The organism is Devosia sp. LjRoot3, from assembly GCF_964252865.1.
Classification (GTDB): domain Bacteria; phylum Pseudomonadota; class Alphaproteobacteria; order Rhizobiales; family Devosiaceae; genus Devosia.
In genome coordinates this window covers 505983-563038 of the sequence record NZ_CAXUPK020000001.1, presented here as the reverse complement: position 1 = coordinate 563038, position 57056 = coordinate 505983, and the positions used below count along the sequence as shown (strand labels likewise).

The following is a 57056-nucleotide window of genomic DNA, read 5'->3' as shown; positions in this document are numbered from 1 at the left end:
GATAGACGCGGGAATTGGCCATGGCGCCATCGAAGACGACCGAGACTTCCTGGCCCTGCCACGACGGATCGGCAGCGAACCGCTTTTCGTAGGTGAATTCGCGCTGATAGGCTTTTTCGTCGAAGTAGGAGAAGGGCAGGTCCACCGCATTGTGGGGCAGACGGACGGTGTCCTTGCCTTCGAAGAGCCAGCCGGAATTGAAATCGATCAGAGGTCGCATAGGGGTTCTACTTAACGGCGCCCAGCATGCCTTCGACGAAGCGGCGCTGGAGCAGGAAGAAAATGACAAGGGTGGGAAGGGTCGCAAAAATCGCCCCGACCATGACGACGCCGAAATCGGGCGTATAGGCGGAGGTGAGACCAGCCACGACGAGGGTGAGCGTCTTCATCTCATTGGTCTGCAGGACGATGAGCGGCCAGAGGTAATTGTTCCAATTGGCCATGAAGACGATGATGGTGGCGGCCGCATAGGTCGAGCGCATCACCGGCATGTAGACATAGAGGAAGATCTGCCACTCCTTGAGGCCATCGATGCGGGCAGCATCGCGCAGCTCATGGGGGAAGGCCTTCGTTGCCTGGCGGAAGTAGAAGATGATGAAGATCGAGGCGACCGTGGGCAGGATGATCGCCTGATAGGTATTAATCATCTTGAAGTTGGCCATCATGATGAAAAGCGGGATCATCAGGGCGGCAAAGGGGATGGAGAGCATCAGCAGAAGCCCGCCGAAGACCTTTTCGCGGAACTTGCTGCGGAACATCTCGAAGCCATAGCCGGCAAGCGAAGAGATCAGCAGCGTCAGCGCCGTGCCGACGCCGGCGATGAAGAACGAATTGAACAGAATCCGCGGCATATCGACGGAATTGAAGAACACCGAAATGTTCTGCAGCAGGGCCGTGCCGGGGGTGACCTTGCCCTTGATGATATCGGCGGAATAGTTGGTCGCGCCGATGAGCATCCAGAGGAAGGGAAATACCGAAACGAAGGCGGCGATGACCAGCAGCGTATAGGTGGCGACGCGGCCGAGAAGGGCGAGAGGGTTGCTCATGTGCGGCGCTCTCTTGCGGCCAGGAACTGGATCAGGGTCAGGATGCCAACCATGACGACGATGACGTAGCTGACGGTCGCCGCGTAGCCGAAGCTGGGCATGAACTTGAAGCTCAGGTTGTAGATGTAGAGCGACAGGGTGAGCGTCGAATCCGAGGGGGCGCCGGGGGTCGAGGGGATCAGGTTGGGCTCATCGAAGAGCTGCAGCGTGCCGATGGTCGAGATGACCGTGGTGAAGAGGATCACCGGCTTGAGCATGGGTACGGTGATGTACCAGAAGCGGGCCCAGGCCGGGACGCCGTCGATCTTGGCCGCTTCGTAGATCGAGCGGTCGATGTTCTGCATGGCGGCGAGATAGAAGATCATGTTGTAGCCGGTCCAGCGCCAGGTGATGGCGCTGATGATCACGACTTTCGACCAGAAGGGATCCGCCATCCAGGGAATGGGGCTGGCGATGATGTGGGCGAACATCAGGAACTGATTGATCACGCCGTCCTGGGCGAACATGGAGCGGAAGACGACGGAATAGGCGACGAGCGAGGTGACGCAGGGCAGGAAGATGGCTGTGCGGAAGAGGCCCCTGCCCCAGAGTTTGCTGTCGTTGAGCGCGTTGGCAAAAAGCAGCGCCAGGACCAGCATGATCGGGACCTGGATGGCGAGGAAGGTCAGCGTATTGGTGAGCGCGCGCAGGAACACCGGGTCCTGCGTCAGGCGCATGATATTGGTGAAGCCACCGAAGCTGAAGGCCATGCCGCGGCCGACCTGAAAGCTCATCCAGAGCGACCAGAGGATCGGATAGATCATGAAGAGGCCGAGCAGGACCAGGGCGGGCATGACAAAAAGCCAGCCGCTCAAATGCTCGTTACGCGCGAGACCCGATTGCGCCACGCTATTCTCCGTTATTGTCGCCAAATAGGGCTGCTTCGACCTGTCACGGTGTCATTCCCGCAAAAGCGGGACGCTCGAACTCGCCGGGAAATGACGCGGCGAGTTGGAGAGTAAGGGGCGGCGCGGGCCGCCCCTTACGAAGAACCTTACTGGACCTGCTGGCGGACCTGAGAGTCGATGGCAGCGATGATCTCGTCGATATTGCCGCCCGAAGTGATGTTCGGGATCTGGGCAACAACGGCAGCATCAGCTTCGTTGGTGAAGATGCCGTAGTTCACAGCCGGGATGGCGCTCAGCCAATCGGAGAAGTTCTGCCAGACGGGTGCCCCGCCGAAGAATTCGTCGCTGGCCTTGTAGGCTTCGCCTTCGCGGGCAGCGAGGAGCGAGCCGAGAGCGCCCTGGTTGACGAGGATCTTCTGGTAGAAATCGACGTCCTTGCCCCAGATTTCGGCGAGGAAATCAACGGCTTCGGCCTTTTCGGCGGAGGAGGAGAGAACGTACCAGCTCGAGCCGCCGAGGTTGGAGGCATTGGTGGCGCCTTCGACGCCATCGAGGGCCGGGAGCGGCGCGATGGCCCACTTGCCGGACTGATCGGCATTGGCCTTGATCGTGCCGGTCATCCACACGCCGGTGAAGGTCGAGAGGGTGTCACCCGAGGTGAACGAACCGGTATATTCGGTCCAGCCAGCGACGGGCTTGGAAATGCCGGCAGCGAGGAGACGCTGGTAGGTCTCGATGGAGGCCTTCAGGACCGGATTGTCAGCGATGTGCACGCTGCCATCGGGATTGAAGTACCAGGAGCCTGCCGACTGCATCATGATGCGGAGCCAGCCGGCATCGTTCGGATCGATCGGAAGCAGGGTGCCGCCGGTCTTTTCCTTCACGGCCTTGCCGATCTCGATCAGCTTGTCCCAGGTGATGTTTTCAAGCGCGGCGGCATCGAAGCCGGCTTCGGCGAGAAGATCGGAGCGGTAGAAGTAGCCGGTGACGCCGGAGTCGAAGGGCAGCGAATAGGTCTGGCCGTTCACGGTGGCGAGTTCGACCTTGTAGGGTGCGAAGCCCGAGTAATCGACCTTGTCATTGAGCGGCTCGAAGGCGCCGGGGAACGACTGCAGATACTTCTGGGCGCCGTAGTCTTCGATCAGCACGATATCGGGCAGACCATCGGTGGTGCCGGAAGCGAGCTGGGCCTGGAGCTTGGTTTCAAGATCAGCCTTGGCGAAGTCGACGATATTGACGGTCACGTCGGGGTGCAGAGCAGCATAGCGCTCGGCCGCTTCCTTCATGGTGGCGCCATTGAAGTTGGGATCCCAGCACCAGACGGTGATTTCGAGCGCCGAAGCGGCGGTAACACTGAACATGCTTACGCTGGCAAGCGCGACAGCAGCCGCACGCTTCCAGCCCGTGGACAAACGGGTCATTGCAAATCCTCCCTAGTGGGTGTTTCCTCCACACCCATAGGCAAGACAGTAGCCGCATAAATCGCGCTACGCAATAATTTCAGTAAATTTTTACTGCGTTATTTTTCAAGGGGTTGGCGGGTACTGCCACGCCAGACCAGTTTCGATGCCAGCGTGATCTGCTTGGCAAGTTCCCGACCGCCGACGCGTTCGAGCAGCAATTCCACCGCCCCTTCGCCGATTTCTTCCGCCGGAAGATGCACGGTTGTGAGCGGCGGATTGAGGAATTGAGCGACGGAAATGTCGTTGAAACTCGCCACACCGATATCGTTGGGGATGGAGAGGCCCATTTCGTGAATGGCGCGATAGGCGCCGATGGCCATGGAATCGTTGAAGGTGATGATGGCGTCGGGCGGGCGCTTTTCGCTAAAGATTTCCTTGGTCAGGCGATAGCCGCCCTGCTCGGTATTGTCGCCCGAACGGAACATGCGGTCATCGAACCAGCCAGCCTTGGTCATCCACTGCACGAAGGCCTGGGCGCGGCGATCGCCCCAGCCGATATAGGCAATGCGGCGGTAGCCGAGATTTGCCAGGGATTGCAGCAGCTTTTCCATGGCGAGACGGAGATCGGCCTGAACGCTATCGATCTGGTCGTCAGGCGGGGCATGGTCGGCAAAAACCAATTGGCGGGCATGACGCTGGAGCCACTCGATCTCGTCTTCATCGTGCCTGCCGATGGCAATGACCCCGGAGGCGCTTTGCAGCATGCCGGCATCGGGCTTGGCGTCGGTGTGGTAAACTTTTACTGTTTCGATCTTGAGGGCAGCGCAGCGGCTTTCGATGCCGAGGCGCAGGGCGACGTAATAGGGATCGACCAGCTCCTGTTCGGGGCGCAGGAAATGCACGAGGGCGAGCTTGGTGAGACCCTGGACATTGGCGCGATTGCGATTGCGCGGCGTCGCATAATTGAGCTTTTCGGCCGTCTCGATGATGGCCTGGCGCTTGCGGTTGGAGATCGACAGCGTCGTGTCGTAATTGAGCACGCGCGAAACCGTGGCGCTTGAAACGCCGACTGCCGCTGCGATTTCCTTGAGTGTGACCATGAGGGCGGAAGCTATATGGGCAAAAGCCCAGTGGTCAACGGGATGTTCAACTCCGTTTCAGCTTTGGAACGGGACGGACCGGCGAAGGCCGGGTGACAACCGTGGATAGGCGATCCCCCACGCCTATTTCAGTTAGAACGCGGAGGGACTACCGGCTTGGGTTCACCAGCACCCTGCCCCGCACTTCGCCCTTGAGGATGCGGTTGGCGGCTTCGGGAAGAGCCTCAAGGTCGACTTCTTCCACCAGCGCACCATAGGCGCGGATGTCGAAAAGCTCGGCGACGCGCTGCCAGGCGGCAATGCGCTTTTCATAGGGCTGCATAACGCTGTCGATGCCGAGCAGGTTCACTCCGCGCAGGAGGAAGGGCAGGACGTTGGTGGAAAGCCCCACGCCCGCCGTGTTACCCAGGGCGGCGACGGAGCCGCCATATTTGACCTGTTTCAGCACTTTGCCGAGGACGTTGCCGCCGACGCAATCGACGACGCCGGCCCAGCGGGCGGGTTCGAGTGGCTTGTCGGCATCGGCCAGGAACTCGGCACGGTCGAGAATGCGGGCGGCGCCGAGGGCGGTGAGCGCGGCACTGTTTTCGGGGCGGCCGGAAAGGGCGACGGCGGTGTAGCCGAGGCGGGCCAAGAGCGAAATGGCGATGGAGCCGACCCCGCCTGAGGCACCCGTGACAAGGACTTCGCCGGCGGATGGCGTAAGGCCTTCGGATTCCAGGCGGGTGATGGCGAGCATGGCCGTGAGGCCGGCGGTACCGACGATCATGGCATCGCGCGTGGTGAGGCCCTTTGGCAGGGGCACGAGCCAATCGCCATTGACGCGGGCGCGTTCGGAAAAGCCGCCCCAATGGGTTTCGCCGACGCGCCAACCAGTGAGCACGACGGGATCGCCAGCCCGGTAACGGCCATCGGAGCTATCGCGGACCGTTCCGGCAAAATCGATGCCGGCGACGTGAGGAAAGGTGCGGACGAGACCGCCCTGCCCTGTCAGGCACAGGCCATCCTTGTAGTTCAGATCGGCCCAGTCCACGTCGACCGTGACATTGCCTGCGGGCAGGCGGGAATCGTCCAGCGTTTCGATCGCGTTGCTGACGCTGCCATCCTCGGCCTTTTGCGTAACAAGGGCGCGAAAGCTCATAGGTCCGTCTCCTGATGCCGGTCCGTTATCGTCCCTTGCCTCACAAACAAGGGTTCCCGCTTTCGCGGGAATGACACGGCGATGAATTGGGACAATCTAGCCTGCCGATGGGCAAAGTCAAAAGGCAGTACCGAGTCTTGTATGGTAGTGGAATTGATTTAACTCATTGATATGAAACAGCAAAATTGACAAATTTCGAGTGTTGCACGAAATCGAGTTGACAGAATGCACCTGTGATCGGCACAGTATTGGCATCTAGGCGGGATCAATCCTCCAGGATCGGCCGGAGACGCGTCATGGGCCCAAGGGCCCAGCCAGGGTATGTGGTCAAGCGCGCGCTACGCGGTACGTCTTCTGTCTGACCGAAACAAACACGGACAGATGCTCGTATCGGCCTTCTGGATGGCCCCTTGGGTAACTCAACCGTGCGGTCGCGGTTGGCGGGCAGTCCATTTCTCCCCCAGCACTCGACCCATATCGATCCCGGCATACCGGGACAGGTTTTGCTGCCATTTCGGCAGCTGGGAGGATTTTGGGCGATGGCCGAGGCGCTTGGCGTCAGCGGGGGTGTGTCAGTAGCGGAAACGCTGCTTGCGCGGCTGCGCGCGGCCAAGGTTGCCGTGCCGGTCGATACCGAACATGGCCAGGCGGCGGTCGATGAATTTGTGGCTTCGGGCGTTGCTTTTGTGGCCAGTTCGCCGGCCATGGAGCAGCGCTTTGGCGATGCGGTGCGGGAGCTGATTTCCTGCATCAAGCCGACGGCGGGGAGCGACGCCATCCTCAATGAAGGCGGCATTTATTACGGTTGCTGGCTTGAGAGCACGGGCACGATCAATGCCGAACTGCTGTCGCGGTTTGTTCCTGGTGTGGCAGGAAGCACCTTTGCCGGCTTTGCGCGGCACCAGCGCGAGGATGGGCTTTTTCCCTACAAGCTGACGCAGACGGGGCCGGTGTTTTCGCAGATCCAGACGGTGACGCCGCTGGCGCGGTCGGTCTGGAACCACTTTGCGCTCAATGGGCGGGATCGGGACTATCTCAGAAAGCTCTATGTCGCCATGGGGCGGAACGATGCCTGGCTGGCGCGCTGGCGTGACACGCAGGGGACCGGGGCCGTGGAGGCTTTTTGCGCCTTTGATACGGGGCACGATCTTTCGGCGCGGTTTTGGCATGTGCCGGATTCGCCGGAGGGGAATGATCCCAAGCGCTATCGGGCGGACAATCCGGTGCTGCCGTTTATCGCGCCTGATCTGACGGCAAATGTCGCCTGCCAGCGGGACTATCTCGCCCTGATGGCAGAGGAACTGGGTGAGGACGGTTCCGGGTGGCGCGACAAGGCAGAGGCGAGCCGGACGGCGCTGTTCGAGCAGTGTTTCGATCCCGATGACGGGTTTTTCTACGATCTCGACCGCAATGGCCAGTTCATCCGCGTGCAATCGGATGTGCTGATGCGCGTGCTGGCCTGCGAGGTGGGGGACGAGGACTTTTTCGCCGAGGCGCTGGGCCGGTATCTGCTCAACACGCGGAAGTTTTTCGCGAAGTATCCGTTCACGTCCATAGCGCTTGATGATCCGCGGTTCGATCCGGCGTTTGACTATAATAGCTGGTGCGGGCCGACGAATTTTCTGACGCTGATCCGCGCAGCCCATGCCTTTGAGCATCATGGGCGGCATGTGGAGCTCACCTGGATGATGCAGCCGGTGCTTTCAGCACTCGTCCGGGGCGAGCGCTTTGCGCAGACGATCAATCCGTTCAATGGCGCGATGGGTTTTACCGAGGTCTATTCGCCCAGCATCTTGTGCCTGCTCGATTTCATCGAGCGGCTGACGGGGATTTTGCCGCGGCCGGAGGGAACGCTGTGGTTTACCGGGCTCGTGCCCTATCAGATCGAGCATCGGGATGTGCAGCATGCCACCGCCTATGCTCGGGTGGTCGATGGGCAGCGGTTTGAGATGGTCAATGACGGGGTGACTCTGCGCGTGTTTCGCGATGGGGCGCCGCTGTTTTCGGCGCCCAAGGGTGTGCGCGTGGTGACGGATCGGGCGGGCAAGATCGAAGCGCTGATCGGGATGAGCGTGACGACGGTCGCCGGTGCGCTGGAGATTGGTGGCGCGCGGCTCGACTTTGCCATTGGGCCTAATGAAGTGCTGGCGCTCAGGGATGGCGCCTTCACACGACAAAAATCTTCGCGGCTGACACACCCAACCTATTGATCGGAGACACTAGCAGCGAAAGACCGCTTCAGCCGGAATGCACAAGACCAAGTAAACGCATCCAGTTCTGACGTACGTAGCTCATTTCGGGAGGAAACCATGAGCAAATTCAACCGCAGGCAGTTCCTGCACACTTCGGCCGGCTTTGCCGGCTCCGTCGCCGTAATGTCCGCCTTTGGCCGGCCGGCCTTTGCGCAGGACACGGCCGTGCGCCACTTCTGGTGGGGCAATCCGGAACGCGACAAGCGCACCTTTGCGGTCATCGACATCTATAACGGCAAGACGCCGGGTGTGGTGGTTTCGGGCGAAACGCTGGGCTTTGCCGACTATTTCACCAAGCTGACGACGCAAATTGCGGGCGGCAACATGCCCGACGTGATCCAGCAGGGTTATGGCGTGCTGTTCGAATATATCGCCAATGGCGCCGTGGTGCCGCTCGACGATTTTGTTGGCAAGAGCCTCGATATTTCGAAGATGGACCAGAGCGCCATCGATGCCGGCACGGTGGACGGGAAATTCTACGCGCTCTCGATCGGCGCGAATTCGCATATGGCGGTGTTCAATACCCGGCTCTTTGAAGAAGCGGGCGTGAAGCCGGGCGAAACGTTTGATCCGTTTGCGTACACTTATGACGAGCTGAAAGAGTTCGCGGCTGCGATCAAGGAAGCAACTGGGGTTCCGGGCACCGACGACAATACGGCCGACTATCAGAACTTTTCCGATTTCACCGTGCAGAAGGGCGCCAACCTTTACAATGAGGACGGCTCCTATGGTCCGACGCAGGAAATCGTCGAGGAATATTGGAGCACCTGGGCTGGTATCCGCGATGCGGGTGGTACGCCTCCGGGGCCGGAATCGGCGGCGCTGGCCGGGGTTTCGGAACTGAGCCAGCTTGGTGTGGTCACCGGCAAGTCGGCGATGTCATATCTCTGGAGCAATCAGCTCGTTGGTGTGCAGGGGCTGATGCAGGATATTTTGGGCGCGGCGGTTTATCCCAATACGCCCGAGATGATCCCGGGATCGGTGATCCAGCCGAGCCAATTCGTGTGCCTGACGCGCGACAGCGGCAATCCGGAAGCGGCGACGGCGTATATGAGCGCCTTCGTCAATGATCTCGATATGACGGCAGTGCTCGGGCTTGAGCGCGGTATTCCGTCCAATTCCGAAGTGCGCGCTGCGCTGGAGCCGAACCTGTCGGCGGCCGAAAAAGTGTCGGTGGAATTCTTCGACAGGATCCAGGGAAAGACCGCCCCGCTGACCGCACCGCCGCCGAGCGGTTCGGCCGAAGTGGAGCAGACTTTCGAGCGTCTCGCCGTTTCGGTGCTTCTCGGCGAGCGGACCATTCCGGAAGTGGCGACGGACTTCCTCAATCAGGCAAAGGCGATCCTGGCTCGCGCCTAAAAGCCTGACCCTGCCCGCCGCCCTTTCCCTGGAGGGCGGCGGGTGTTTTTCATAGTGACGAGGCTGGGATGCATAAATTCCTGAGACGCAATTTCGCCGGCTATGCCTTTTTGTCGCCCTGGCTGATCGGGTTTTTCCTGCTCGCTATCGGGCCGATCCTGGCGTCGCTCTATCTCAGCTTCACCAAGTACAATGTGGTTCGGCCGCCGCAATGGATCGGCTTGGACAACTATTTCTACATGTTCCAGATGGACCAGCGTTTCTGGAAAGCGCTGCAGGTGACGTTCCAGTTCGTGGTTATTTCGGTGCCGCTGAAGCTGATGTTTGCGCTGGGTGTTGCCATGGCGCTCGACAAGGGTATTCGCGCTATTGGGTGGTATCGGGCGCTGTTTTATCTGCCGTCGATCCTCGGCGGGTCGATCGCGGTCGCGATCCTATGGCGGCAGTTGTTCAATTATGACGGGGTGATCAATTCGATCCTGCGGCTTTTTGGGGGCGATGGGCCCTATTGGCTCAGCGATCCAAAGTATTCGCTGTGGACGCTGATCGTGCTGGCGATCTGGCAGTTTGGTTCGCCCATGCTGATCTTTTTGGCGGGGCTGCGGGCCATTCCGCAGGAGCTTTATGAGGCGGCGGAAATCGATGCGGCGGGGCCGGTGCGGAAGTTTTTCGCCATTACCGTGCCGCTGCTTGCGCCGGTGATCTTCTTCAATCTCGTGTTGCAGATGATCGAGGCGTTCAAGAGCTTTTCGGGTGCGTTCATCATCTCCGGCGGTACGGGTGCGCCGCTCGATAGCCTGCTGTTTTTCACGGTCTATCTCTACAACGAGGCATTTGCGTTCCTGCGCATGGGTTACGCCTCGGCGCTTGCCTGGGTGTTGTTGCTGATCATTGCCCTGTTCACCGCTATCGCCTTCTGGACCTCGAAATATTGGGTCCACTACGAGAACGAGAGGGGCTGAGCGATGACCGAGGCGACCATTACCCCCGCCATGCTCAGCACCGCCGAAGTGGCGCGCGCCTATCGCGAGGCCAAGGCCAAGCGCGCCAAACGCGCGGCGCTGCTAAAGCATGTATTTTTGATCGTGACCTCGCTGATCATGATCTATCCGCTGCTCTGGATGCTCGCGAGTTCGCTGAAGCCGGATAACCAGATCTTTGGTGATCTCGGGCTCTGGCCGCGGGAGTTTCAGTGGCAGAACTATTGGGCGGGGTGGAACGCCCTGCCCGTGAGTTTCACGACGTTTTTCTGGAATTCGACTGTCGTCACCGTGCTGTCGGTGATCGGCAATGTCATCTCATGCTCGTTTGCCGCCTATGCCTTTGCGCGGCTGGAGTTTTCAGGGAAAACCATATGGTTTGCGCTGATGATGATGACGCTGATGATCCCCTATCACGTCGTGCTCATTCCCCAATACCTGCTGTTTTTGAACCTTGGTTGGGTGGATACCTATCTGCCGCTGATCGTGCCGCGGTTTCTGGCGGGGGATGCGTTTTTCATCTTCCTGATGATCCAGTTCTTCCGGCAATTGCCGCGCGAACTGGACGAGGCGGCGATGATCGATGGGTGTTCGCCGTTCAAGATCTATTGGGCGATCATCATGCCGCTCAGCCTGCCGGCCATGGCGACGGCGGCGATCTTCTCGTTCATCTGGACCTGGGAGGATTTCCTCGGGCCGCTCGTCTATCTCAATGACATGGAAGACTACACGGTGCCGCTGGCGCTGCGCAGTTTCATCAGTTCGGACGGGGTCAGCCAATATGGACCGATGTTCGCCATGTCGATCCTCTCGATCCTGCCGATCATCCTGTTCTTCGTTATTTTCCAGCGACTTATCATCCGCGGCATTGCCATGAGCGGGCTGAAGTAGGAGTTTTGCCATGGCTGCAGTTACCCTTTCCGAAGTGCGCAAGAGCTATGGGCAGGTGCCGATCATTCACGGCATCGACCTGGCGGTGAACTCGGGTGAATTTCTCGTGCTGGTCGGACCTTCTGGCTGCGGAAAATCGACGCTGTTGCGGATGATTGCCGGGCTTGAGGAGATTACGGACGGGACGATCGCCATCGGCGACCGGATCGTCAATGACCTGCCGGCGAGCCAGCGGAACCTGTCGATGGTGTTTCAATCCTATGCGCTCTATCCGCATATGAGCGTGCGGAAGAACCTGGCTTTTGGGTTGGTGAACCTGCGCATGCCGCGGGAAGAGATTGACCGGCGGGTGGCGGAAGCGGCGCGCATTCTGCGGATCGAGGAGCTGCTGGAGCGCAAGCCGCGGCAGCTTTCGGGCGGGCAGAAGCAGCGCGTGGCCATCGGGCGGGCGATCGTGCGGGAGCCGCAACTGTTCCTCTTCGATGAGCCGCTATCCAATCTCGATGCCGAGCTGCGGGTGCAGATGCGCGTCGAATTGGCCAGCCTTTACAATCGCTTGGGCACGACGATGATCTATGTCACCCATGATCAGGTGGAAGCCATGACCATGGCGACGCGGATCGTGGTGCTGAACAAGGGGCGGATCGAGCAGGTCGGGACGCCCTATGAACTCTACAATGCGCCGGCGAATCTGTTTGTCGCGACGTTCATTGGATCGCCGAAGATGAATGTGCTGGCGGCGACGGCGGCGGGCGGGAAAGTGGACGTTGCGGGGCTTGGTACGCTGTCCCTGCCGGTTGATAAGCAGGCCGAAGGGAAGATCAGCATTGGAGTGCGGCCGGAGCAGGTGACGATTGGCGCTGGCGAATTGACGGTCGAGGGGACGATCACGCTGGTCGAGTATCTGGGGAGCGAGGTGTTCCTTTATGTGCGCGTCGCTTCGGGTGACACGCTGCTGGTGCAGGCGCCGGGGCAGTCGCAGTACAAGATACACGACCCCATCACACTGGGGATAAATTCCAAAGAAGCCCATTATTTCAATGAGGAAGGGCTGCGGGTGGGGTGAGGCCCCACCTCGGTCGTCATTGCCGGGCTTTGTCCCGGCAATCCATCTAGCCTCCGCATGGACCACCGGGACAAGCCCGGTGGTGACGATGGTGGAGAGATCGCATCACCAAAGTCGATGCTTTGAAATGCCTTGTTTTGGGGCCTTTGTGACGAAATTATTGCATGTCGCTTGATTGGTTCAGACTTTTTGATAGACAATTGCTGTCCATCATCTGAAAGCCTAATCCCCTATGAGCCGTAATTTTCTGGTCGTCGATCCCGAAGAGGATATCGAGGTTCTGAAGGGTTTGGCCTCGCCGATCCGGGTGCGCATTCTGAAGCTGCTGCATGTGGAAGGGCCGCTCAATGGCAATGACATTGCCGACAAGCTGGACCTGCCGCAGTCGACCGTATCGACCAATCTGCAGATCCTTGAGACGGCCGGGCTGATCCGGACCGAGACGCAGAAGGCGCGGAAGGGCAATCAGAAGATTTGCCATTCGACGTTTGACGAAGTGCTGGTGATGTTCAAGGACGACATCACGCCGTTGCGGTCGAACTCTATCGAAGTTGCCATGCCGCTGGGGCTTTATACGAGCTGTGAAGTGTCGGCGCCGTGCGGGCTTTGCTCGACTGAGGGGATTATCGGGTTGCTCGATGTGCCTGAGACCTATCTCGAGCCGGACCGGATGAAGGCGGGGCTGATCTGGTTTACTCGCGGGTTCCTCGAATATCAGTTTCCCAACAATGCTAAGTTGGCGCAGAACACCATTGAAGTGCTTGAATTTGCGCTGGAATTGAGCTCGGAAGTGCCGGGGACTTCGGCGGATTGGCCGAGCGATATTACGCTATCGGTCAATGGCACCGAAATCGGGACCTGGACGTCACCGGGGGATTTTGGCGACAAGCGCGGGGTCTATACGCCGGACTGGTGGAAGCTCAAGGGCAGCCAATATGGCAAGCTCAAGAGTTGGCGCGTGACGGGCGAAGGCACCTATGTCGATGGGGTGAAGATTTCGCCGGTGTCGCTGGTGGACCTCGATCTTTCAAATCACCACTCGATCCGGTTGCGGATTGCGGTGAAGCCTGATGCCAGGCATCCGGGCGGGATCAATATCTTTGGGCGCGGTTTTGGGAACTACGACCAGGATATCATTATGCGGTTGCAGACGGCGCGGTAGGGTTTCACGCCATGCGCCATTCCGGCGAAAGCGGGAATCTTAAACCACGGTGGACGAAGGGATTCCCGCTTTCGCGGGAATGACGCCGTGGGTGAAATGTTGGGTTTGTGGTTGGGGCGGGATGGATTGCCGGGACGAGCCTGGCAATGACGATCATCTGGGAGGCCGCGCGCACCGCGAAAGCGGCCTCGTCCAAAAATCATACAAAAGTGCCGGGAGCGACTTCACAGGGCGTGTTTCGTCCTGTACAACCGATTTACTGATACAAATCAGAAAAACAGATTGTATGGGAGGACGAGGGTGAAGGCGTCTGTCGTAGCGAATAAGGATTACACGATCTCCAAAATCGATGATCGTGTCTATGGGGCATTTCTCGAGCACCTCGGCCGCGCCATTTATGAGGGCATTTATGAGCCCGACCACCCGACGGCCGACAAAGACGGCATGCGTGGCGACGTCGCCAAGCTGGTGAAGGATCTCAATGTACCCGTGGTGCGCTACCCCGGGGGTAACTTTGTTTCGGCCTACAATTGGGAAGATGGTGTCGGACCGCGTGAGGAGCGCCCGACCCGTCTGGACCTGGCCTGGCACACATCGGAAAGCAATGCCGTCGGCGTGCATGAATTTGCCGACTGGTGCGCCACTGTTGGCACCGAGATGATGCTCGCTGTGAACTTGGGTTCGCGCGGCGTCGACGAGGCGCGCAACTTCCTTGAATATGTCAATCATCCCGGCGGCTCCTACTGGAGCGACCTGCGCATCAAGAACGGGCGCAAGGAGCCGTGGAACGTAAAAATGTGGTGTCTCGGCAACGAGATGGACGGCCCCTGGCAGGTCGGCCACAAGGACGCGCATGAATATGGCAAGCTCGCCGCCAACACGGCGCGCGCCATGCGCATGTTCGACAAGAGCCTCGAACTGATCGTTTGCGGTTCGTCGAACTCGGATATGCAGAGCTATCCCGATTGGGAACGGATCGTGCTGGAGCACACCTATGATCACGTCGATCATATTTCGCTCCACATGTATTTCGCCAATCGTGACGACAATACTCCGAATTACCTCGGCCTCAGCGAAAAGCTCGACACCTATATCGAGACCGTTGCCTCGACGATCAAGCAGGTGAAGGCCAAGCGCAAGTCGAAGAAGGACGTCTATATTTCCTTCGACGAATGGAACGTCTGGTATCATTCGAACAAGAAGGATCGCGAGATCCTTGACGGCAATGGCGGCTGGCCGCATGCGCCGGGCCTGCTTGAAGACATCTACAATTTTGAAGACGTACTGATGGTCGGCCTGATCCTCAACACCTTCATCCGCCGCTCGGATGTGGTGAAGATCGCCTGTATCGCCCAGCTCGTGAACGTGATCGCTCCGATCATGACCGAGAAGGGTGGCCCGGCATGGGCACAGACCATCTACTACCCCTATTTCTTCGCTTCGGTCTTTGGTCGCGGCACGGCGCTGCAGCTCGTCACCAATTCGCCGGGCTATGAAACGACGCATGCCAAGGACACTGCCTATGTGGACGTTTCGGGCGTGCACAATGAAGAAGAGGGCACGCTGAGCTTCTTCCTCGTCAATCGCCACACCAGCGAAAGCATCGAGACGGAAGTGAGCCTGCAGGGCTTTGCCGGCGGCACTGTGATCGACCATCAGGTGATGACGCATCCGAATTTGAAGGCCGTCAACACGGCCAAGAACCAGGATGAAGTGAAGCCCAAGAAGGGCGAAGGCACCAAGGTCGAGGGCGGGAAGCTCTCGGTTAAGCTGCCGCCGTATTCGTACCAGATGGTGCGGGTGAAGCTGTAAGGCGGAACTATCGCGCCTGCGACCCCACCCCCTCCCGACCTCCCCCATCAAGGGGGAGGTGCAGGGATGGTGGTTGGGGCGAGAAAGTGCCACCCACTCGGTCTGCACCTCCCCCTTGATGGGGAGGTTGGGAGGGGGTGACGCACTATCAAAAGCGCACGATTGCGTCATGACTTCGCTAGCAGACTGTTAGCATTCACCGGCTCCCAGCGGTGAAAACGGAGGCACATCGGCAACGATGTGCCTCTCTTCATTTTGTATCATGTTTTCCGATTTATATCACACAAGCGATTGACAACCCCTACCCCCTAGTTAAGTATGACTTATGACGGCGCTGGAGGGCGTCGAGAGCGGAGTGCGGGAGGCATTTCGCCCATGGGAGGATACAGAATGGATAGACGTAGTTTCCTGATCGGAACAACGGCGGTTGGCGCGTTGATGGTCGCCGGCAAGGGCCTGGCCTTTGCGCAGGAAGCCGAAGGTTCGGCTCCGGACCTGGCGCAGTTTCCCCGCAGCGAAACCGTGATCGTGCACAATCCCGAAGGGATCATCCGCAACCCGGCATGGTTCAACCTTTGGGCCGTGGGCGCGGGCAATGGCACTTCCAACGGCCTGCACAACCTGACGACCGACACGCTTTGGTTCATCGATCCCGATCGCGGCGTCGAAGGCGCCAGCGAGAACGCGGTCTACAATTCGCTCGCCGACGATCTCTGGCAGTACAATGAAGACTTCTCGGAAATGACCGTGAAGCTCAAACAGGGCATCTACTGGAGCGACGACGTCGAGTTCACCGCCGACGACGTGGTGTTCACGGTGCAGAAGCAGGCGGCGACGCCCGGCACGCCCTATAATGGCGCTTTCTCCAACCAGGTCGCCGAAGTTACGGCGCCGGACAAATACACCGTCCACTTCAAGCTCAAGGCGCCGAATTCGCGCTTCCATGCGCTGTTCTCGGTGCGCTGGACCGCAGCATGGATCATGCCCAAGCATATCTATGAAGCTGTGGACGACATCCTGAGCTACGACGCCAATCCTCCGGTTTCGCTCGGGCCCTACACGCTGCACTCGTTCGATCCGAACGGCACCTGGTATATCTGGGAAAAGCGCGCGGACTGGGAGCGTACGGCGCTCGGCAAGGTCGGCGAACCGAAGCCCAAATATATCATCTACCGGAACAATATTTCGACCGATAACCGCCTGATCGAGATCCGCAACGGCAATCTCGACATGGTGCACGACCTGACGCCGGAAGGCACATTCTCGGTGGTGCAGCAGGATCCGCAGATCCAGGGCTGGTTCCCGGGCTTCCCCTATGCCCATCCCGATCCGACGCTGGTGATGGCGATCTTCAACCACCAGAACCCGAAATTCCAGGACAAGCGCGTCCGCTGGGCTCTGGCTCTGATGCTCGATGCGCGTGCCATGTCGATGGCTTCGTATCGTGGTGCGGCAACGCTCTCGGCCATTTCGGTGCCGCCGACCGGTACGCATCCGCGCGACTACCATGCACCGCTGCAGGAATTCCTGACCAATTACGAGATCGACACGGGCACCAGCAAGGTGAAGCCGTACGATCCCAATATCGGCGTGCAGATTGCCGATATGGTTCGTCCGCAGTTCGGCGATGCCGTGCCGACCGACGAAACCGCCGTGCGCAACGCCTTCGGCTATGGCTGGTGGAAGCAGAACATTCCGGCGGCAGAAGAACTGCTCACCGCGGCCGGTTTCACCAAGAACGGCAACCAGTGGATGCAGCCTGATGGCACGCCCTTCACCTTCTCGGTGATGGTGCCGCAGGAAGGTGTGGTCAACCGTCTCGGCGTGATCATTGCCCAGACCTGGGCCCAGAATGGCATCGGCGCGCAGGCCGAAGTCGACGCCGACACCTGGGGTCGCCAGCGCGTGGGCAATTACGAGTGCAATATCGCCTGGGCCGTGGAAACCTGGGGCGGTCACCCCGACCTGTCGTTCTTCATGGACAGCTATCACTCGGCCTATGTCGCCGAGCCGGGCGCTTCGCAGCCGGATCGTAACTGGATGCGCTGGAAGGATCCGCGTCTCGACGAAATCATCGAGAAGATCCGCGGTATCGACTTCAACGATCCCAAGGGCATCGAATACGGCCATGACTTCGTGAAGCTGCATCTCGAAGAAATGCCGAATATTCCGATCATGGCCTACAACGTGTTCTCCATCCAGTCGAACAAGTTCTGGACCGGCTGGCCGAATGCGGAAAACAACTATGCCAACCCTGTGACCAACTGGTCGAACGGGCGGTATATCTTCACCCAGATTACGCCTGTCGCAGGGGCGTAAGAGCGTCCTCCCGGGTGGCGTGGCGCAAGCCACGCTGCTTTGGGGAGCGCGGTCACCTGCGCTCCCCACGAATTTTCTCCCGCGGGCGAGAAGAGATTCCCGCCGTCGCGGGAATGACGCTGTGGATTGGGTCCAGGTTGGCGTGTCTTGCATCCCATGATGTCACCCCGGCGCAGGCCGGGGCCCATCCTGAGATGACTTCACTCCATAAGGCCCCCAATCTGCGGGAGATGGGCCCCGGCCTGCGCCGGGGTGACATTTAGTGGAGGAGACTGCTTCGGCGCCCCATTGGCCGAGGACTGACCCCCACCGAGTAGGCAAGGACGGTGAGGAGTCCGTATGCAAGGTTATCTCTATTTCGTGGCGAAGCGCGCGCTGCTGATGTTCGCAGTGATATTCTTCGGCGTTTCGGCCATGTTTCTCGTGACGTATCTCTCGCCTATCGACCCGGTCGAACAAGTGCTGGGACGACTTTCGGCCAGATCGAACTTGTCGCCTGAAGCCATTGCGGCGACGCGCGAGGCGCTGACGGCCATGTTTGGCACCGGGCAGCCGATGCTGACCCAATATTTCAACTTCTGGACGCGGCTGCTGCAGGGTGACCTTGGCGCATCGCTGATGGCATTCCCCACGCCGGCCATGGAGCTGGTGATGCGCGGCATGCCCTGGACGCTGGGTCTGCTGCTGAGCTCGACCATCTTCACCTTCATCATCGGCAATCTGATGGGCGGGCTTGCCGGCTACTTTCAGAACAACCGGTTCTTCAAGGCCTTTGGCATCGTGACCATGGGCCTGCAGCCGATCCCCTATTACATCGTCGCCTTCATCATCCTGATCATCTTCGGCTTCCTCTGGCCGGTGCTGCCGATTTCGGGCGGGTTCAGCATGGATGTGCGGCCGGGCTGGTCTTGGACCTTCGTCTTCTCGGTGCTGCAGCACTCGCTGCTGCCGGCGTTCTCGCTGGTGCTGGTGGGGCTCGGTGGCTGGTTCATCGGCATGCGGGCGCTGGTGTCGAACATCGTCACCGAGGACTATGTGACCTATGCCGAACTCGCCGGCGTCAAGCGCGACACCATTGTCGGCTCCTATGTGATGCGCAATGCGCTGGTGCCGCAGGTGACCGCGCTCGCCATGACCATTGGCGGGGTGTTTTCGGGCACGATCATCACCGAGCAGGTGTTCAACTATCCCGGCATGGGATCGCTGCTGGTCGATGCCGTGAATGCCGGCGACTATTCGACAGTTCTTGCGGTCTGCACCGTCTCGATCACCGCCGTCGCGTTTGCAATCTTTGTCGTGGACTTGCTGCATCCGCTGCTCGATCCGCGCGTTCGGGCGGAGTAGAGCCATGTTCGCCGTTTTTCGCGATCTCATCCGCTACAATGCCGAGTTTACCATCGGGCTGATCCTTGTGGGGATCATGGTGGTCTTTGCCTCGCTGTCGTTCTTCGCGCCGATGGACCCCAGCCTGATCTACATGACTATTCCCGACCAGCCGCCTTCGGCGCAGTATTGGTTCGGCACCAACTCGCGCGGACAGGACCTCTTCTGGCAGCTCTCGGCGGCGTTCAAGAACAGCCTGATCTTCGGCATCACGGTCGCTGTCTTGAGCCGCATCATCTCGATCACGGTGGGGCTCGCTGCCGGGTATCTCGGCGGCTGGGTCGACCGGGTGCTGATGTTCATCAACGACATTTTCGTGTCCGTGCCGATCTTCCCGATCCTTGTGCTGTTCTACTTCGTGCTGCGCAACAACATGGACAGTTTCACCATGGCGCTGATCCTTGCCTGTTTCGGCTGGCCGTTTGACGCGCGGCTGATCCGGTCGGTGGCGCTGGGGCTGAAGCATCGCGAATTTACGCGGCATGCCGTGTTTGCCGGGATGTCGACGCGAAAAGTGCTGCTTGAGGAGCACCTGCCCTATGTGATGCCGATCGTGTTCTCGACCTTCATGAACAACATGCTCTGGTCGATAGGCATGGAGGTGACGCTGGCCGTGCTTGGCTTCACCAATATCAACAATCCCACCATCGGCACCGTTCTCTACTGGGCCAATTCGCATTCGGCCATGGTGGTCGGGGTGTGGTGGTGGATCGTCATTCCGGTGATCCTGATCGTCATGACCTTCCTGGGGCTGTTCCTGCTGGCTGTCAGCATGAACGAATATATCGACCCGCGCAGCCGCCTGCGCCGCATGGGGGCTTGAGGCCATGGCTGAGGATATCGTTAAAGTCGAAGGGCTGAAGGCCTATTACCAGATGAACTACTTTGGCGTGAGCCGGGAGGTTCGGGCGGTCGACGGCATCACCATGACCGTGCGCAAGGGTGAGGTCTATGGCATTGCCGGGGAGAGTTCTTCGGGCAAGACAAGCTTCATCAAGGTGCTGGCTGCTGCCATTCGCCCGCCGCTGCGGGTCGTGGAAGGGTCGGTAAAATTCGACTTCAAGAATGGGCCGTTCGAGGTCGCGACGGCGACGCCCAGGGAGATCGAGGCGGTGCGGTGGAAGCACCTCTCGTACATCATGCAGGGGTCGATGAGCGTGCTCAATCCGGTGCGGCGCATCGGGCGGACCTTTCATGACTTTGCCTCGCGGCCGATGGGGCTGACGGGCAAGGCGTTCGAAGACCGGGTGATTGCGCATCTGGCACGGCTCAAATTGCCGCCGGATGTGTTGAAGGCCTATCCGCATGAGCTTTCGGGCGGCATGCGGCAGCGCGTGACCATTGGGCTCGCGACCGTCTGCCACCCCGAATTCATTATCGCCGACGAGCCGACGACGGCGCTCGACGTGGTGGTGCAGAAGGAGGTGCTGAGCCTTATCCGCGACATTCAGAAGGAGATGAACGCGGCCGTGGTGTTCGTGACGCATGACATGAGCGTGCATGCGAATGTCGCGGATCGGGTGGGGATTATCTATGCGGGGCGCCTCGTTGAAGAGGGACCGACGCGGGACATGTTCTTTGCGCCAAAGCACCCCTATACGGCGCATCTGGTGGCAAGCCTGCCGCGCATTGGCGACACCAAGCAGCGGCCGGCGCTCGAAGGGCGACCGCCGAACCTGGCTGATCCGCCGCAGGGTTGCCGGTTCCATCCACGCTGCCCGCTGGCCGTGGATAAATGCCGGCAGGAAGCGCCGCCGCTCGAGCAGGTGGGGCCGGATCATCGGACCGCCTGCTGGCGCTGGCAGGATGTGAAACCGCTGGTTGGGGCCAGTGCACCATCAGGAGTGATGGCATGACGACGCTTCTCGATGTGCGCGATGTTTCCAAGCATTTCACCATGGGCGGGATTTTTGGCCGCAAGACCGTGAATGCGGTGATGGACGCGAGTTTTTCGCTGAGTGCGGAGAACCCGGAGATTTTCACCATTATCGGCGAGAGCGGATCGGGCAAGACGACACTGGCGCGGATGATCCTGGGGCTGGAAGACCCGAGCGACGGGGAAATCCTGTTTCGGGGGAAGAAGGTGACCCGGCATGCGGGGCGGGCGGAGAAGCTCGCTTTCATGAGCCAGGTGCAGCCAGTGTTTCAGAACCCGTTCGAGGCGTTCAATCCGCTGAAGAAAATCGAGCGGTATCTGGAAAGCACGGCGCGGCGTTTTTTGCAGACGAAGGACCGGGCGGCGATTGATCGAGCGATGGACGAGGCGTTGCAGAAGGTGGGGTTGAGCCTGAAAGAGGTTCGCGGGCGCTTTCCGCATGAGATGAGCGGCGGGCAATTGCAGCGCTGCGCCATTGCGCGGGCGCTGATCCCTAATCCACCGCTGCTGATTGCCGATGAGCCGGTGTCGATGGTCGACGCTTCGCTGCGCATGAGCATCGTCAACCTGCTCAAGAGCCTGCGGGATGACCTGAAGGTGTCGGTGATCTACATCACGCATGACCTGGCGACGGCCTATTATATTTCCAACCGGCTGATCATCATGCAGCGCGGGCGGATCGTTGAGATGGGCGATGCACGCACGGTGCTGGATAATCCGCAGCATCCCTATTCGAAGCTGCTGAAGGCTTCTGTGCTGTCCACTGACGATGCGGGCGATGGGAAGCTCGAGACCGATCCGGGGATGGTGACGGCGGCTAATGGGCTGGTGGGTCAGGCCGGGAAGCTGGTGGCGCGGCCGGATGGGCGGGAAGTGAGAGTCTATGGGTAGCGAGATTACCCCCTCCTAGCCTCCCCCTGGGGGGAGGGACCTATCGAGTTTGGGAAGACATTTCGATCCACGACGTCATTCCCGCGAAAGCGGGAATCTTCCTTCAGCGCCATGAACAGAGATTCCCGCTTTCGCGGGAATGACGCTGTGGGTGGGGTGGCCGCGGATTTCATCTGAGGAACAAATGCATGAGCGCGCCGATATTTCGGGACCCTGTCGAGGATGGGGCGGCTGATCCGACGGTGATCCGGCGGGAAGGCACCAATGAGTGGTGGATGTTCTATACCAATCGCCGGGCTGCGGCCGGCGGCAAAGGGTTTTCATGGATCCATGGGTCGCCGATTGGGATCGCGGTTTCGACCGATGATGGGGCGAGCTGGCACTATCGGGATACGGTGAAGGGGCTCGATGCGCCTGGGGATGATGGGCTCAATACGCATTGGGCGCCGGAGGTGATCTTTGCCGAGGGGCGGTATCACATGTTCCTCAGCTATATCACCGGGGTGCCGACGCACTGGAAGGTGCCGCGGACGATTACGCATTTTGTCAGCGACGATCTTGAGAGCTGGACGCGGGTTGGGCCGCTGGCGCTTTCGAGCACGAACTGCATCGATGCATGTGTCTTCAAGAGTCCGGATGGGCTGTGGCGCATGTGGTACAAGGACGAGGGCCAGGGATCGAGCACCTGGAGCGCGACCAGCACGGATATGTTCGACTGGAAGCTCGAAGGGTTGGTGCTGCCGGGATCGCCGGAGGCGCCGCCGCATGAGGGGCCGAATGTGTTTCGGCTGGGCGGGTTTTACTGGCTGATCGTCGATGAATGGCGGGGTCAGGCGGTTTATCGCTCGGACGATACGAAGAACTGGGTGCGACAGGGGATCGTGGGCGGCGAGCCGGGCGTGGATGCGCTGGACCACAAATTCATGCGCCACGCGCAGGTGGTCGTCGTGGGCGACCATGGCGCGCTCTACTATTTCACCCATCCCGAATGGGATGAGCTGGGGCACAAGGAAGGGCCGCCGGATGCGCGGTCGCGGGCGACGGTGATCCATCATGGGCGGCTGACCGTGCAAGACGGCGTGCTGGTTCTGGAACGCGATATTCCTGTCGATCTCCCGCTACTGCGATAAAGTCTCCCCAACAGTCGAAAGCTGTTTTGTGCACTCGTCGCGGCGGTGTCACAGATGGAGGGACAATATGGAAGACACTTTCCAGGACGACGGCCTCGACCTTTTTGCACAAGACGGTCCCCCTGCCCTGCCGGCAGGGGGCGAGTATCTGGAGCGCGACGGGGCGCGGGTCTGGTTCGCCAGCTTCGGCGCGGGGCCGGCGGTGTTGCTGCTGCATGGCGGCATGGGGAATTCCAACAATTTTGGGCATCAGGTGCCGGCGCTGGTTGAGGCCGGGTATCGTGTCGTGGTGATCGACAGCCGGGGGCATGGGCGGAGTTCATGGGATGGCGGGGCGTTTTCTTACGCGCAGTTCGCCGAGGATGCCTTTGCGGTGCTGGATCGGCTGGAGATCGACAGCGTGGCCGTGGTTGGATGGAGCGATGGGGCTTGTACCGGGCTCGCCATGGCCAAGGCGGCGCCGGAGCGGGTGGCGGGGGTTTTCTTCTTTGCCTGCAATGTCGATCCGAGCGGGACGTTGCCGTTTGAGTTTACGGAGACGATCGGGAAGTGCCTGGCGCGGCATCAGAAGGATTATGCAGCGCTGTCGCCGCATGCGGAGCGGTTCGACGAGATGAGTTCAAAACTGCAGGTTATGCAGGGGCGCCAGCCGGATTATTCCGCGGAGGATTTACGCGCGACTGAGGTGCCGGTGACGGTGGCGCAGGCGGAGCGGGATGAGTTCATTCGGGCGGAGCATGCGCGGTATATCGCGGAGACGGTGCCGGGGGCGCGGTATGTCGAAATGGCTGGCGTGAGCCACTTTGCGCCGGTGCAGCGGCCGGGGGTGTTTAATGGGGTGGTGTTGGAGTTTTTGGAGGGGCTGGATGATTAGGGGGCTGGTGGTTGCCGCACCAAAGGGCGTCATTCGCCTCCCGCATGCCACGGCGTCATTCCCGCGAAAGCGGGAATCTCCTCTCGCAAAACAGAGATTCCCGCTTTCGCGGGAATGACGCCGTGTATTTGAATGGCTTCAGCCGCGCGGAGCCCCGCATTCGATAGATCGTCTACTGCGTCGGCGATTCCGCGCCCAGTTCGCGTTGGCGCCGTAGAAAACCGATCCAGCTGCTGAAGCGGTCGTGGAGTTTGCTGAAGCGGGTGGCGGTGTCGTTGGGGACGCCGAGGGTGATCAGTTCCTCGTGCATGTCCTTGAGGGCGCGTTCCATGTCGTCCGCGTCGTCGAGCAATTGCTCGATCTGCTCCTGGGTTAGTCTGACCAATGTTGCCATGACAGATACTCCTTCCCTGGGGGAAGGATACGCTCAAACTTGGGTGTCGTCAGGGGGGACCAATCACCGAGCGTCGCCCCTCGAGCTTGACCGAAGACACTTCATTTGGGCCATGCGTGGGAAAGTGCAGAGCCCTCGGGTCAAGCCCGAGGGTGACGATCTGGGTGTGGGTGGCGATCCTAAGGGGATCAGTTGCTATCCGGCTTCCAGATCGCGGGCGGTTCGCGTTTTAGCGGGCCCATGGTGGTGATGTCGTTGCCGCGGCGCATGGCGATGTTCATGCGGAAGGAATTGCCGATGCGTTCGGAGCGCTCGATGAAGATTTCGGCGATTTCGGGCGCGCAGAGGCGCGTGACGGTTTCGCGGAAAAGGCGCAGCCAGCGCATGAAGTGGGCATCTTCAAGCTCGGGGATAGCCATGTGCTTGGGCATGGGGCGGCCGCCATATTTGCCGGTGCCGAGAAGCATGGAGCTCCAGAAGTCGGCGATGGTGGCGAGGTGGGCCGGCCAATCGGCTTCGGGGATAACGCGATTGAAGACGGGGCCGATGACGGCATCCTGGCGGGCGGCGGCGTAGAATTCGTTGACGACCTGCTGGATGAGGGCTTCGTCGAGGCCTTCGGGGGTGTCCCAGCCAATGCGGGTGAGGCGCGTGCCGACGGGGGGGCGGGGATCGGTCATGGGGTGGACTCAGGGGTAATGCGATAGGAGCAGCGGCGGCCGCCGCTGACGATGTGTTCTTCGCGCTCGACATTGACGTTGGGGCCGAGGACGGCGCGGAAGACGTCGAGTTCGGCGCGGCAAAAGCCCTGGCAGGCTGTGGCGGCGGCGCAGATGGGACAGTGGTTTTCGATAAGCAGCAGCGAGCCGTCGGGCTGCTCGTTCCAATCGGCCATGTAGCCTTCGCGGCTGCGCAGGTCGACGAGGGCGGCGACGCGATCCTTCAGGTCCGGCTTGTCCGATACGGCGCCTTCATAGGCTTCACGCGTGAGGGTTTCGCGGGCGGTTATGATGGTGTCGAGGGCGGCTTCGCCGAGGGTCGAGCCGATGAGGTCGAGGAGCTGGACCGTCAGGGCTGCGTGCGTATCGGGGAAGCGCGACTGGGCGGCCGGGGTAAGCGACCAGGATTGGGTGGGACGGCCGACGCCGGAGGAGATGTTTTCGGAGGTGACGAGGCCTTCTTGCGCAAGGCGCAGCAATTGCTGGCGCGCGGCTTCGCCGGTGATCCCCAACTGTTCGCCGATGGCGGACGAGGAGAGGCCATTGCGCATTTTCAGGGCCATGAGCACGCGCTCGCCGGGGCTGCGCGGCGACCATGCGTAATTTTCCAAGTCCGAACTTGACATATTCGTGGAATGGGTTTTCAAAGTCATTGCTTGGAAAATACTCCGGATGGCCAACAATGGCAAGCCGGTCGCGTTTCTGGTTCTCGGAAGCGCTTTTGAAGGAGCCCCGAAATGGCCTTTGAACTCCCCACCCTGCCCTATTCCACCAATGCGCTGGCCGCTGCCGGCATGAGCCAGGAAACGCTGGAGCTGCACCACGGCAAGCACCATCAGGCCTATGTGACGGCGCTCAACGGTTTCGTTGAGAAGAATCCGGACCTGCAGGGCAAGAGCCTTGAAGAGATCGTTCTCTTTGCCAAGGACAAGGCCGATCTGGCGCCGGTGTTCAACAATGCAGGCCAGCACTGGAACCACATCCATTTCTGGAACGCGCTGACCCCGACCGGCGGCAAGCTGCCGGGCAAGCTCGAAGCCAAGATCGTTGAAGATTTTGGTTCGGTGGATGCCTTCAAGGATGCGTTCAAGACTGCTGCGACGACGCAGTTTGGTTCGGGCTGGGCATGGCTGGTGCTGGGTACGGATGGGAAGCTGAAGGCGACGAAGACGCCGAATGGCTCGAACCCGATCGCTACGGGTGAAGGCAAGGTGCTGCTTGGGCTCGATGTGTGGGAGCACAGCTATTATGTCGACTTCCGCAATCGTCGCCCGGATTATGTGACCAACTTCCTCGATAAATTGGCGAACTATGAGTTTGCCGAGGCGAACCTGGGCTAAGGCCGTAAGCCACCGCACGCACTGAGGGTCGTCACCACCGGGCTTGTCCCGGTGGTCCATGCCATCCTCAAGATGGCGGCTCCCCGAGATGGATTGCCGGGACAAGCCCGGCAATGACGACGGTGGGGCGAGCGTCGTGCGGGTGGCGGCACCAGATCCAATGTTTTCTCCAAATTCTGGAATGCGATGCGGCGGATGGATTGCACCTTGCGACCGGATTGCGCGATTATTGATTTTCAGCAGTTCGCCAGACGCGCAAAGCGCGCCAAGGCGGGTGCGTCCTTGAGTAGCGTTATGGCTGATTTTGAAATGCCGGACAGCATGGCGCTGCGCCCGACGAGAAACCCTGTGGTGAGCACTGCGGAGTTTCGCGCGGCCATGTCATCCGTGGCTTCGAGCGTTTCCGTGGTGACGGCGCGGCGGGGCGACGAAATGGTGGGGCGAACGGTGACGGCGGTGCTGTCGCTTTCGGCCAATCCGCCTTCGGTGTTGATCTCGATCGACATCGTCAGTCGGCTGGCCGATTTCATCGCCAAGACCGGTGGATTCTCGATGGCGGTGCTGGCGGAAGATCAAAGCGAGATTGCTGACGCCTTTGCCGGCAAGGTGCCGCATGACGCGCGGTTCGATCTCGGCAAATGGTCGCGCTGGCCTTCGGGGCAACCGTTGTTGGCGGGTGCAGTGACGGCGATCGATTGCGAGGTGATCGGCTCGATCGAGACGGGCACGCATGTGCTGTTTGCGGGGGCGATCATCGAGGCGGAATCGCATGAGGGGCGCAGTCCGTTGCTGTGGCAGCGGCACGACTATCATGCGCTTTCAAGGATCGACTGACGCAGGTTTTTTGAGCACGTCCTTGCCTCGAAACCGGCAGGTACTTTCAGCAGCCAGGCTTTAGTGCCACACTGCAATCGATTTCCTGATTCACTCTGGATGAGGCAACCGCGACCGTGAGGGCGGCGTTTGCCAAGCGTCCAGGAGGCAGATGTGCCGCGTTTTTTCTTTCACTATCGTACCGATGAAGAGCTGGTTCGCGACGAAGCGGGCAGCGAATTGGCGGATCTGGACGCTGCCGAGCAGCAGGCGGCAGAAATCGGCAAGGCGATCATCGACAAGCTGGCCGGCGAAGGCGGCGAGACGCGCGCACCACGGACCATCGAGATTACCGACGCGCGCGGCGAAGAGCTGCTCTACGTGGTGTTTTGGGAAGGGCCGAAAATCGGCGAAGGGCCAGCGAACCCGGTCACGCCGGTAAGCGTGCACTGATCGGAACCAGGCTTCGCGCCCGGATTATTCAGAAGAACAATGGTCCGCCATGGGCGGTGACGGCGAAGCCCAGAATCAGGGCTGCGGCCAGCGCGGCGTAGGAAACCATCAGATAGACGTTGGGCATGGGGGCCTCATCGCAATGTCTATCAAAAGACTACCAGATCAATCGAGATTAACAAGAGGTAAACGCTGCGTGACGGGGCGCGAGTCGGAAACGCTTTGCCCGAATGTGGCAGTTTTGTGAAATTTTTCGGTCGTCACACTGCTGTTCGGTCATTGGGGCATGAAACTTAGGAAGGGCAGACAGGCGGGCCAAGCCTGATAGAGTGCGGACCAAATCACTTCAGGACTGGGGTCTGGCTTTGAGAGAAAGCGGCACCGGGATCACCTGAAAGCGCTCTAAGGGGGGCGGCATATGACGGACGAACGGAGCTGGGCTTTTATCGAGGCAGCATCGGCCTTGGCGAAGGGGAATGCCAGCCTGGAGCGCTTCCTGATCGAGGCCATCAAGGCGGCTGATCCGGACGATCTGGTGCGTCAGAAGCCCGAAGTTCTGCTTGCCGCGCTCGAGGCCAGCCACAAGGCGCTGTTTGCCGGGTCCCTGAGTGATACGCGCATTCTGCTCACCCCGCCGGCCCATGCGGGTGGCGCGCTGGTGATCGATGTGATTTCGCCCGACATGCCCTTTATCGTCGACTCGACGCTGGCGGCGCTGCGGGCCATGGGCGGGGCCATTCGCCTCTTCTGCCATCCCGTGGTGCGGGTGAACCAGGGCCAGGTGGCCGAGACCGGTGGCGCGGCGATCAGCGTGCTGCATATCCATAGCGAGCCAGTGGCCGATCCCGAAGCGTTGCGCGCAGAGATTGCCGAAACGCTGACCGAAGTGGCGCGGGCCGTGAACGACTGGCGCCCGATGCTCGACAGGTTGCGGCAGGCGATGGGTGGGCTCGACGGGCTGAAGCCGGCGCTGCGCGACGAGCCGGTGCGCTTTCTCGAATGGCTGACCGAGCATAATTTTACCTTCCTCGGCATGCGCGAATATCGGCTTGAAGACGAGACGCTGGTGCCGGAGGACGATACCGGTCTCGGCATTTTGCGCGATCACGCGCTGAAGGTTTTGCGGACGGGCCAGGCCTATGTGGACAGCACGCCGGAGCTGGTGGCTTTCCTCAAGACGGCCGAGCCGCTGCTGGTGACCAAGGCCAATGTGCGGGCGCGCGTGCATCGGCGCGTGCATCTCGATTATGTCGGGGTGAAGCTTTATGACGCCGCGGGCAATGTGCGTGGCGAACTGCGCGTGGTGGGGCTGTTTACCGCCCAGGCGCTCGCGACGCCGCATACCGATGTGCCCATCATCCGGCGCAAGGTGGCCGAGGTGATGCGCAAGAGCGGGCTTGATCCGCTGGGACATGCCGGCCGGGCGCTGCTGAGCGCGCTCGATAGCTATCCGCGCGACGAGATGTTCCAGATCGATACGGGATTGCTGGCGGAATTTTCTGAGGCGATTGCGGCTCTTTATGATCGGCCGCGGGTGCGGGTCTTGCCGCGTATCGACCGGTTCGACAATTTTGTCTCGATATTGGTTTTCGTGCCGCGCGACCGGTATGACGGGGACGTGCGGGCGCGGATCACGCGCTATCTCGCTGAAATCTATGACGGGCGCGTTTCGGCCTATTATCCGAATTTTCCCGAAGGGGATCTCGTGCGGCTGCATGTGATCATCGGGCGGCTTGGGGGCGTGACGCCAAATCCGAGCCGAGCGGAGCTCGAAAGCCGCGTCGAAGCGCTGACGCAGGATTTTTCGGACCTGCTGCAGAAAGCGGCGCCCGATCCGGCAACGATCAGCGACTATCGTTCGGCGTTTTCGCAAGCCTATCAGTCGCGCAATTCGGCCGAGGATGCGCTGGGCGATATTGCCGTGCTGCGCGAGGTGCATGAGGGTGGCATTGCGCTGAAACTGCGGGCGCGGCAGGGCGCCGAGGGCGCGCTGGGGCTGAAATTCTATGCCAAGGGCGGGGCTATTCCGCTGTCCGACCGTGTGCCCATGCTCGAGCACTTTGGGTTCAAGGTGATCGACGAGCGCACCTATACGCTGGTGCCGCGCGACGGGATCGAGCGCTTCATCCACGACATGGTGCTGGCGCCGAGCAATGGGGCGGAGCTGGATGTTGCGGCGCGGGGTGCGGCGATCGAGGCGGGCCTCTTGGCTGTGTGGGCCGGGGCGGCGGAGAGTGATCAGCTCAATACGCTCGTGACGCAGGCCGGGCTCGACTGGACCGATGCGGCGCTGTTGCGCTCGTTCTCGCGCTATTTGCGGCAGATCGGGATTTCGTATTCGCAGCGCTATATTGCGCAGGTGCTGGTGACCCAGGCCGAGGCGGCAAAGGCGCTGGTGACGCTGTTTGGCGCGCTGCATGACCCGAAGCTCGAAAGCCGCGGCATGGCCGAGGCGGCGGCGCGGGACATTATTGCGGCGCAGCTCGAGGCGACGGCTTCGCTCGATGAGGACACGATCATTCGGCGGTTCCTCAACCTCGTTGACGCGTCGCTGCGGACCAATTCGTTCCAGCGGGATGCCGACGGGCAGCGGCGGCCGGCTTTGGCGATTAAGTATGATAGCGCCAAGGTGGAAGGCATGGCTGCGCCACGGCCTTATCGCGAGATTTCGGTCTATTCGCCGCGGGTGGAAGGTATTCACCTGCGCTTTGGCGCCATTGCACGTGGTGGCTTGCGCTGGTCGGACCGACCGGAAGATTTCCGCACGGAAGTGCTGGGACTGGTGAAGGCGCAGCAGGTGAAGAATGCGGTGATCGTGCCGGTGGGAGCCAAGGGCGGTTTTGTGCCCAAGCGGCTCGTGGCCGGCATGGCACGCGATGCGTTCATGGCGGAAGGCACCGAGAGCTACAAGATTTTCATCGGATCGCTGCTGGATGTGACCGATAATCTCATTGATGGCGAAGTCGTGCCGCCGGCCGAGACGATGCGGCGCGATGGGGATGATCCCTATCTCGTGGTGGCGGCAGACAAGGGTACGGCAAGCTTTTCGGACACGGCCAATGCCATCGCCATTTCGCGCGGCTTCTGGCTGGGCGATGCCTTCGCTTCGGGCGGTTCGGTCGGCTATGACCACAAGAAAATGGCCATTACCGCGCGTGGCGGCTGGGAGGCGGTGAAGCGGCATTTCCGCGAGATGGACCGCAATATCCAGGCGGAGCCGTTCAGCGTTGTCGGCGTCGGCGACATGAGCGGCGACGTGTTTGGCAATGGCATGTTGCTCTCGCCGGAAATCCGGCTCGTGGCAGCGTTTGACCACCGCGATATTTTCTTCGATCCGACGCCGGATGCGGCGGTGAGCCTGGCTGAGCGGAAGCGGCTTTTCGCCCTGCCCCGTTCGAGCTGGCAGGACTATGACAAGAGCCTGATCTCGGCCGGTGGTGGCGTGTTTTCGCGCAGCCTGAAGGTCATTCCGCTGAGCGAGGAAATGCAGGCGCTGCTGGGGCTGAAGAAGGCCACCGCGTCGCCGAACGAGGTGATGCGCGCCATTTTGTCGGCACAGGTGGACCTGCTGTGGTTTGGCGGTATCGGAACCTATATCAAGGCACCGGAAGAGGACGATGCCTCGGTGGGCGATCGCGCCAATGATGCGATCCGTGTTGCGGCTGATCAGGTGCGCGCCAAGGTGGTGGGCGAAGGCGCCAATCTCGGTGTGACGCAGCGTGGGCGCATTGCCTATGCGCTCAAAGGTGGGCGGATCAATACCGACGCCATCGACAATTCGGCCGGCGTCAATTCTTCCGACCTCGAGGTCAATATCAAGATCGCGCTGGCGCCGGTGGTGGCAGCGGGGGCGTTGGACGGGGAGGCGCGCATCGCCTTCCTTGCCAGCATGACCGACGACGTCGCGGCACTGTGCCTCCGGAACAACTATCTGCAGGGGCTGGCGCTGTCGCTGGCTGAGCGGGCGGGCACTTCGGAACTGCCGGACCACCGTGTGCTGATCGAAGGGCTCGAAGAGCGCGGGCGGCTTGATCGTGCCGTGGAATTCCTGCCTAGCGATGCGGTGCTCGACGCGCGGGCGGCGCAGGGCAAGGGACTGACGCGGCCGGAACTGGCTGTCATCCTTGCTTATGCAAAGCTGTCGCTGTTTGACGATCTCGTCGCAGGGCGGGCCATCGACACGCCTTATCTTGCGGGTGAGCTTTTCCGCTATTTCCCGCAAAAGCTGAATGAGACCTATCCCGCGGCCGTGGAAGGGCATCGGCTGAAGCGCGAAGTAATCGCGACGGTGTTGGCCAATGCGATGATCAATCGCGGTGGGCCGGCCTTCGTTTCCGAACTGATGGCGGCGACGAGCGCCAGTGCCGGGGAAGTGGCGCTCGCCTATACGGCGGTGCGCGATGTCTATGGGCTGACGGCGCTTTATGCGGCTGTGGACGCGCTCGACAACAAGGTGCCAGGCGCGGTGCAACTGGCGCTTTATGCCCAGGTGGAGGCCCTGCTCTATCGCGAGGCGCTGTGGTTCCTGCGCAATGGCAATGTCGGGGCGAGCGATGTGGCGGCGCTGGTGGAGCGGCACAAGGCGGGCGTCGAGGCGTTGCGTGGTGCCGGCGTCGGCCTGCTGTCCGACAAGGAGCGCGAGGCGCTTTCGGGACGGGTCGCTGAACTCGTGGCGCATGGCGTCGACGCGGAACTGGCGGAGCGGATCGGGGAATTGCCGGTGATCGGCAATGCCAGCGATATCGTGCTGGTGGCGGAACGCGCCGGGGTGTCGATCGAAGCGGCGGCGCAGGCCTTCTTCGGCGCCGCGGGGCAGTTCGATCTCTTCCGCATCGTCGAGGAGGGGCGGAATATTGTGCTGGCCGACCGGTTTGATCGCATGGCGCTTGATCGGGCGCTGGCCAATTTGATGCGCGCGCTGCGCGACCTGACGGCGGACGTGTTGAAAGCCGGGGATATCGCGACGTGGCGTGGCCAGCATGAGGCGGGGATTGCCCGGACGGTGAAGGCGGTGACGGAGCTTACCGGCGGGGCGGCGACTGTGTCGCGGCTTAGCGTGGCGGCTGGTTTGCTGGCGGATTTGGCGCGGGAGGGGTAGGCCTTTATTTTTGACGTCGGAAGGCGCATATTTTTGCCATGACTCTGACCATCGACATTCCGGAAGCATTGCGCGATCGCGTCCAGGCCATTGCGGCGCGATCAAACTTGACACCCTCGCAGGTTGTTGCGGATGCTCTGGAGCACGGGCTGTCACTTGAGTGGCAGGAGCATTTTATTGCTCAGGTCGAGGCGGGATTGAAGGATGCGGACAACGGTGACTTCGCTTCCGATGCCGAACTTTCGGCGCTCGTCAACAAATACCGCCCCATGTAATGCGCGTTGCCTGGACGCGCCGAGCCTTTCGACATCTGGATGAAATCCAGGAATACATCGCGCAGGACCGCCCCACTGCGGCATTCGAGGTTGTCAAAAACCTGACCGAAAGGTCCGTGGCGACACTTGGAACCTCCCCCATGGCCGGGCGGCCAGGACGCGTGAAACATACGCGGGAGCTGGTCTTTGCAGACCTGCCATATGTCGTCGTCTATCGCGTTGCTGAGCATGTCGAAGTCGTTGGCGTGCTGCACGTGGCGCGAAAATGGCCGCGCCGATTCGAATAGCTGCCACTCACCCAAAAGTCTGTCTTGTGCCACTCAGCTCGATCGCCATGGTGACGGGGTTCAATTGGAGATGACCATGACCTCACTTGCTCAATGGCTTGTTGCACAGACTGATGATGTTGCGCTGGCTAGTGTGGTGACCTCGATGGCGGCGGCGGGGGCAGAACTGGCGGCTATCTTGCGGGTGGCCCCGATTGCCGGGCAGACGGGGCTTGCCGGGCATACCAATGTGCAGGGCGAGGCGCAGAAGGCGCTTGATGTCATTTCCAATGATGTGGTGCTCAGGCACTTGCAGGCAAACGACGCGGTTTCGGTGCTGATTTCGGAAGAGCTGGATGATGCGGTTCATTTCGAAAACCAGGGGGCGTTCATTGTCGCCACCGATCCGCTCGATGGGTCGTCCAATCTCGATGTGAATGTGACGGTGGGGACGATTTTTTCGGTGCTGCCGAGCGCGGGGGGCCTCTTGCAGAAGGGGCGCGCGCAGTTGGCCGCCGGGTTTGTTGCCTATGGGCCGGCGACGAGTCTTGTCTTGCGGATCGCGGGTGATGTTTCGGTGTTCACGCTCGATGCTGGGGGTGAGTGGGTGCAGGTTGTCTTTGCGGCCAAGGTGCCCGAGGCCTCGGGGGAATTTGCAATCAATACGGCGCGCGAGCGGTTTTGGGACGCGGCGACGCTGGGCTATGTGAAGGAAAGTGTTGCCGGGGAAGCCGGGCCTGCCGGTAAGCGCTACAATATGCGCTGGGTGGGGTCGATGGTGGCTGATATCCTGCGCATCCTGATGCGGGGCGGGATTTTTCTCTATCCGCTCGATAGCGAGACCGTGAGCAAGGGCGGGCGGTTGCGACTGCTCTATGAGGCGAACCCGATGGCCTGGCTGGTCGAGGGGGCTGGTGGGTTGTCGACGACTGGTCGGCAGGAAATTCTCGATGTGGAGCCGACGGGGATACATCAGCGGGTGCCGGTGATTTTGGGATCGGCTGAGGAAGTGCGGCGGGTGGAGGCTTGGTACGCGAAGGGGTGATTTTTTCGCTCCTAAGAGTGAGGCCCCGACGTCTATCGTCATTGCCAGGCTTGTCCCGGCAATCCATCTCGCCTCCGCATGGACCACCGGGACAAGCCCGGTGGTGACGATGTGATATAGATGGCGTCTGACGGGTTAGAGCGAATTTGTTCTGTGGGCTGGCGAGAATTTGCAACGTTGCCACGATCTCGCTAGAAGCTTCCTTGATGCCCGGCATTCTAACGCCGGACGGGAGCCAAGATGAGCGACGCCACCAATTCTCTGCCCAAGACCAATGCCAGCCCCTGGCAGAAGCGCCCTTTTCACCGCCAGTATCTGATGCGGCAGGCCAATGATCTCTTCGACTTTTTCGAAGCGGCCTCGATCAATCCCAAAGGCGGTTTTTTTGAGCTCGACGACGAGGGTATGCCGCTTGAGGAAGACAATGCGGTCCGGCAGATCCATGTGACGACGCGCATGATCCATTGCGCCGTGGTGGGGAGCCTGATCGGGCGGCCGGGATCGGACGAGATCATCGACCATGGCATGAACTATCTCTGGAACAAGCATCGCGACCAGCAGCGCGGCGGCTATGTCTGGTCGCTCGATGACAATGGCCTGAAAGATGGTGCGAAGCAGGCTTATGGGCATGCTTTTGTGCTGCTGGCCGGGTCGAGCGCCAAGCTGGTTGGGCATCCGCTGGCCGACAAGGTGATTGCCGACGCGACCGAGGTGATCGAGAAGCGGTTCTGGGACGATAGTGTCGGGGCGGTGCGCGAAGAGTTCAGCGCCGACTGGACCGAGGTTCGCGGCTATCGCGGGCAGAATTCCAACATGCACCTCACCGAGGCGCTGATGGCGGGCTATGAGGCGACGGGGCAGCAGGCCTATCTCAAGAAGGCCGAGCGCATTGCCGAGCTGATCATCCGCAAGAACGCGGTGCGGCTCAACCATCGCGTGGCCGAGCACTTTGACGAGTATTGGGTGGTCGACAAGAATTATCGGCACCCCAATGAAATGTTCCGCCCTTCGGGCACGACGCCGGGCCATTGGCTGGAATGGTCGCGCCTGCTCTATCAGCTCTGGGTTTTGGGCCAGAAGCAGCACTCGTGGATGACCGAGGCGGCGCGGAACCTGTTCCAGCGCTCGATCGAGCTTGGTTGGGACAAGGTGCATGGCGGCTTTTTCTATACGCTCGACTGGAACGACGAGCCCGCCATCCGCGAAAAGCTCTGGTGGCCGGTGGCCGAGGCTATTGGTGCGGCTAGCTATATTTCGGCGCATGACAATGATGCCTATTTCCAGGTCTGGTATCGCAAGCTCTGGGACTATGCCGAGAACCATGTGATCGACCATGCGCGTGGCGGTTGGCTCAGCGAGTTGAAGGAAGACCTGACGCCGGCTTCGAACCTGTTTGTGGGCAAGCCGGATATTTATCACGCGCTGCAGGCCTGCCTGATCCCGCTCTATCCGGCGACCGGCAGCCTCACCCACGCCATCATCGAGCAGGACCACAAGGTCCGGTAAGTCTTGGACGTTTCGAGAAATCGGGCGGCGTGGGACAACCCTGCGCCGCCTTTTGCGTTTTGCCTGTCAGCAAGGAGGCGTGGATGCAGACCCTTTCGAACAAGACCGCATTGGTGACCGGGGCAGGCTCGGGGATTGGCAAGGCGACGGCGCTGCTCCTGGCGCGGGAGGGCGCCAATGTTGCGGTGTTGAGCCGGACCAAGGCGGAGGTCGATGCCGTGGCGGCAGAGATCGAGGACCAGGGCGGCAAGGCGATCAGCATTACGGCGGATATTTCGGATGACCGGGATATGGCGCGGGCCGTGGCGCTGGTGGTCGAGCGGTTTGGAAAGCTCGATATCGTCGTGGCCAATGCGGGGATCAACGGGGTTTGGGCGCCGATCGAGGAGATCACGCCGGAGGAATGGGACAAGACGATCACGGTCAATCTGCGCGGGACCTATCTGACGCTGCATCATGCGGTGCCGCGACTTGAAGCGGCGGGAGGCGGGGCGATCGTGATCATTTCGTCGATCAATGGGACGCGGACGTTTACGACGCCGGGGGCATCGGCCTATTCGGCGACGAAGGCGGCGCAGCTGGCAATAGCGCAGCAATTGGCGCTGGAGCTGGGGCCGCGCGGGATCAGGGTCAACGCGGTTTGCCCGGGCTCGATCGAGAGTCAGATCGGGGAGAATACGAGCAAGCGCGGGATGGAAAAGACCGAGATACCGGTGAGTTTTCCGCGGGGTGATATTCCGATTACCGGGGGTAAGCCGGGCAAGGCCGAGGATGTGGCCGAGGTGGTGCTGTTTCTGGTTTCGGATGCGTCGCGGCATATTACGGGGACGCCGGTCTGGATCGATGGGGGGCAAGGGTTGTTGCGGTAGGGTTTTACGCACCAGCGTTTGCCGAACCCCCACCCTTGATCTCTCCCCACAAGGGGGAGGGAGTCGATGGAGCCGGCAAATTCGGTCGATTGTCAGGCGGCAGAGACAGGCGTAAAGACGCGCTGACTTTCTCCCAAAAAGCCGGCCAAATGACCGATAGTTCTGTTCTTGCCGCCTCCCAGACCATTACCGATCTTGCAGTTGAAGCTGCGATCGCAGCGGCGGCAGTGATCCTCGATGTCTATTCGCGGCCGATCCATGCCGTAGCGAAATCGGATGGGTCGCCGGTGACCGAAGCAGATGCGGCGGCCGAACAGATTATCATTGCGCATCTAAAGGAAACCGGGCTGCCGGTTCTGGGCGAGGAGAGCGTGGCTGCGGGTATCGTGCCGGTTCTGGGCGAGCGCTATTTCGTTGTCGATCCGCTCGATGGGACCAAGGAATTCATCAAGCGCAATGGCGAATTCACCGTCAATATCGGGCTTGTGGAACATGGCAAGCCGACCATGGGCGTGGTGCTAGCGCCGGTGACGGGCGAGATTTTCGTTGGCGATGCCAATGGTGCCTGGACCGGGCGCGTGGTCGATGGCGTCGTGACGGAGAAGCGCGAGACCAAGGTGGGCTGGTTGCCGCGCCTTCGGATCGTTGCCAGCCGCTCGCACGGGCACGAGGCGCTCGAAAAACTTTGCCAGACGCTCGATGTCGAGAGCGATGTGTCGGTGGGATCGTCGCTAAAATTCTGTCTGTTGGCGCGCGGCGATGCGCAGCTTTACCCGCGATTTACCCCAACTTGCGAATGGGACACGGCGGCTGGCCAGGCGGTACTGGAAGCGGCGGGGGGAGCCGTGGTAACACTCGATGGCGCCCCGATGCGCTACGGAAAGCACGAGCTGAGCTTCCTCAATCCGTACTTTGTGGCCGCGGCGAGCCTGGAACTCGCCCAAAAGGCCGCAAAAGAGATGCAGACGCTGCTAGAATAAAAGCGTCATGCAACAGACGCTTAACTGATCTGCACGATCACAACCCTCGTAAATCTTGTGTGCCGGGGGTTGTACATATATAGCCCCGGCATATATCGAACCGGCATAGTGCCGGAAGGATTATGCTAGATGAACGTGCGGACGCTCTGTCTATCGGTGCTCTACGAGGGTGAGGCCACGGGTTATGACATCCGTCGCATGTGCACCGAGGGCGAGTTCGCCTATTTCGTGGAAGCCAGCTTTGGCTCGATCTATCCAGCGCTCGCCAAGCTCGAAGACGATGGCCTTGTAACAAGCCGTACGGTGCCGCAGGACGGCAAGCCGGCGCGGAAGGTCTATTCCATCACCGATGGCGGACGCCAGGCTTTTGCCGAGGAGCTGTCGGCGCCACTGGGCGAAGATGTTTTTCGCAGTCCGTTTCTTCTGCTGGCACGTTTTGTCAGCATCCTGCCGCAAAGTCTGGTCGCCGACAGGGTGACCGAACATCTCGAGCGGATGACCGCCGAGCGGCAGCAATTGGACCAGGCACGGTCCGAACAGGAATGCAGCCCGGCCGATTGCTGGGTTCTCAATTACGGTCGTGAAGTTTTGGGCGTTGCAGAGAAGTATCTGCGTACCCATATGCACGAACTGATCAACTTATCGCGAGCCGACGAGCGCAAGGACGCGGCGGAATAAAAGGGGCAGATATTCTATGCGTGCATTGTTTTCCTATGGCCTGGCGCTGCTAATCCTGCTTGGAGCAGGCGCCTGGCTCACCACTGGTACCCTCGTGCAGGGGGGTAACGGCCCGGGCAATGGCGAAAAGCCGATCATCTCCGTCATCGAAGGCGAAGAGCACGGACCCGTGCACAACGCGCTTGCCGATGCCGGCGTTCTGGCTGAACACCATGCGCCTGAAACCGACCCTGCCCTGACCATTGCCCAACGCAATGAAGCAACGACCGGTTCCAATGCCCCGCTGCCGGACGTGCGGACGCAGACCTTTACCGCCCAGCCGATGCCGGTCGAAGTGCCGCTGCGCGGCCGCACCCAGGCCAAGGCCATGGTGACCGCCGTCGCCGAAACTGCCGGCACGGTCGACACCGTGCATGTGACCAAGGGCCAGCGCGTGGAAGTGGGTGACCTGCTCTGCACGCTCGACCAGGGCACCCGCGTTGCTGCCGTCGCCCAGGCTCAGGCCGGCGTCGACCAGGCCAATGCGGCTCTCGCCCAGGCCCAGCTCAATTTCGACACCAATGCGGGCCTGCGCGAAAAAGGCCTTGCCGCTGCCAATACCGCTAACGCTGCCGACGTGGCCCTCGCCCAGGCCAAGGCAGGCGTGAGCCAGGCTGCAGCCGGTCTCGACAATGCGAAAGCCGAACTCGACCGCACCGAAATTACCGCCAAGGTGGCCGGCCTCGTTCAGGACCCGGTGGCCCTTGCCGGCTCGATGCTGAATGCCGGTGGCGCCTGCGCCACTATCGTGCAGCTCGACCCGATGATCTTTGCCGGCATGGTTCCGGAAAAGCATATTGGCCTCGCCAAGCTCGGTCTCGTTGCCGCGATCAAGACCGTGACGGGCCAGGCAGTCGAAGGCAAGGTGACCTATATCGCCTCGCAGGCTGACAATGCCACCCGCGCCTTCCCGGTCGAAATCGAAATCCCGAATGCCGATTTTGCCATCAAGGACGGCGTGACCGCCGAGGCTCTCGTCAATCTCGGCGCGGCTCCGGGCCATCTGCTGCCGCAGTCGGTGCTGACGCTCGATGACGAAGGCACGCTCGGCGTGCGGACCGTCGAAGACGGCGTCGTGGCGTTCCACGAAGTGACCATCGTCAGCGACACCCGTCAGGGCGTCTGGGTGACGGGCCTGCCCCCGGTGACCGAAGTGATCACCGTCGGCCAGGAAGGTGTGACTGCCGGACAGGCCGTGAAGGCCAGCCCCGCTCCTAAGACGACCGAAACCGCAGCCAGCTAAGGACGAGTTTCATGCTCGACTTCATTGAAAAAATCCTGAGGATGCCGAGAGTCGTCCTCACCGTCATGGCGATCGTCCTGACGGCTGGTACGGCTGCGTACCTCTCCATGCCCAAGGAGAGTTTCCCGGCCATCGACGTTCCCTATCTCTACGTCTCGATCAGCCAGACCGGCGTGTCGCCGCGCGACGCGGAAAACCTGCTCGCCAAGCCGGCGGAAGAAGAACTCGCCAATCTGCCGGGCCTGCAGAATATCACCTCGACCTCGACCACCGGCCATGCGTCGGTGATCCTCGAATTCGACATCAATACCGACAAGGACCAGGCCCTTCAGGATACGCGCGCCAAGATGGACGCGATCAAGGCCAAGCTCCCGGCCGATGCCGATGACCCGACGGTCAGCGAAATCGACTTTATCGGCCCGATCATGTCGGTGGCGATCTATGGTACGGCGCCTGAAAAGGAACTGACCCGCCGCGCCGAAGAACTGCAGGACGCGCTCGAAGCCCTTGGCGACGTGCGCGAAGTCAAGCTCTCGGGTTCGCGCAAGGAACAGCTCGAAGTCCGCATCGACCTGCTGCGTCTTGAGGCCTATGGCCTCACCGCCAGCCAGCTGCTCGACGCGCTTTCGCGCAACAACATGGTGGTCCCCGGCGGTACGCTCAATACCGGACAGGGCTCGTTCAATATCGAAGTGCCGGGCCTGATCAGCAATGCGCAGGACGTTTATGACCTGCCGATCAAGACCGATGGCAATACCGTCGTCACCTTCGGCGATGTCGCAACGATCACCCGCAACCTTGCCGATGCGACCGAATATACCCAGGTGAACGGCTCTCCGGCCCAGATCCTTGGCGTTTCCAAGAAACTCGGCACCAACATCATCAACGTTTCGGACCAGGTTCGCGCGACGACGGAAGAACTCGCCAAGACCTGGCCAAGCGGGGTGAGCTACTCCGTCTTCCTCGACCAGGCCGACACGACGACGAGCCTCTTCCGCTCGCTTGAAGCGGCGGTGCTTACCGCCGTGGCTCTGGTGCTGATCACCTGTATCGCAACGCTGGGTCTGCGCCCCGCGCTGATGATCGGCCTTTCCATCCCGCTCTCGTTCATGATGGCCTTCCTCGTGGCGCAGATGCTGGGCATGACCATCAATATGATGGTGATGTTCGGGCTTGTGATCGCGGTGGGCGTGCTCGTCGACGACCCTGTTGTGGTCGTGGAATATGCCGAACGAAAGCTGCAGGAAGGCGTGCCCAAGCGCGAAGCCTTCATCATGGCCATGCGGAAAATGTTCGTGCCGGTGGTGGGCGCTACGGCGACCACGCTCGGCGCCTTCATTCCGCTGCTGTTCTGGCCGGGCATTATCGGCAAGTTCATGAGCTATCTGCCGATGATCGTGATCATCGTCATGATCGCCTCGTTCATTTCCGCTTTGATCTTCATGCCGGTTATCGGCTCGGTGATCGCCTCGACCCACGTGGACGAGAAGGAAAAGGCCAAGGCCGACATCGTCATGTATCCGGACAAGTTCGACCCCAAGAAGGTCACTGGCCTGACCGGGTTCTATGTGCGGATCATGGAAAAGCTGATCTCCTGGCCTGTGCCGACGCTGGCAGTGGGTTTCGGGATCATCGTGGCGATCTTCATCGCCTACTCGACCAACCCGACCGGCTCGGAAGCCTTCCCGGCTTCGGAACCCGAATATGCGACGGTTGCCGTGGTCGGCCAGGGCAATTACTCGCCCGAGGAAATCCGCGACATGCTGATCGAGGTCGAAGACCAGATCCTGCAGGTCAACGGCATCCAGGACGTGATTATGCAGTTCGGCACGACGGGCGCCTTTGGCACCATGCCGCCGGACACGATCGGCAACTTCCAGCTGCAGCTCGTCAACTGGAACCATCGTGTACCAGCCGCGACGATCTTTGCCGACATCCGCAATCGCGTCGACAATATTGCCGGCCTCGATATTCAGGTGCTGGCGGCGGAAAATGGTCCGCCGGCGGGCAAGGACCTGAACATGCGCGTCGAGAGCAAAAACTACGACGACCTGGTGCCCGTGGTTGCCGCTATTCGCGACCATCTGTCTACCTGGCCGGAAGTGGTCGACGCTGAAGACGGCCGCCCCTCCCCCGGTATCGACTGGCAGATCACCGTCGATCGCGCCGAGGCGGGCAAGTATGGCATTGGTGTGCGTGAGCTCGTGCCCTATGTGCAGCTCATCACCAATGGCGTGAAGCTCGGCACCTATCGCGACGGCGAAACCGGCGACGAACTCGACATTCGTGTTCGCCTGCCCAAGGACGAGCGCACCTTCGACGCACTCGACTCCATGCGCATCGCCACCCAGAACGGCATGATCCCGGTTTCGAACTTCATCGATCGCCAGGCTGTGCCCAAGGTCGCCAATATCGAGCGCCGCAACCAGGTTTATGTGATGAACGTGGCTGCGGGCCTCACCAACCTGCCCGAAGGCGTCTATGCCGCCGACAAGGTGGCCGAGCTGCAGAAGTGGATCGGCGAGCAGGGCTTCCCCGAAAGCGTCAATGTCGCTTTCGGTGGTGCCGAAGAGCAGATGGGCGACGCCAACGCCTTCATCGTCCAGGCGATGGGCATGGCAATGGCCCTGATCTTCTTCATCCTGCTGCTCGAATATAACAGCTTCTACCAGGTGATGGTGACGCTCTCGACCGTGGTCATGTCGGTGGCAGGCGTGCTTCTGGGCATGCTGGTAACTGGGATGAGTTTTTCGGCGATCATGACCGGTCTCGGCATCGTGGCGCTGGCGGGTATTGTGGTGAAAAACGGCATCGTGCTGATCGACACCTACAATGACTATAACCGCCACCAGCATGTGGAGCCGGTGAAGGCCATGCTGCTGACGGTCAGCCAGCGTGTCCGTCCGGTTCTGCTGACGGCTTTCCTCACGGCACTGGGCGTTATCCCGATGTGGGCGAACGTCGAGTTCGACTTCATCCGCCGTGAAATCGTCATCGGTGGCATTGCCGGTTCGTGGTTCATCCACCTTTCGGCAGCGCTGGTTTCGGGCCTGTTCTTCTCGACCCTGCTGACGCTGATCATGGTGCCGGTGATGATCACCGCGCCGAGCGTGATGTGGAAGCAGATCAAGTGGCTGGGCACGAACTTTGCGAGCGTCGGCCAATGGGTGACGAGCCCGTTCCGCGGCAAGACCGCCGCGGCACCGGCCGGTTTTGACGGCGTTGCCGTAGAAATTCCGGACGATGCCGACGGCAAGAAGTATGTCGTGAGCAAGGAAGCCGGGCTCGGCGACAAGGAAAAGGACGACCGTCGCGACGCGGCGGAGTGAGCTTGGACTGAGACAGAATGAGAGAGGCCCGCAGCGATGCGGGCCTTTTTGTTTGGTTCAGGTCCTGTTGTCGTTAGCCGTCTCCGTCACCATCCGGCGAAAATTCTCGTTGATCCGGCCCAATATTTCAGCGTGGAAGAGGCGTAGTACACGTTCGAACTCAAGGCCTGCCAAGCGATATCCGAACTCCTCCAGACGGTCCATGAGCGCCTGCGGCCTGGGTTCGACCTGGTGTATGGCGGCATCGTCAGGCAGCGCGGCGAGGAGCGCCGCGTGGGTTCGAAAGCCGTAGTAGGCGGCGATTGCCTCATCGGCATGCGAGGACTTCACGGTCCGCCAGATGGTGCGAAGACAACGTTTGAAGAGCGCGACCGTGTCGCGCTTGATGTCATTGACAGGCATTTGCGATCCCAATGATCGGGCCGTGTCCGCCGATTACGCACGCCCTGAAGGGTCGCTTGCTCAGCCAAAACCCCGTTCAACCCGGCGGCAGGTTTGGTGGGATGCCGAGCGCGAGATTAGCGCCAGGCTGCTCGTCTGCAAAGGGTCACTTCGTGCCCACTACGAAGTCGTGCAATCGCCAGTCGTCGCCGTCGAAGTGGATGTCGCGGCTGATGGGGTTTTGGGGCGCCAGGGATTTGGACCAGAACGACTGTGCTGCTCGGTTCGCGTGGGGGACGGCGATGTGCCATTGGCCGGGGTGGGCTTGGAGGGCCTGCTGGACGGCGGAGCGGCCGGTGCCCCTGCCCCGGTAGGCTTTCAACACGAAGAATTCGGCCATGAACCAGCAGGGTGCCCTGCCGGTAAGAGGGCATTCATCGATGACGAGGGCGAAGCCGGCGATCTCGTCGCCGGACATGATGAAATAGGGGAAGCGCCAGAAGCGGTCGAGGAAATCGTAGCTGTAGCGGCCGTCGACGCCGACTGGGAACGGCATGAACTCGGTCATGTCGTGGAGGTAGAGTTGGATCAGGTTGGCGATGACCGGCTTCTGGTCGGGGTGGGCGGGGACGAGGCTGACGGAAGGCTGGGACATGGTCTCAGCCTAGCCGACAGATACTTGCGTGGCCAGCGTCAACGATGGTTGACGAGATGCCCACCGTCAACTATTGTTGACGCATAATGACAGAGAGCAAGATCGATCCATCGGAAGACCCTGAGGCCGCGCTGGCCAGTGTCGTGGCGTTGCGGCGTATGGCCGACCAGTTGGAACTGCAGGCTGTGGCGGAGGCGCTGAAGCGCGGCTGGAGCTGGTCGCAGATCGCCATGGCGCTCGGCGTCAGCAAGCAGGCTGCGCATAAGCGGCTGTCCGGTCTGGTTGAACCCCCCAAGAAGTGAGGAATGCCATGTTGAAGCGTTTGATGCAGGCGGCGAAGGACGCCGGCACGCTGAAGGTTTTGTGCGAGACCGCTGAGGGTTTGGCGCGGGCGGATGGGCGCGAGGCGCCGGAGGCGGAGCATTTTGTGGAGGCGGCATTGGCACTGCCGGATGGTTCGGCAGGGCGCGTCTTTGCTCGGCTCGGGCTGGATGGTGCTGCTTTCAAGACGGCATTGGCAGAACAGCATCGGGAGGCGCTGCGGGCCGTGGGTGTCGATGGTGTGGTGGTGGAAAGCGCGCTGGGCGTGAGCCCGCCCCTGCCCCCGGCTGAGGGCGTCTATCGGGCTGCACCCTCTGGGCAGATCGTGGTGCAGGAACTGGCGCGGCTGCGGCAGCGTGGGGTGACAGGGCCGCTTGCGGGATCGCATGTGATCAAGGTTGTGGCCGAGATGGGCCACGGAACGGCAGCGCGGGCCCTGCGCCAGATGGGCGGGGACCCGCAGGCCTTTGTTGCGGCGGCGGATGCGGAGATCGCCGCCGCCTGATTATTCCGCGGCAGGAGCGCCACGCTTGACGAAGCCGTCGGGGTCTTCCTGGGCCAGAGCCAAGGCTTCTTCGGCTTCGGTCGCTTCGCGCTGGCGGCTCCACATCTGTGCGTAGAGACCGTTCTGGGCGAGGAGCTGGCTGTGGCTGCCCCGCTCGGCAACGAGGCCTTCGCGGAGGACCAGGATTTCGTCGGCATTGATCACCGTGGACAGACGGTGGGCGATGACGACGGTGGTGCGGTTGCGCGAGACGACGTCGAGGGCGGCCTGGATGTCGCGCTCGGTCTTGGTGTCGAGGGCCGAGGTCGCCTCATCGAGGATGAGGATGGACGGGGCCTTCAAAATCGTGCGGGCGATGGCAACGCGCTGCTTTTCGCCGCCCGAAAGTTTCAGGCCACGTTCGCCGACCGGGGTTTCATAGCCCTTGGGGAGTGCCTCGATGAAGGCGCCGACTTGGGCCATCTGGGCGGCCTGGCGGACTTCGTCCATCGAAGCGCCGGGGCGGCCATATTCGATATTGTAGCCGATGGTGTCGTTGAAGAGCACCGTGTCCTGCGGGACCATGCCGATGGTGGAGCGCAGGCTTTCCTGCGTCACGTCGCGCAGGTCCTGCCCGTCGATGGTGATGCTACCGCCGGTGACATCGTAGAAGCGATAGAGCAGGCGCGAGATGGTCGACTTGCCGGCGCCGGTTGGGCCGACGATGGCGACGGTCTTGCCGGCGGGCACTTCGAAGCTGACACCCTTGAGGATCGGGCGATCGGAATCGTAGTGGAAGGTGACATCCTCGAAGCGGATGACCGGGCCGGTGACGGCGAGTGGCTTCGCATCAGGCTTGTCGAGGATTTCCGGATCCTGATCGAGCAGCTTGAACATGGCCTCGATATCGGTGAGGCCCTGGCGGAGTTCGCGATAGACGAAGCCGATGAAATTGAGCGGGCGATAAACCTGCATCAGGAAGGTGTTGAGCAGGACGAAATCGCCCAGTGTCAGGCGGCCATCCATGACGCCCAGAATAGCCATGATGGAGATGACGAGGAAGCCGCCATAGAAAATGACGGCCTGGCCAAAGTTGAGCCAGCCCAGCGAGGTCCAGATGCGAATGGCGGATTTTTCGTAGTTCGCCATGGAGCGATCGTAGCGCTCGGCTTCCATCTTCTCGTTGGCGAAGTATTTCACCGTTTCGTAGTTGAGAAGGCTGTCGATGGCCTTGCCGTTCGCATCCGTATCGGAATCGTTCATGTCCCGGCGGATGGCGATACGCCAGTTGGATGCCTTGATGGTGAACCAGAGATAGGCCCAGATCATCACCACCAGGACGCCGACATAGCTGACGCCGAAGAGCCAGACGAAGATGACGGCGACGACCACGAACTCGAGAATGGTCGGGACGATATTGAGCATGGCGAAGCGGACGACCGTTTCGATGCCCTTGGTGCCGCGCTCGATGACGCGGGAAAGGCCGCCGGTGCGGCGCGCCAGGTGGAAGCGCAGCGACAGGCGATGGACGTGGTGGAAGGTTTCGAGGGCCAGCTTGCGCACGGCATGCTGGCCGACGCCGGCAAAGAGCACGTCGCGCAATTGCTGGAAGGCAGCATCGAGGATGTTGCCCAGCACATAGGCAATCACCAGCACGACGGGGACGGCAAGGCCCAGGATGAGCTGGCTGTCTGCGTCGGTGCCGCCGAGGCTATCGATGATGCCCTTGTAGGCGAAGGGAATGAGCGTGGTCGCGACCTTGCTGACGACCAGCGCGCCGAGAGCCAGCACCACCTGCATGCGCAGGTCGGGACGGCCTTCGGGCCACATATAGGGCCAGAGATTGCGAACTGTAGAGAATACAGAGCCTTCGTCCGCGCTAACGGACGGCTTCTTTTCAGTGCTGTTATTAGCCATCAGGCCGGTTCCGCTTCCTTGTGGGGCGCTTGGAAGTTGAGGCCATCGAGCAGGCCTCCAAAGGCGGTTCCGATTTCGGACAGCCGGTCATGCCGGATCATGTAACGATTACGCGTGCCATGAGGCTTGCGCTCGATCAGGCCAGCATCGAGCAGCACTTTTATGTGCTGGGAGACGGTGGACTGGGCGAGCGGCAAGGATTCGGTGACGTCGCCACAGCAACATTCCCGCTGCTGCTGGCTCGCGAGGAACCGCAGGATGTTGAGCCGGACTGGATGACCCAGGGCTCGCATGATGTTGGCGATGTCGTCGTCTTGCATGGGGGGGGCCGGCCGAATTAATCGGTGAATTGCGATGAACATGGTGAGGATTGGCTGGAAGGTCAATCCCTGAGTGAAAATGGCGCCCGGTGGGCGCCATTTCCTGTCAGTAACCTCACTGCGGGAGTGAGAAGACCTGGCCGGGATAGATGCGATCGGGATCGCGGATCTGTCCGGTATTGGCATCGTAGATGGTCGTATATTTGATGCCTTCGCCATAGACGCGGCGGGCGATGGTCCAGAGATTGTCGCCGCGACGGATGATGGCCTTGCCCGAGGCGAAACGCTGGGCATCGGGGGAACCGACTGATACCGCGACCATGGTGGGCACGGCGGGTTCGGCGACCGGCTGCGGGGCGGTTGGCGCTGCGGCGACGGCAGGTTGCTGGGCCGGAGCGGCAGGGGTTGCCGGAGCAGGCGTTACAGCAGGAGCAGCGGCGACTGGCGCCGGCGTTGCTGCCGGTTGAGCAGCAGTCGCGGCGGTCTGGGCCGGCGCCGGTGCAGCCGGCTCGGTCGGAGCGGGAGCGGGCGTGGCGGCAGTGGGAGCGGCAGCAGCAGCAGGCTCAGTCGCAGGTGCGGCCGGAGCAGCAGGTTGAGCCGGAGCGGGCGTGGTGGCCGGGGCAGCGGCAGGTGCGGGTGCAGCGGTCGGAGCCGCCGGGGGCGTCACGTCGGCGCTGGCGACGGCCGTTGCGGGTTCTTCCGCGGGTACGTCGACGACGAAATCGACTTCGGCGCGGGCGATCACGTCGGGTGAACCGGCGGCGAGCAGGTCGGCGCGGACGCGCTGGCTCGGGGCGTCGAGCACATCACCGCCTTCGACCAGCCAGCGACCGCCTTCGATCGGGGAGTCGGCGACGAAGGTGTCATCGACATAGAGACGGACGATGCCGCCTTCAGGACCGGCACCGGCGAAGAAGGTCTGGTTGCCCTCGATTTCGATGGCGTCGATAGTGGGCGGAACGTCGGCAAGCTGGGCTGCTGGCACGGCGGCAGGCACGGCTGGAGCTTCCGGAGGCGTAGCGGCGGCCGTGGGGGTGGCTGGCTCGGGCGCGGTTGCTACAGCGGTCGGGGCGGCAGCCTCGGGAGTAGCTGCAGGCGCAGGTGCCGTAGCGGGTGCAGGTGTGGTCGGCGTCGTGGCGGCGGCCGGCGAGGATACTTCGGGCGCGGCGGGCGCTTGCACCACCTCCGTCTGAGCAGGTGCCGGGGTCGCAGGCGTTGTTGCCGGGGTGGCGGGAGCAGCAGGGGCAGTCGTGGGCGCAGCAGCGACGGCGACTGGCGCCGGCTCGGCTGCGGTTGGGGCGGCGGGTTCGGCCGTGGCGACCGCCGTTGCGGCCGGCGCGTCTGTGCGGGTCAGACCTTGCAGGACTTCGCTCGCCTGGCCCGGGGCACTGGCGACAACCAGCGGCTGGGTGGACTTGTCTTCGTTGACGACGACGACAAAGGACTGGGCCGCCCTGCCCTCCTTGCCCCGTTCGGCGAGCGTGATTTCAACGCCGCCGGCCGGCAGGGGCTGATCAGGCACGAAGACCCAATCGCCGGAGCTTTCGACCGTGGTGCTGCCGAGCAAGGTGTCATCGGAATAGACTTCCACTTCGCTGCCGGGCCTGCCGCTGCCGGCGATGACCACGGAGCCATCGGGCTCGGCGCGGAGCAGGCCGAAGGTCGCGGCGACGAGATTTTCCGGAACATCGGCGGGTGGGACGACGTCGAGCGCAGGGGCGGTGAGCTGTGCTTCGGGCGCGGCTGGTGCGGCGGGCACGGCCGGCGCTTCGACTTCTGCCACGGCTTCCACCGGCGCCTTGGGGAAGAGGCCGGCATCGCCGAGTTTGCCCCTGATGCACTGGCCCATGCCATCGGGGCTGTTGAAGCAGTTTACCGCAGTGGGGGCGACAAAAACGCCGGCAATGACGAGCAGAGTGACGGCAACTGCCCCGATCGTCAGGGCGAGAGGTCGTTTCGGAGCAGTTTCGGCCAGTTTGTCCTCCCGGACGGTTGTCAGCCAGTCGCCTTTTGAGCTGGCCGCGCAGTCGCCAATACTGAGGACGACTGCACCGCTTCAGTCTTCAACAGCTTGTATGTGATTGATTCATACAGAGCTTCAAAGGACGCATCAATGATATTGGACGAGACGCCGATGGTGCTCCACCGCTCGCCAGTGCCATCTCGGCTTTCAACCAGTACACGGGTGACCGCGCCCGTGCCGCCGTCCAGGATACGGACCTTGAAATCGACCAGTTCCAGGTCTTCGATGCGCGCCGAATAAATGCCGAGGTCTTTGCGGAGGGCCTGATCCAGGGCGTTGACCGGGCCATTGCCCTCGGCGACGGACATGAGCAATTGGCCATCGACGCGGACTTTTACCACGGCCTCGGTGACGGTGATCTCTTCGCCCTGCGCATTGTGGCGGCGCTCGACCATGGCGCGATAGTGCTCGACATCGAAGAAGCTTGGCAACGTGCCGAGGACTGAGCGGGCGAGGACGGCGAAGGAGGCGTCGGCGCCGTCATAGGAATAACCCTGGGCTTCGCGCTCTTTGACTGTGGCGAGCAGCTTTTCGAGGCGGGGGTCGTCTTTTTCGAGCACGATGTCGTGGCGCGCGAGAGCGGTGAGCAGGTTGGATTTGCCGGCCTGCTGGGAGACCATGATGGCGCGTTCATTGCCCACGCTTTCGGGCGGGACGTGCTCGTAGGTCGAAAAATCCTTGAGCAGGGCCGAGGCGTGGATGCCGGCCTTGGTGGCGAAGGCAGCGGCGCCGACATAGGGCGCCTGGCGCGCCGGGGCGCGATTGAGGCGATCGTCGAAGGCGCGGGAAATGTGCGTCAGGCGTTCGAGTTTTTCGGGCGTGATGCCGGTTTCGAAGCGCTCGGCATAATAGGGTTTTAGGACCAGCGTCGGAATCAGGGTGACGAGATTGGCATTGCCGCAGCGCTCACCGAGGCCGTTGAGCGTGCCCTGGACCTGGCGCACGCCGGTTTCGACGGCGGCGAGGGCATTGGCGACGGCTTGGCCGGTATCGTCATGGGGGTGGATGCCGAGTTTTTCGCCGGGGGCGAATTTGAGGACGGTGCCGACGATGGTGCGCACTTCGGAGGGCATGGTGCCGCCATTGGTGTCGCAGAGGACGACCCAGCGGGCGCCGGCTTCGAGGGCCGTGGTGACGCAGGAGAGGGCGTATTCGGGATTGGCTTTGAACCCATCGAAGAAGTGTTCGAGGTCGATAAGCACTTCCTTGCCGGCTGATGCCGCTGTGCGGACCGTGTCGGCGAGGCCTTCGAGGTGTTCGTCGGTGGTGGAGCCAAGGGCAAGTTCGACCTGATAGTCCCAGGCCTTGGCGACGAAACAGGTGGCGGCTGCGGCGGAATTGACGAGACCCTGTACGCCGGGATCATTGGCGGCGGAGCGCCCTGCCCGCTTGGTCATGCCGAAGGCGGTGAAGGTGGCGCTTTTGGTGCGCTTTTTTTCGAAAAAGGCCGTGTCGACGGGATTGGCGCCCGGATAGCCGCCTTCGATGTAGTCGACGCCCAGCTCCTCCAGGAGATCAATAATGGCGATCTTGTCCTCGAGCGAGAATTCTACGCCGGCCGTCTGCGCGCCGTCGCGCAGGGTCGTGTCGAAAAGATAGAGGCGGTCTCGGGACATTTTTGGGGCCTGTTAGTCTTGGTTATTTCAGGGGCCAGGTGGCCGTGTCGTGATCGGGGTGCTGGTTGTTGGTGGCCTTGATGCCGCTCCACCAATCCTGCCGATTGGGGTCTTCGGTAATGCCGCCGTGCTCAATCACGGGTAGCGTATCGAACCAGGGGACCCGGCTTTCATTGCCGGTATTGGCACCGGGCGGGAACAGCTCGGGATGATCGAGCGAGCCGATGGTGAAATTGACGCGGTTGCCGGTGAGGTCTTCGTAGAAAAGAGGTGTGCCGCACTTGTTGCAGAAGCCGCGATCGACGTGGTCGGAACTGCGGAAGCGGCTGGGCTCGCCGCGGGTCCAGGTGATAACTTCACGCGGGGCGGCGACGAGGGCGGCAAAGATATTGCCCACCGCCTTCTGGCACATGCGGCAGTGGCAGATGTGCGAATTGTCGAACATTTCGGTGGCGTGATAGCGCACGGCGCCGCATTGGCAGCCGCCGCTGACCTCCATCTTGTAGCGGTCCATCAGGTGGTCTCCTTGGGCGGCCAGGTCTCGGTGTCGTGATCCGGATGCTGATGATTGCTGCGCTTGATGGCTTGCACGAGCGTGTCATCGCCCTGGCCGGTGATGGTGGCGATATGGGCGACGACATCGGCCGCCCAGGAAATGCGGCCCTCTTCGCCATAAAAATGGGTGGGGCGCATGGCTTCGGGATTGTCGAGGGAGCCGATGGTGATGGAAACCCACGATTGATCGGGCGTGCGCCAGGCGAGCGGGGTGCCGCAGGCCGCGCAGAAGCAGCGCTCGCCTTCGTCGGAAGTGCGAAAGACCGAGAGCTGGCCGCGGGTCAATTCGAAAAAGCGCGCGGGAACCCCGGCAAAGCTGCCGAAGAGATTGCCCGAGGCCTTCTGGCACATGCGGCAATGACAGATGCAGGGGCGCGCGGGCTGGCGATGGAGCGCATAGCGCACCGCGCCGCACTGGCAGCCGCCGGTGATACGCACATCGTCTCCGCTTTCATCCTTACGCCAGGCCAGGCTCTCCTCCGCGCCGGACATTTATTCCTGCCTCGGCGGCCAGGCTTCCGTATCGTGGTCCGGATGCTGGTTGGAATGGATGCCGGCCATGAAGTCGCGCCATTCGTCGCTGACTTCGCTGCGCATGGGCAGACTGGTCAGCGTGTCGAAGAAGGGCAGCTTGTCGGCGGGATTTACCTGAATTTCGGGGGCGGCGACGGTGGGATCGTCGAAGGCGCCGATGGCGAGTTCGAGGCCGAAGCGGGTTTCATAGGCGAGCGGGGTGCCGCAATCGCCGCAGAAGGCGCGGCGGGCAGCGTCCGAACTCTGGAACCATTTGGGTTCGCCACGGGTCCAGGTGGCGTTGTGTGACGTGACCAGCGGGCCGAAAAAGCCGCCGAACGCCTTTTGACACATGCGGCAATGGCAGATGGAGGGGCGGCCGAGACGTGTGACGCGGAAACGAACCGCGCCACACTGGCAGCCCCCGGTATGGGCATCATTGGGGGGCATGGCAGACCACTTCGATATTGTTGCCATCGGGATCGAGCACGAAGGCGGCGTAGTAGTTTTCGCTATAATGCGGGCGCAGGCCCGGGCCGCCATTGTCACGGCCACCGGCGGCCATTGCGGCGGCATAGAAGGCGTCGATCGCGGGGCGATTTTCCGAGGCGAAGGCGTAGTGGCGGCCGGGGCCGGTATCCCTAGCTTCGGTCAGCCAGAAATCGGGATGGCCCTTGCCATAGCCGCCGACCTTGACGCCGCCGGTATATTCTTCTGGCACCTGCATCAGAAAGCTGATGCCCAGGGGGGCGAAAGCTGCGTCATAGAAAGTTTTGGCCTTGTTCCAGTCCGCGACGAGAATTCCGACGTGATCAAGCATGGTGGTAGCTCCTGTGTTGAGGAGGCCATGGAGATGGGGGCTTGTGGTCAGGGTGTGTCAGGAGGAATGCTGTCATTGGGGTTTCTCGTGGAGAGTGGCCCATATGGTTTCGCTGACGTCGTCGGGACGGGCGAGGATGTCGTTGTTCCAGAGGCGGAGGAGACGGAAATTTAGCGCGTGGAGGTAGGTATCGCGGGTGAGATCGCGGGTGGATTCAGCGTGTTGGGAGCCGTCGGCTTCGATGATAAGGCGAGCATCGAGGCAGACGAAGTCGGCGATGTAGTGATCGACCGGAAACTGCCGGCGGAATTTGAAACCGGAGAAGCGCCGGCTTCGCAAAAGACTCCACAGCCGCTGTTCGGCTTCAGTCGGTTCGTGGCGCATGGAGCGGGCGCGGCCGCGGAGGAGACCGGAAACTTTTCGATGCTTCGGCGAAGAATACCCCTCATCCGCCCTTCGGGCACCTTCTCCCGCAAGGGGAGAAGGGGGCACCGGGGACTGGGCGGCAGAGGAGCTCCCCTCGCCCCTTGCGGGAGAGGGTGGATCGGCCGGAGGCCGAGACGGGTGAGGGGTTTGTTCGGGAGCCCGAAAACTCACCTCTTCACCTCCCATTTGGTCGCGCGCTGGCCTTGTTCGTCCTTGTAGTCGAGGAGGGCGATGCCTTGGGCGGCGAGGTCGTTGCGGATGGCGTCAGCCCTGGCAAAATCCTTGGCATTGAGGGCCGCGAGGCGGTCGGCGATGGCGTTGGCGATGTGGGCGGGGGCTTCCCAGCCGTCGTTGGAGTCGAGGAGGCTATCGAGGCTGAAGCCGAGGAAGCGCAGGGTGGCGGCGAGGCAATGTTTGGCATTGCCCTCTTCGCGGTTGGCTTTCTTGGCGATGAAATCGAGCGCGACGCTGGCGCGATGGAAGTTGAGGTCGTCGGCCAGTTCATTGACCACCGAGGCGTCGGGGGCCTCGCCTTCGGCAAGGGTGGCGCCGCGGGCGGCGCGTTGCCAGTCGCGGAGTTTTGCCTCGGCCTCTTCGAGGCGCTTTACCGTGAAGTCGATGGGCTCGCGATAGTGGGTCATGAGCATGGCGAGGCGCAGAACGTCGCCGATCCAGGCGCGGCCGCCCATGGCGCCGGTTTCCAAGAGTTCGTTGATGGTGACGAAATTGCCGAGGCTCTTGGACATTTTCTGTCCTTCGACCTGCAGGAAGCCGTTGTGCATCCAGACATTGGCCATGGCATGGGTGCCATGGGCGCAACGGGACTGGGCGATTTCGTTTTCGTGGTGCGGGAAGATCAGGTCGAGCCCGCCGCCATGGATGTCAAAAGTCTGGCCGAGATAGCGCTCGGACATGGCGGAGCATTCGATATGCCAGCCGGGGCGGCCGCGACCCCAGGGGCTCGGCCAGCCGGGTTCGGTTTCCGAGGAGAGTTTCCAGAGGACGAAGTCGGCCGGGTCTTCCTTGTGGGCTTCGACCGCGACGCGGGCGCCGGCGAGATTGTCTTCGAGATTGCGGCCGGAGAGCTGGCCGTAATCTTCCATGGAACGGGTGCGGAAGAGGACTTCGCCGCCGGCATTATAGGCGTGGTTCTTTTCGATCAGCGCCGAGATCAGGGTTTGCATCTCGGTGATGTTGTCGGTGGCGCGCGGCTGATGCGTCGGCTGCAGCGTGCCAAGGGCCTTCACGTCGGCGAGGAACTGGTTCTCGGTCTTTTCCGTGACCTTGCGGATCGCCTCGTTGAGCGGCAGATCGGGGAAATCGCGGAGGGCGCGGGCGTTGATCTTGTCGTCGACGTCGGTGATGTTGCGCACATAGGTGACGTGGCTTTGGCCATAGACATGGCGCAGCAGCCGGAAGAGCACGTCGAAGACGATGACCGGGCGCGCATTGCCGATATGGGCGAAGTCATAGACCGTCGGACCGCAGACATACATGCGCACATTGGTCGCATCCATGGGCGCGAAGGGCGCCTTGGTGCGGGTGAGCGTGTTGTAGAGGGTGATCTGCGGCTTTGCCGTGGTCATCGAGAGGTCCTATGGGCCAGACGGTATGGTCTTAGGTGGTTGCGCTGTCGAACCGGAAAAGTGGCTTCCACTTTTCCTGACAACGCTCCGCTGGCGGGAGCCTCTATCTTCAGAGAATTTTAGATGAAGAAGACCGCTCCGCCAACGCTTGGGTTAGCAGGTAATAATGCAGGCGGTAATGGTGCACTTGGTCTTCATGGGCGGGAGATTGGCCGCGCGCACTGAATAAATCAAGCGCAAAAGAAAAGAGGGCGGCCCGAGGGCCGCCCATTTCGCTTTGGAGGCGAACATCATCCAAGGGAGGATGATCTGGCTAACTGCCACTCGACCATGGGCCTTGTGGCGTAATTCTAAACTGCTCCTGACCGCCATTCGACCGTAGGTCTCATGGCCTGATCCCCTAAAATCGCTCCACTGGAGCGATTTTGCCCTGTGGGCTGCGGATCAGCTCCGGAACTGCTGATGGCATTGGCCGCAGGTGCCGCCAATGGCTTGAAGAGCTGCGGCATAGGCCGCGGCATCGCCCGCTTCGGCGGCGGCAAGGCCGCTTTCGGCGGCAGCTATGCCCGTGTCGACGATGGCTGCGAATGCATCCCAGTTTTCCCAGATGGCGGGAAGCGCCTTGGATTCACCCACGATCGAGCCTTCGGGGAAAAGGGCCGTGATATGGCTATAGTTGTCGCGCAGCTTGGTCATGGCGGCGACGGCTTCGGCACCGGTCAGGTTGCCGGCAGTGCGCAAAATGCCACCATCTTCACGCATCAGGTTTTGACGCATGGTGACGGCCTCTTCGGGCGTCGCCGGCGGGGTAAAGGCGTCTTGCGCCAGGGCCGCGACGGTGCCGACAGCGAGGACAGCGGCGACGGCGATCACGGAAAACTTCTGAAAAATCATAGGCTGCACCCTCAACATGCGTTTGCTGCCAACCGCTCCAAGCGTCGGCACGACGTCTTGCCGGTCTCCTCCCCCGGCAGGGTGACACTGCCATGCGGCTGCATCGCTCCCAACGTCAACACAGGAATGTTACCGAATTGAGGTCAGGTGGAGAGCGCCACCACGGTCTGGTCGATATCGCCGAAAACCGAGCGCCCGCCGGTGCCGATGGCCGCGATGCGAACGCGGTCGCCGGGCTTGAGGAACGGCGTGCGGGCGCGGCCGAATTTCGCCTTTTCGGCGGTACGCGCCTCGGCGATGCAGCCAAAGCCGATGCCGTCTTCCTTGATGGGAAGGGTCGCGTCGTGATGGTTGGCGATGGTGCCGGAGCCGATGATGGTGCCGGCGCCGAGCTGGCGGGTGCGGGCGGCTTCGACGATGAGATCGACGAGGTCGAAGTGGACGTCGACGCCGGCATTGGGCTGGCCATAGAGCGTGCCATTGACCTCGACGCGGACGGGCAGGTGCAGGCGATTGTCGCGCCAGCGGTCGCCGAGCGTGTCGGGAGTGACGACGACGGGGGCAAAGCTGGTGGAAGGCTTTGAGTGGAAGAAACCAAAACCGTTTTGCAGGTCGTCGGCGACGAGGCGGCGGAGGGAGACGTCGTTGCAGATGGTGACGAGGCGAATGGCTGAGGCGGCCTGTTCGCGGCTGGGGCGCATGGGTACGGCACCGATGATGACGGCCACCTCGACCTCGAAATCGAGCGCGAGGTCATCCTCAGGGACGACGATGGGGTCGGAGGCGCCGGAGAGCGAATCGGAGCCGCCCTGGTAGAGCAGCGGTCGGACAGATTGCAGCTCTTCGTCCTTGCTGCCCTTGAGGGAGCGGACGCGTTCGAGATGGCCCATATAGCCGGCGCCATCGATCCACTGGAAAGCGCGGGGCAGCGGGGCAAGGACGGCGGAGGGCTCGAAGGGCTGGCCCGATATTTCGCCCTTGTCGAGCTGGCCTGAGAGAGCCGCGAGGGCCGGAGACAAGCGATCCCAATCGTCCAGAGCCGCTTGCAGGCTGGGGGCGATGCGGCCGGCGGAGACACAGCGCGAGAGATCGTGGGAAACGACAACCAGTTGCCCGTCGGGGCGGTTCGCGCGGAGGGTGGCGAGTTTCATGGACGGGCGATCTCTCTTTTGTGTTGCCTGGCGGCGATATCGTCGGCGTTTCAGATTGCTATAGTGTTGCCATTGTCGCCAGCGATGTCTTAAGGCGACATACGGCCGCCTGATATGGCCGACGAACAGGACCCATTCGTGACCTTATCTGCTTCTGGTTTTCGCGCGTCGATTTTGCTGCTTCTGGCGGCACTGATTTTTACGCTCGATGTGCAGACCGTCTATGCCCAATCGACCCAGTGCATGCAGCTCGACAATGCCTTGCGCCAGTTCGACCGCAATGGCGACTTCCGACAGATGCAGAACAATTCGGGCGCGGCGCGGCAATTGCAGCGCGACGTGCAGGCGGCGGAAAGCCAGTATATTCGCGAGGGCTGTAACGACGCGGCGCGAGCCGGGCAGCAGCTGACGCGGCAGTGCCAGCAGATCGCCCGGGCGGTGCTGAGCCTGCGCGACGAGTTCGCCAAGGTTTCCCAATCGGTCGACACGGCCAATGCCGTGGCGCAGCAGCGCGAGGCTATTTTGCAGGAGATGGCGCGCTTTGGCTGCAATGCCGGCTCGTCCGCCACGTTCAACCAGGAACGCCAGTCGATCTTTGATCGCGTCTTCGGCTCGACCTCGGAAGGCGATTTCACCAATGGCGACATGGTGGATGGTGGCGACTACTGGGGCTATCAGGGCTATGCGACCGTGCGCACCGTCTGTGTGCGGCTTTCAGACGGCTATTTCTGGCCGATCAGCTATTCGACCCTGCACGAATATATCGGCAACGACC

General features: G+C 61.5%; 53 protein-coding genes (2 of these 53 cut by a window edge). 30 read left to right on the top strand and 23 right to left on the bottom strand.

Annotation, left to right across the window (positions count from 1 at the left end):
- From ACSQ2A_RS02760 to ACSQ2A_RS02735, 6 genes are all read right to left on the bottom strand, one after another.
- Nucleotides 1-220, bottom strand: partial view of a glycoside hydrolase family 2 protein gene (locus ACSQ2A_RS02760; RefSeq protein WP_436070981.1) — the 5' end (the start) only. It extends 1982 nt beyond the left edge of the window; 220 of the gene's 2202 nt are visible here — the first part of the coding sequence; the start codon lies at nt 218-220; its stop codon lies off the left edge, out of view.
- 7 nt (nt 221-227) lie between these two features.
- Entirely contained in the window at nt 228-1046 is an 819-nt protein-coding gene (locus tag ACSQ2A_RS02755; protein ID WP_436070980.1) for a carbohydrate ABC transporter permease, read from the bottom strand.
- On the bottom strand, nt 1043-1879 hold the full coding sequence (locus ACSQ2A_RS02750; protein ID WP_295411382.1) for a carbohydrate ABC transporter permease: 837 nt from the start codon (nt 1877-1879) through the stop codon (nt 1043-1045). The genes ACSQ2A_RS02755 and ACSQ2A_RS02750 overlap by 4 nt, the downstream gene beginning before the upstream one ends.
- Before the next feature lie 200 nt (nt 1880-2079).
- The gene (locus ACSQ2A_RS02745) at nt 2080-3354 is read right to left on the bottom strand and encodes an ABC transporter substrate-binding protein (protein ID WP_295411108.1); all 1275 of its coding nucleotides are present in this window, start codon (nt 3352-3354) and stop codon (nt 2080-2082) included.
- A gap of 98 nt (nt 3355-3452) precedes the next feature.
- A complete protein-coding gene (locus tag ACSQ2A_RS02740; protein ID WP_295411106.1) occupies nt 3453-4436 on the bottom strand; it encodes a LacI family DNA-binding transcriptional regulator in 984 nt (327 codons plus the stop codon).
- Nucleotides 4437-4584: 148 nt separating this feature from the next.
- Nucleotides 4585-5577 carry an oxidoreductase gene (locus tag ACSQ2A_RS02735; protein WP_436070979.1) on the bottom strand — a complete coding sequence of 331 codons (993 nt, stop codon included), beginning with the start codon at nt 5575-5577 and terminating at the stop codon, nt 4585-4587.
- A gap of 539 nt (nt 5578-6116) precedes the next feature.
- Here ACSQ2A_RS02735 and ACSQ2A_RS02730 point away from each other — a divergent pair.
- From ACSQ2A_RS02730 to ACSQ2A_RS02665, 14 genes are all read left to right on the top strand, one after another.
- Nucleotides 6117-7787: an MGH1-like glycoside hydrolase domain-containing protein gene (locus ACSQ2A_RS02730; RefSeq protein WP_436070978.1), complete on the top strand. Its 1671-nt coding sequence runs from the start codon at nt 6117-6119 to the stop codon at nt 7785-7787.
- Between the two features lie 99 nt (nt 7788-7886).
- Complete coding sequence (locus tag ACSQ2A_RS02725) at nt 7887-9188, top strand: ABC transporter substrate-binding protein (RefSeq protein WP_436070977.1); 1302 nt, start codon at nt 7887-7889, stop codon at nt 9186-9188.
- 68 nt (nt 9189-9256) lie between these two features.
- Entirely contained in the window at nt 9257-10150 is an 894-nt protein-coding gene (locus ACSQ2A_RS02720; protein ID WP_295411097.1) for a carbohydrate ABC transporter permease, read from the top strand.
- A gap of 30 nt (nt 10151-10180) precedes the next feature.
- Complete coding sequence (locus tag ACSQ2A_RS02715) at nt 10181-11059, top strand: carbohydrate ABC transporter permease (RefSeq protein WP_051960940.1); 879 nt, start codon at nt 10181-10183, stop codon at nt 11057-11059.
- Between the two features lie 10 nt (nt 11060-11069).
- Complete coding sequence (locus ACSQ2A_RS02710) at nt 11070-12125, top strand: ABC transporter ATP-binding protein (RefSeq protein WP_436070976.1); 1056 nt, start codon at nt 11070-11072, stop codon at nt 12123-12125.
- Between the two features lie 232 nt (nt 12126-12357).
- Nucleotides 12358-13287: an ArsR/SmtB family transcription factor gene (locus ACSQ2A_RS02705; RefSeq protein ID WP_295411093.1), complete on the top strand. Its 930-nt coding sequence runs from the start codon at nt 12358-12360 to the stop codon at nt 13285-13287.
- Nucleotides 13288-13587: 300 nt separating this feature from the next.
- On the top strand, nt 13588-15099 hold the full coding sequence (gene arfA, locus ACSQ2A_RS02700) for an arabinosylfuranosidase ArfA (protein ID WP_436070975.1): 1512 nt from the start codon (nt 13588-13590) through the stop codon (nt 15097-15099).
- A gap of 438 nt (nt 15100-15537) precedes the next feature.
- Nucleotides 15538-17418: an ABC transporter substrate-binding protein gene (locus tag ACSQ2A_RS02695; RefSeq protein ID WP_436071622.1), complete on the top strand. Its 1881-nt coding sequence runs from the start codon at nt 15538-15540 to the stop codon at nt 17416-17418.
- A gap of 339 nt (nt 17419-17757) precedes the next feature.
- Entirely contained in the window at nt 17758-18762 is a 1005-nt protein-coding gene (locus ACSQ2A_RS02690) for an ABC transporter permease (RefSeq protein WP_295411087.1), read from the top strand.
- A 4-nt stretch (nt 18763-18766) separates the two neighbouring features.
- Nucleotides 18767-19624: an ABC transporter permease gene (locus ACSQ2A_RS02685; protein WP_295411085.1), complete on the top strand. Its 858-nt coding sequence runs from the start codon at nt 18767-18769 to the stop codon at nt 19622-19624.
- Nucleotides 19625-19628: 4 nt separating this feature from the next.
- The gene (locus ACSQ2A_RS02680) at nt 19629-20657 is read left to right on the top strand and encodes an ABC transporter ATP-binding protein (RefSeq protein ID WP_436070974.1); all 1029 of its coding nucleotides are present in this window, start codon (nt 19629-19631) and stop codon (nt 20655-20657) included.
- Nucleotides 20654-21568 (top strand): ABC transporter ATP-binding protein, encoded by a 915-nt coding sequence (locus tag ACSQ2A_RS02675; RefSeq protein ID WP_436070973.1) that lies wholly within the window; start codon nt 20654-20656, stop codon nt 21566-21568. Before ACSQ2A_RS02680 ends, ACSQ2A_RS02675 begins: the two co-directional genes overlap by 4 nt.
- A 188-nt stretch (nt 21569-21756) precedes the next feature.
- Nucleotides 21757-22698, top strand: coding sequence for a family 43 glycosylhydrolase (locus ACSQ2A_RS02670; RefSeq protein WP_436070972.1), 942 nt, complete (start codon nt 21757-21759; stop codon nt 22696-22698).
- A gap of 67 nt (nt 22699-22765) precedes the next feature.
- On the top strand, nt 22766-23572 hold the full coding sequence (locus tag ACSQ2A_RS02665; RefSeq protein ID WP_436070971.1) for an alpha/beta fold hydrolase: 807 nt from the start codon (nt 22766-22768) through the stop codon (nt 23570-23572).
- Between the two features lie 172 nt (nt 23573-23744).
- On the opposite strand, the gene ACSQ2A_RS02660 is transcribed toward ACSQ2A_RS02665, so the two are convergent.
- The 3 genes from ACSQ2A_RS02660 to ACSQ2A_RS02650 form a co-directional block, all read right to left on the bottom strand.
- The gene (locus tag ACSQ2A_RS02660) at nt 23745-23966 is read right to left on the bottom strand and encodes a hypothetical protein (RefSeq protein ID WP_436070970.1); all 222 of its coding nucleotides are present in this window, start codon (nt 23964-23966) and stop codon (nt 23745-23747) included.
- Between the two features lie 188 nt (nt 23967-24154).
- Nucleotides 24155-24646 (bottom strand): group III truncated hemoglobin, encoded by a 492-nt coding sequence (locus tag ACSQ2A_RS02655; protein ID WP_436070969.1) that lies wholly within the window; start codon nt 24644-24646, stop codon nt 24155-24157.
- Complete coding sequence (locus ACSQ2A_RS02650; RefSeq protein ID WP_436070968.1) at nt 24643-25311, bottom strand: helix-turn-helix transcriptional regulator; 669 nt, start codon at nt 25309-25311, stop codon at nt 24643-24645. The genes ACSQ2A_RS02655 and ACSQ2A_RS02650 overlap by 4 nt, the downstream gene beginning before the upstream one ends.
- Before the next feature lie 111 nt (nt 25312-25422).
- On the opposite strand from ACSQ2A_RS02650, the gene ACSQ2A_RS02645 reads away from it, so the two are divergent.
- The 13 genes from ACSQ2A_RS02645 (at nt 25423) to ACSQ2A_RS02585 (ending at nt 42619) form a co-directional block, all read left to right on the top strand.
- Nucleotides 25423-26025: a superoxide dismutase gene (locus ACSQ2A_RS02645; protein WP_436070967.1), complete on the top strand. Its 603-nt coding sequence runs from the start codon at nt 25423-25425 to the stop codon at nt 26023-26025.
- A gap of 186 nt (nt 26026-26211) precedes the next feature.
- Complete coding sequence (locus ACSQ2A_RS02640) at nt 26212-26859, top strand: flavin reductase family protein (protein ID WP_436070966.1); 648 nt, start codon at nt 26212-26214, stop codon at nt 26857-26859.
- A gap of 153 nt (nt 26860-27012) precedes the next feature.
- The gene (locus ACSQ2A_RS02635; protein WP_436070965.1) at nt 27013-27291 is read left to right on the top strand and encodes a DUF6894 family protein; all 279 of its coding nucleotides are present in this window, start codon (nt 27013-27015) and stop codon (nt 27289-27291) included.
- Nucleotides 27292-27709: 418 nt separating this feature from the next.
- A complete protein-coding gene (locus tag ACSQ2A_RS02630) occupies nt 27710-32389 on the top strand; it encodes an NAD-glutamate dehydrogenase (RefSeq protein WP_436070964.1) in 4680 nt (1559 codons plus the stop codon).
- Between the two features lie 38 nt (nt 32390-32427).
- Nucleotides 32428-32664, top strand: a complete 237-nt coding sequence (locus ACSQ2A_RS02625; protein WP_056309230.1) for a hypothetical protein — start codon at nt 32428-32430, stop codon at nt 32662-32664.
- Complete coding sequence (locus ACSQ2A_RS02620; protein ID WP_436070963.1) at nt 32664-32951, top strand: type II toxin-antitoxin system RelE/ParE family toxin; 288 nt, start codon at nt 32664-32666, stop codon at nt 32949-32951. The genes ACSQ2A_RS02625 and ACSQ2A_RS02620 overlap by 1 nt, the downstream gene beginning before the upstream one ends.
- Nucleotides 32952-33027: 76 nt before the next feature.
- Nucleotides 33028-33975 carry a class 1 fructose-bisphosphatase gene (locus tag ACSQ2A_RS02615; protein WP_436070962.1) on the top strand — a complete coding sequence of 316 codons (948 nt, stop codon included), beginning with the start codon at nt 33028-33030 and terminating at the stop codon, nt 33973-33975.
- Nucleotides 33976-34215: 240 nt separating this feature from the next.
- Nucleotides 34216-35481: an AGE family epimerase/isomerase gene (locus ACSQ2A_RS02610; RefSeq protein WP_436070961.1), complete on the top strand. Its 1266-nt coding sequence runs from the start codon at nt 34216-34218 to the stop codon at nt 35479-35481.
- Nucleotides 35482-35564: 83 nt separating this feature from the next.
- Nucleotides 35565-36350, top strand: coding sequence for an SDR family oxidoreductase (locus ACSQ2A_RS02605; protein ID WP_436070960.1), 786 nt, complete (start codon nt 35565-35567; stop codon nt 36348-36350).
- A gap of 149 nt (nt 36351-36499) precedes the next feature.
- On the top strand, nt 36500-37330 hold the full coding sequence (gene cysQ, locus ACSQ2A_RS02600; RefSeq protein WP_436070959.1) for a 3'(2'),5'-bisphosphate nucleotidase CysQ: 831 nt from the start codon (nt 36500-36502) through the stop codon (nt 37328-37330).
- A gap of 129 nt (nt 37331-37459) precedes the next feature.
- Nucleotides 37460-38008: a PadR family transcriptional regulator gene (locus tag ACSQ2A_RS02595; protein ID WP_295411051.1), complete on the top strand. Its 549-nt coding sequence runs from the start codon at nt 37460-37462 to the stop codon at nt 38006-38008.
- A gap of 16 nt (nt 38009-38024) precedes the next feature.
- The gene (locus ACSQ2A_RS02590) at nt 38025-39290 is read left to right on the top strand and encodes an efflux RND transporter periplasmic adaptor subunit (protein WP_436070958.1); all 1266 of its coding nucleotides are present in this window, start codon (nt 38025-38027) and stop codon (nt 39288-39290) included.
- A gap of 11 nt (nt 39291-39301) precedes the next feature.
- Nucleotides 39302-42619 carry an efflux RND transporter permease subunit gene (locus tag ACSQ2A_RS02585; protein WP_295411048.1) on the top strand — a complete coding sequence of 1106 codons (3318 nt, stop codon included), beginning with the start codon at nt 39302-39304 and terminating at the stop codon, nt 42617-42619.
- A 57-nt stretch (nt 42620-42676) separates the two neighbouring features.
- Here the strand turns inward: ACSQ2A_RS02585 and ACSQ2A_RS02580 are convergent, their stop codons facing one another.
- Both ACSQ2A_RS02580 and ACSQ2A_RS02575 read right to left on the bottom strand, forming a co-directional pair.
- Nucleotides 42677-43021 carry a hypothetical protein gene (locus tag ACSQ2A_RS02580; RefSeq protein WP_436070957.1) on the bottom strand — a complete coding sequence of 115 codons (345 nt, stop codon included), beginning with the start codon at nt 43019-43021 and terminating at the stop codon, nt 42677-42679.
- Between the two features lie 145 nt (nt 43022-43166).
- Nucleotides 43167-43655 (bottom strand): GNAT family N-acetyltransferase, encoded by a 489-nt coding sequence (locus tag ACSQ2A_RS02575; RefSeq protein ID WP_436070956.1) that lies wholly within the window; start codon nt 43653-43655, stop codon nt 43167-43169.
- 86 nt (nt 43656-43741) lie between these two features.
- On the opposite strand from ACSQ2A_RS02575, the gene ACSQ2A_RS02570 reads away from it, so the two are divergent.
- Nucleotides 43742-43957: a hypothetical protein gene (locus ACSQ2A_RS02570; protein WP_436070955.1), complete on the top strand. Its 216-nt coding sequence runs from the start codon at nt 43742-43744 to the stop codon at nt 43955-43957.
- A gap of 8 nt (nt 43958-43965) precedes the next feature.
- Nucleotides 43966-44481 carry a Clp protease N-terminal domain-containing protein gene (locus ACSQ2A_RS02565; RefSeq protein ID WP_436070954.1) on the top strand — a complete coding sequence of 172 codons (516 nt, stop codon included), beginning with the start codon at nt 43966-43968 and terminating at the stop codon, nt 44479-44481.
- On the opposite strand, the gene ACSQ2A_RS02560 is transcribed toward ACSQ2A_RS02565, so the two are convergent.
- From ACSQ2A_RS02560 to ACSQ2A_RS02505, 12 genes are all read right to left on the bottom strand, one after another.
- Nucleotides 44482-46377: an ABCB family ABC transporter ATP-binding protein/permease gene (locus ACSQ2A_RS02560; RefSeq protein ID WP_436070953.1), complete on the bottom strand. Its 1896-nt coding sequence runs from the start codon at nt 46375-46377 to the stop codon at nt 44482-44484.
- The gene (locus ACSQ2A_RS02555) at nt 46377-46697 is read right to left on the bottom strand and encodes an ArsR/SmtB family transcription factor (protein ID WP_436070952.1); all 321 of its coding nucleotides are present in this window, start codon (nt 46695-46697) and stop codon (nt 46377-46379) included. Before ACSQ2A_RS02555 ends, ACSQ2A_RS02560 begins: the two co-directional genes overlap by 1 nt.
- 115 nt (nt 46698-46812) lie before the next feature.
- A complete protein-coding gene (locus ACSQ2A_RS02550) occupies nt 46813-48546 on the bottom strand; it encodes a LysM peptidoglycan-binding domain-containing protein (protein WP_436070951.1) in 1734 nt (577 codons plus the stop codon).
- A gap of 146 nt (nt 48547-48692) precedes the next feature.
- Nucleotides 48693-50336: a citramalate synthase gene (cimA, locus tag ACSQ2A_RS02545; RefSeq protein ID WP_436070950.1), complete on the bottom strand. Its 1644-nt coding sequence runs from the start codon at nt 50334-50336 to the stop codon at nt 48693-48695.
- Between the two features lie 22 nt (nt 50337-50358).
- Nucleotides 50359-50850, bottom strand: coding sequence for a GFA family protein (locus tag ACSQ2A_RS02540; protein WP_436070949.1), 492 nt, complete (start codon nt 50848-50850; stop codon nt 50359-50361).
- Nucleotides 50850-51383 carry a GFA family protein gene (locus tag ACSQ2A_RS02535; protein ID WP_436070948.1) on the bottom strand — a complete coding sequence of 178 codons (534 nt, stop codon included), beginning with the start codon at nt 51381-51383 and terminating at the stop codon, nt 50850-50852. The genes ACSQ2A_RS02540 and ACSQ2A_RS02535 overlap by 1 nt, the downstream gene beginning before the upstream one ends.
- Nucleotides 51384-51854 carry a GFA family protein gene (locus ACSQ2A_RS02530; RefSeq protein WP_436070947.1) on the bottom strand — a complete coding sequence of 157 codons (471 nt, stop codon included), beginning with the start codon at nt 51852-51854 and terminating at the stop codon, nt 51384-51386.
- The gene (locus tag ACSQ2A_RS02525; RefSeq protein WP_436070946.1) at nt 51841-52224 is read right to left on the bottom strand and encodes a VOC family protein; all 384 of its coding nucleotides are present in this window, start codon (nt 52222-52224) and stop codon (nt 51841-51843) included. Before ACSQ2A_RS02525 ends, ACSQ2A_RS02530 begins: the two co-directional genes overlap by 14 nt.
- A 72-nt stretch (nt 52225-52296) precedes the next feature.
- Complete coding sequence (locus ACSQ2A_RS02520) at nt 52297-52716, bottom strand: endonuclease domain-containing protein (RefSeq protein ID WP_436070945.1); 420 nt, start codon at nt 52714-52716, stop codon at nt 52297-52299.
- A 101-nt stretch (nt 52717-52817) separates the two neighbouring features.
- Nucleotides 52818-54236: a cysteine--tRNA ligase gene (gene cysS, locus ACSQ2A_RS02515; RefSeq protein WP_436070944.1), complete on the bottom strand. Its 1419-nt coding sequence runs from the start codon at nt 54234-54236 to the stop codon at nt 52818-52820.
- A 444-nt stretch (nt 54237-54680) separates the two neighbouring features.
- Entirely contained in the window at nt 54681-55130 is a 450-nt protein-coding gene (locus ACSQ2A_RS02510; protein ID WP_436070943.1) for a cytochrome c, read from the bottom strand.
- A 143-nt stretch (nt 55131-55273) separates the two neighbouring features.
- Nucleotides 55274-56281: a fumarylacetoacetate hydrolase family protein gene (locus tag ACSQ2A_RS02505; RefSeq protein ID WP_436070942.1), complete on the bottom strand. Its 1008-nt coding sequence runs from the start codon at nt 56279-56281 to the stop codon at nt 55274-55276.
- A 138-nt stretch (nt 56282-56419) separates the two neighbouring features.
- Here ACSQ2A_RS02505 and ACSQ2A_RS02500 point away from each other — a divergent pair, with 138 nt between their 5' ends.
- On the top strand, nt 56420-57056 hold the 5' portion of the coding sequence (locus tag ACSQ2A_RS02500) for a DUF2865 domain-containing protein (protein ID WP_295411017.1). Its footprint extends 521 nt past the window's final position; only the first 637 of its 1158 coding nucleotides appear in the window; its start codon is at nt 56420-56422; its stop codon lies off the right edge, out of view.

Coding starts and splice junctions, on each gene's coding strand:
- ACSQ2A_RS02720 (WP_295411097.1), top strand. CDS start 9,257: ATGCATAAATTCCTGAGACGCAATTTCGCCGGCTATGCCTTTTTGTCG.
- ACSQ2A_RS02735 (WP_436070979.1), bottom strand. CDS start 5,577: ATGAGCTTTCGCGCCCTTGTTACGCAAAAGGCCGAGGATGGCAGCGTC.
- cimA (WP_436070950.1), bottom strand. CDS start 50,336: ATGTCCCGAGACCGCCTCTATCTTTTCGACACGACCCTGCGCGACGGC.
- ACSQ2A_RS02565 (WP_436070954.1), top strand. CDS start 43,966: ATGTTGAAGCGTTTGATGCAGGCGGCGAAGGACGCCGGCACGCTGAAG.
- ACSQ2A_RS02560 (WP_436070953.1), bottom strand. CDS start 46,377: ATGGCTAATAACAGCACTGAAAAGAAGCCGTCCGTTAGCGCGGACGAA.
- ACSQ2A_RS02740 (WP_295411106.1), bottom strand. CDS start 4,436: ATGGTCACACTCAAGGAAATCGCAGCGGCAGTCGGCGTTTCAAGCGCC.
- ACSQ2A_RS02640 (WP_436070966.1), top strand. CDS start 26,212: ATGCGGCGGATGGATTGCACCTTGCGACCGGATTGCGCGATTATTGAT.
- ACSQ2A_RS02585 (WP_295411048.1), top strand. CDS start 39,302: ATGCTCGACTTCATTGAAAAAATCCTGAGGATGCCGAGAGTCGTCCTC.
- ACSQ2A_RS02615 (WP_436070962.1), top strand. CDS start 33,028: ATGACCTCACTTGCTCAATGGCTTGTTGCACAGACTGATGATGTTGCG.
- ACSQ2A_RS02525 (WP_436070946.1), bottom strand. CDS start 52,224: ATGCTTGATCACGTCGGAATTCTCGTCGCGGACTGGAACAAGGCCAAA.
- ACSQ2A_RS02665 (WP_436070971.1), top strand. CDS start 22,766: ATGGAAGACACTTTCCAGGACGACGGCCTCGACCTTTTTGCACAAGAC.
- ACSQ2A_RS02750 (WP_295411382.1), bottom strand. CDS start 1,879: ATGCCCGCCCTGGTCCTGCTCGGCCTCTTCATGATCTATCCGATCCTC.
- ACSQ2A_RS02550 (WP_436070951.1), bottom strand. CDS start 48,546: ATGGGCCAGTGCATCAGGGGCAAACTCGGCGATGCCGGCCTCTTCCCC.
- ACSQ2A_RS02670 (WP_436070972.1), top strand. CDS start 21,757: ATGAGCGCGCCGATATTTCGGGACCCTGTCGAGGATGGGGCGGCTGAT.
- ACSQ2A_RS02705 (WP_295411093.1), top strand. CDS start 12,358: ATGAGCCGTAATTTTCTGGTCGTCGATCCCGAAGAGGATATCGAGGTT.
- ACSQ2A_RS02745 (WP_295411108.1), bottom strand. CDS start 3,354: ATGACCCGTTTGTCCACGGGCTGGAAGCGTGCGGCTGCTGTCGCGCTT.
- ACSQ2A_RS02510 (WP_436070943.1), bottom strand. CDS start 55,130: ATGATTTTTCAGAAGTTTTCCGTGATCGCCGTCGCCGCTGTCCTCGCT.
- ACSQ2A_RS02690 (WP_295411087.1), top strand. CDS start 17,758: ATGCAAGGTTATCTCTATTTCGTGGCGAAGCGCGCGCTGCTGATGTTC.
- cysS (WP_436070944.1), bottom strand. CDS start 54,236: ATGACCACGGCAAAGCCGCAGATCACCCTCTACAACACGCTCACCCGC.
- cysQ (WP_436070959.1), top strand. CDS start 36,500: ATGACCGATAGTTCTGTTCTTGCCGCCTCCCAGACCATTACCGATCTT.
- ACSQ2A_RS02530 (WP_436070947.1), bottom strand. CDS start 51,854: ATGCCCCCCAATGATGCCCATACCGGGGGCTGCCAGTGTGGCGCGGTT.
- ACSQ2A_RS02575 (WP_436070956.1), bottom strand. CDS start 43,655: ATGTCCCAGCCTTCCGTCAGCCTCGTCCCCGCCCACCCCGACCAGAAG.
- ACSQ2A_RS02540 (WP_436070949.1), bottom strand. CDS start 50,850: ATGGACCGCTACAAGATGGAGGTCAGCGGCGGCTGCCAATGCGGCGCC.
- ACSQ2A_RS02625 (WP_056309230.1), top strand. CDS start 32,428: ATGACTCTGACCATCGACATTCCGGAAGCATTGCGCGATCGCGTCCAG.
- ACSQ2A_RS02595 (WP_295411051.1), top strand. CDS start 37,460: ATGAACGTGCGGACGCTCTGTCTATCGGTGCTCTACGAGGGTGAGGCC.
- ACSQ2A_RS02650 (WP_436070968.1), bottom strand. CDS start 25,311: ATGTCAAGTTCGGACTTGGAAAATTACGCATGGTCGCCGCGCAGCCCC.
- ACSQ2A_RS02730 (WP_436070978.1), top strand. CDS start 6,117: ATGGCCGAGGCGCTTGGCGTCAGCGGGGGTGTGTCAGTAGCGGAAACG.
- ACSQ2A_RS02710 (WP_436070976.1), top strand. CDS start 11,070: ATGGCTGCAGTTACCCTTTCCGAAGTGCGCAAGAGCTATGGGCAGGTG.
- ACSQ2A_RS02610 (WP_436070961.1), top strand. CDS start 34,216: ATGAGCGACGCCACCAATTCTCTGCCCAAGACCAATGCCAGCCCCTGG.
- ACSQ2A_RS02630 (WP_436070964.1), top strand. CDS start 27,710: ATGACGGACGAACGGAGCTGGGCTTTTATCGAGGCAGCATCGGCCTTG.
- ACSQ2A_RS02655 (WP_436070969.1), bottom strand. CDS start 24,646: ATGACCGATCCCCGCCCCCCCGTCGGCACGCGCCTCACCCGCATTGGC.
- ACSQ2A_RS02620 (WP_436070963.1), top strand. CDS start 32,664: ATGCGCGTTGCCTGGACGCGCCGAGCCTTTCGACATCTGGATGAAATC.
- ACSQ2A_RS02605 (WP_436070960.1), top strand. CDS start 35,565: ATGCAGACCCTTTCGAACAAGACCGCATTGGTGACCGGGGCAGGCTCG.
- ACSQ2A_RS02645 (WP_436070967.1), top strand. CDS start 25,423: ATGGCCTTTGAACTCCCCACCCTGCCCTATTCCACCAATGCGCTGGCC.
- ACSQ2A_RS02505 (WP_436070942.1), bottom strand. CDS start 56,281: ATGAAACTCGCCACCCTCCGCGCGAACCGCCCCGACGGGCAACTGGTT.
- ACSQ2A_RS02755 (WP_436070980.1), bottom strand. CDS start 1,046: ATGAGCAACCCTCTCGCCCTTCTCGGCCGCGTCGCCACCTATACGCTG.
- ACSQ2A_RS02580 (WP_436070957.1), bottom strand. CDS start 43,021: ATGCCTGTCAATGACATCAAGCGCGACACGGTCGCGCTCTTCAAACGT.
- ACSQ2A_RS02675 (WP_436070973.1), top strand. CDS start 20,654: ATGACGACGCTTCTCGATGTGCGCGATGTTTCCAAGCATTTCACCATG.
- ACSQ2A_RS02715 (WP_051960940.1), top strand. CDS start 10,181: ATGCTCAGCACCGCCGAAGTGGCGCGCGCCTATCGCGAGGCCAAGGCC.
- ACSQ2A_RS02685 (WP_295411085.1), top strand. CDS start 18,767: ATGTTCGCCGTTTTTCGCGATCTCATCCGCTACAATGCCGAGTTTACC.
- ACSQ2A_RS02725 (WP_436070977.1), top strand. CDS start 7,887: ATGAGCAAATTCAACCGCAGGCAGTTCCTGCACACTTCGGCCGGCTTT.
- ACSQ2A_RS02555 (WP_436070952.1), bottom strand. CDS start 46,697: ATGCAAGACGACGACATCGCCAACATCATGCGAGCCCTGGGTCATCCA.
- ACSQ2A_RS02660 (WP_436070970.1), bottom strand. CDS start 23,966: ATGGCAACATTGGTCAGACTAACCCAGGAGCAGATCGAGCAATTGCTC.
- ACSQ2A_RS02695 (WP_436071622.1), top strand. CDS start 15,538: ATGGTCGCCGGCAAGGGCCTGGCCTTTGCGCAGGAAGCCGAAGGTTCG.
- ACSQ2A_RS02535 (WP_436070948.1), bottom strand. CDS start 51,383: ATGTCCGGCGCGGAGGAGAGCCTGGCCTGGCGTAAGGATGAAAGCGGA.
- ACSQ2A_RS02680 (WP_436070974.1), top strand. CDS start 19,629: ATGGCTGAGGATATCGTTAAAGTCGAAGGGCTGAAGGCCTATTACCAG.
- ACSQ2A_RS02590 (WP_436070958.1), top strand. CDS start 38,025: ATGCGTGCATTGTTTTCCTATGGCCTGGCGCTGCTAATCCTGCTTGGA.
- ACSQ2A_RS02570 (WP_436070955.1), top strand. CDS start 43,742: ATGACAGAGAGCAAGATCGATCCATCGGAAGACCCTGAGGCCGCGCTG.